Annotated in this window: 51 protein-coding genes and 2 pseudogenes (2 of these 53 only partly in view); 36 read left to right on the top strand and 17 right to left on the bottom strand. The window is 72.1% G+C overall.

The window, feature by feature from the left end:
* Positions 1–1,423, bottom strand: the 5' portion of a protein-coding gene (locus FIV43_RS14985) for a class I adenylate-forming enzyme family protein (RefSeq protein WP_196780825.1). 236 nt of this gene lie to the left of the window's left edge; only the first 1,423 of its 1,659 coding nucleotides appear in the window; its start codon is at positions 1,421–1,423; its stop codon lies off the left edge, out of view.
* A 192-nt stretch (positions 1,424–1,615) separates the two neighbouring features.
* On the opposite strand from FIV43_RS14985, the gene FIV43_RS14980 reads away from it, so the two are divergent.
* Complete coding sequence (locus FIV43_RS14980; RefSeq protein ID WP_141014782.1) at positions 1,616–2,392, top strand: SDR family NAD(P)-dependent oxidoreductase; 777 nt, start codon at positions 1,616–1,618, stop codon at positions 2,390–2,392.
* A 21-nt stretch (positions 2,393–2,413) separates the two neighbouring features.
* On the opposite strand, the gene FIV43_RS14975 is transcribed toward FIV43_RS14980, so the two are convergent.
* Entirely contained in the window at positions 2,414–3,058 is a 645-nt protein-coding gene (locus FIV43_RS14975) for a TetR/AcrR family transcriptional regulator (protein ID WP_141014781.1), read from the bottom strand.
* A gap of 76 nt (positions 3,059–3,134) precedes the next feature.
* Here FIV43_RS14975 and FIV43_RS14970 point away from each other — a divergent pair, with 76 nt between their 5' ends.
* From FIV43_RS14970 to FIV43_RS14935, 7 genes and pseudogenes are all read left to right on the top strand, one after another.
* A complete protein-coding gene (locus FIV43_RS14970) occupies positions 3,135–4,442 on the top strand; it encodes an MBL fold metallo-hydrolase (RefSeq protein WP_141014780.1) in 1,308 nt (435 codons plus the stop codon).
* A pseudogene (locus FIV43_RS14960) lies at positions 4,439–6,687 on the top strand (arylsulfatase). Before FIV43_RS14970 ends, FIV43_RS14960 begins: the two are co-directional and overlap by 4 nt.
* A 101-nt stretch (positions 6,688–6,788) precedes the next feature.
* Entirely contained in the window at positions 6,789–7,739 is a 951-nt protein-coding gene (locus FIV43_RS14955; protein WP_141014777.1) for an ABC transporter permease, read from the top strand.
* Positions 7,732–8,772 (top strand): ABC transporter permease, encoded by a 1,041-nt coding sequence (locus FIV43_RS14950; RefSeq protein ID WP_141014776.1) that lies wholly within the window; start codon positions 7,732–7,734, stop codon positions 8,770–8,772. The genes FIV43_RS14955 and FIV43_RS14950 overlap by 8 nt, the downstream gene beginning before the upstream one ends.
* A complete protein-coding gene (locus tag FIV43_RS14945; protein ID WP_141014775.1) occupies positions 8,769–9,797 on the top strand; it encodes an ABC transporter ATP-binding protein in 1,029 nt (342 codons plus the stop codon). Before FIV43_RS14950 ends, FIV43_RS14945 begins: the two co-directional genes overlap by 4 nt.
* 49 nt (positions 9,798–9,846) lie before the next feature.
* On the top strand, positions 9,847–10,887 hold the full coding sequence (locus tag FIV43_RS14940; RefSeq protein WP_141014774.1) for an ABC transporter ATP-binding protein: 1,041 nt from the start codon (positions 9,847–9,849) through the stop codon (positions 10,885–10,887).
* Positions 10,884–12,314, top strand: a complete 1,431-nt coding sequence (locus FIV43_RS14935; protein ID WP_196780824.1) for an amidase — start codon at positions 10,884–10,886, stop codon at positions 12,312–12,314. Before FIV43_RS14940 ends, FIV43_RS14935 begins: the two co-directional genes overlap by 4 nt.
* A 259-nt stretch (positions 12,315–12,573) precedes the next feature.
* Here the strand turns inward: FIV43_RS14935 and FIV43_RS14930 are convergent, their stop codons facing one another.
* Both FIV43_RS14930 and FIV43_RS14925 read right to left on the bottom strand, forming a co-directional pair.
* The gene (locus FIV43_RS14930; RefSeq protein ID WP_141014773.1) at positions 12,574–14,178 is read right to left on the bottom strand and encodes an ABC transporter substrate-binding protein; all 1,605 of its coding nucleotides are present in this window, start codon (positions 14,176–14,178) and stop codon (positions 12,574–12,576) included.
* A 205-nt stretch (positions 14,179–14,383) separates the two neighbouring features.
* Positions 14,384–14,695, bottom strand: coding sequence for a SelT/SelW/SelH family protein (locus FIV43_RS14925; RefSeq protein ID WP_141014772.1), 312 nt, complete (start codon positions 14,693–14,695; stop codon positions 14,384–14,386).
* A 188-nt stretch (positions 14,696–14,883) separates the two neighbouring features.
* On the opposite strand from FIV43_RS14925, the gene FIV43_RS21085 reads away from it, so the two are divergent.
* Positions 14,884–15,027 (top strand): hypothetical protein, encoded by a 144-nt coding sequence (locus FIV43_RS21085; RefSeq protein ID WP_181407511.1) that lies wholly within the window; start codon positions 14,884–14,886, stop codon positions 15,025–15,027.
* Positions 15,028–15,055: 28 nt separating this feature from the next.
* Here the strand turns inward: FIV43_RS21085 and FIV43_RS22625 are convergent, their stop codons facing one another.
* On the bottom strand, positions 15,056–16,051 hold the full coding sequence (locus FIV43_RS22625) for a patatin-like phospholipase family protein (RefSeq protein ID WP_141014771.1): 996 nt from the start codon (positions 16,049–16,051) through the stop codon (positions 15,056–15,058).
* 44 nt (positions 16,052–16,095) lie between these two features.
* Here FIV43_RS22625 and FIV43_RS14915 point away from each other — a divergent pair, with 44 nt between their 5' ends.
* A complete protein-coding gene (locus FIV43_RS14915; protein WP_141015975.1) occupies positions 16,096–16,761 on the top strand; it encodes an SDR family oxidoreductase in 666 nt (221 codons plus the stop codon).
* Positions 16,762–16,932: 171 nt separating this feature from the next.
* Here FIV43_RS14915 and FIV43_RS14910 read toward each other — a convergent pair whose 3' ends face one another.
* Positions 16,933–17,403 (bottom strand): Lrp/AsnC family transcriptional regulator, encoded by a 471-nt coding sequence (locus tag FIV43_RS14910; RefSeq protein ID WP_141014770.1) that lies wholly within the window; start codon positions 17,401–17,403, stop codon positions 16,933–16,935.
* A gap of 211 nt (positions 17,404–17,614) precedes the next feature.
* On the opposite strand from FIV43_RS14910, the gene FIV43_RS14905 reads away from it, so the two are divergent.
* From FIV43_RS14905 to FIV43_RS14890, 4 genes are read left to right on the top strand one after another with little or no spacing between them, the layout of a single operon-like run.
* Positions 17,615–18,760: an ABC transporter substrate-binding protein gene (locus FIV43_RS14905; protein WP_181407510.1), complete on the top strand. Its 1,146-nt coding sequence runs from the start codon at positions 17,615–17,617 to the stop codon at positions 18,758–18,760.
* Complete coding sequence (locus FIV43_RS14900) at positions 18,744–19,946, top strand: ABC transporter ATP-binding protein (RefSeq protein WP_141014768.1); 1,203 nt, start codon at positions 18,744–18,746, stop codon at positions 19,944–19,946. The genes FIV43_RS14905 and FIV43_RS14900 overlap by 17 nt, the downstream gene beginning before the upstream one ends.
* A complete protein-coding gene (locus FIV43_RS14895; protein ID WP_141014767.1) occupies positions 19,946–20,845 on the top strand; it encodes an ABC transporter permease in 900 nt (299 codons plus the stop codon). Before FIV43_RS14900 ends, FIV43_RS14895 begins: the two co-directional genes overlap by 1 nt.
* The gene (locus tag FIV43_RS14890; protein ID WP_141014766.1) at positions 20,845–21,645 is read left to right on the top strand and encodes an ABC transporter permease; all 801 of its coding nucleotides are present in this window, start codon (positions 20,845–20,847) and stop codon (positions 21,643–21,645) included. The genes FIV43_RS14895 and FIV43_RS14890 overlap by 1 nt, the downstream gene beginning before the upstream one ends.
* 88 nt (positions 21,646–21,733) lie before the next feature.
* Here the strand turns inward: FIV43_RS14890 and FIV43_RS14885 are convergent, their stop codons facing one another.
* Together FIV43_RS14885 and FIV43_RS14880 are read right to left on the bottom strand one after the other, a co-directional pair.
* The gene (locus tag FIV43_RS14885) at positions 21,734–22,195 is read right to left on the bottom strand and encodes a PPOX class F420-dependent oxidoreductase (protein ID WP_141014765.1); all 462 of its coding nucleotides are present in this window, start codon (positions 22,193–22,195) and stop codon (positions 21,734–21,736) included.
* A gap of 22 nt (positions 22,196–22,217) precedes the next feature.
* Positions 22,218–23,500: pseudogene (locus FIV43_RS14880) on the bottom strand (aspartate aminotransferase family protein).
* Positions 23,501–23,745: 245 nt separating this feature from the next.
* Between FIV43_RS14880 and FIV43_RS14875 the strand changes: the two are divergent.
* The 5 genes from FIV43_RS14875 (at position 23,746) to FIV43_RS14855 (ending at position 30,185) form a co-directional block, all read left to right on the top strand.
* Positions 23,746–25,191, top strand: a complete 1,446-nt coding sequence (locus tag FIV43_RS14875; RefSeq protein ID WP_141014764.1) for a gamma-aminobutyraldehyde dehydrogenase — start codon at positions 23,746–23,748, stop codon at positions 25,189–25,191.
* A 365-nt stretch (positions 25,192–25,556) separates the two neighbouring features.
* The gene (locus FIV43_RS14870; RefSeq protein WP_141014763.1) at positions 25,557–27,380 is read left to right on the top strand and encodes a phosphoenolpyruvate carboxykinase (GTP); all 1,824 of its coding nucleotides are present in this window, start codon (positions 25,557–25,559) and stop codon (positions 27,378–27,380) included.
* Between the two features lie 112 nt (positions 27,381–27,492).
* Positions 27,493–28,638 (top strand): zinc-binding dehydrogenase, encoded by a 1,146-nt coding sequence (locus FIV43_RS14865; RefSeq protein ID WP_141014762.1) that lies wholly within the window; start codon positions 27,493–27,495, stop codon positions 28,636–28,638.
* A gap of 99 nt (positions 28,639–28,737) precedes the next feature.
* A complete protein-coding gene (locus FIV43_RS14860) occupies positions 28,738–29,331 on the top strand; it encodes a hypothetical protein (protein WP_141014761.1) in 594 nt (197 codons plus the stop codon).
* Positions 29,328–30,185 (top strand): hypothetical protein, encoded by an 858-nt coding sequence (locus FIV43_RS14855; RefSeq protein ID WP_141014760.1) that lies wholly within the window; start codon positions 29,328–29,330, stop codon positions 30,183–30,185. The genes FIV43_RS14860 and FIV43_RS14855 overlap by 4 nt, the downstream gene beginning before the upstream one ends.
* Positions 30,186–30,198: 13 nt before the next feature.
* Here the strand turns inward: FIV43_RS14855 and FIV43_RS14850 are convergent, their stop codons facing one another.
* Genes FIV43_RS14850 through FIV43_RS14830 form a run of 5 tightly spaced genes read right to left on the bottom strand, consistent with a single transcriptional unit; the run spans position 30,199 to position 35,072 of the window.
* The gene (locus FIV43_RS14850; protein WP_231123419.1) at positions 30,199–31,716 is read right to left on the bottom strand and encodes a sodium/solute symporter; all 1,518 of its coding nucleotides are present in this window, start codon (positions 31,714–31,716) and stop codon (positions 30,199–30,201) included.
* Positions 31,717–32,139 carry a hypothetical protein gene (locus FIV43_RS14845; protein ID WP_141014759.1) on the bottom strand — a complete coding sequence of 141 codons (423 nt, stop codon included), beginning with the start codon at positions 32,137–32,139 and terminating at the stop codon, positions 31,717–31,719.
* Positions 32,136–32,864, bottom strand: coding sequence for a LytR/AlgR family response regulator transcription factor (locus FIV43_RS14840; RefSeq protein WP_141014758.1), 729 nt, complete (start codon positions 32,862–32,864; stop codon positions 32,136–32,138). The genes FIV43_RS14845 and FIV43_RS14840 overlap by 4 nt, the downstream gene beginning before the upstream one ends.
* Positions 32,861–34,051, bottom strand: coding sequence for a sensor histidine kinase (locus FIV43_RS14835; RefSeq protein ID WP_141014757.1), 1,191 nt, complete (start codon positions 34,049–34,051; stop codon positions 32,861–32,863). Before FIV43_RS14835 ends, FIV43_RS14840 begins: the two co-directional genes overlap by 4 nt.
* Positions 34,052–34,079: 28 nt before the next feature.
* Complete coding sequence (locus FIV43_RS14830) at positions 34,080–35,072, bottom strand: class I SAM-dependent methyltransferase (RefSeq protein ID WP_231123418.1); 993 nt, start codon at positions 35,070–35,072, stop codon at positions 34,080–34,082.
* A gap of 63 nt (positions 35,073–35,135) precedes the next feature.
* Here FIV43_RS14830 and FIV43_RS14825 point away from each other — a divergent pair, with 63 nt between their 5' ends.
* Positions 35,136–35,873 (top strand): Fic family protein, encoded by a 738-nt coding sequence (locus FIV43_RS14825; RefSeq protein ID WP_231123417.1) that lies wholly within the window; start codon positions 35,136–35,138, stop codon positions 35,871–35,873.
* A 315-nt stretch (positions 35,874–36,188) separates the two neighbouring features.
* On the opposite strand, the gene FIV43_RS14820 is transcribed toward FIV43_RS14825, so the two are convergent.
* Entirely contained in the window at positions 36,189–36,995 is an 807-nt protein-coding gene (locus tag FIV43_RS14820; RefSeq protein ID WP_141014756.1) for an HAD family hydrolase, read from the bottom strand.
* 122 nt (positions 36,996–37,117) lie between these two features.
* Between FIV43_RS14820 and ssd the strand changes: the two genes are divergently transcribed.
* From ssd to FIV43_RS14785, 7 genes are all read left to right on the top strand, one after another.
* Positions 37,118–38,206, top strand: a complete 1,089-nt coding sequence (gene ssd / locus FIV43_RS14815) for a septum site-determining protein Ssd (protein ID WP_141014755.1) — start codon at positions 37,118–37,120, stop codon at positions 38,204–38,206.
* Positions 38,203–39,411: a TadA family conjugal transfer-associated ATPase gene (locus FIV43_RS14810; RefSeq protein WP_231123416.1), complete on the top strand. Its 1,209-nt coding sequence runs from the start codon at positions 38,203–38,205 to the stop codon at positions 39,409–39,411. The genes ssd and FIV43_RS14810 overlap by 4 nt, the downstream gene beginning before the upstream one ends.
* A complete protein-coding gene (locus tag FIV43_RS14805; RefSeq protein WP_181407509.1) occupies positions 39,408–40,187 on the top strand; it encodes a type II secretion system F family protein in 780 nt (259 codons plus the stop codon). Before FIV43_RS14810 ends, FIV43_RS14805 begins: the two co-directional genes overlap by 4 nt.
* Positions 40,184–40,927 (top strand): type II secretion system F family protein, encoded by a 744-nt coding sequence (locus tag FIV43_RS14800; protein ID WP_231123415.1) that lies wholly within the window; start codon positions 40,184–40,186, stop codon positions 40,925–40,927. Before FIV43_RS14805 ends, FIV43_RS14800 begins: the two co-directional genes overlap by 4 nt.
* A 160-nt stretch (positions 40,928–41,087) precedes the next feature.
* A complete protein-coding gene (locus FIV43_RS14795; protein ID WP_141014753.1) occupies positions 41,088–41,297 on the top strand; it encodes a DUF4244 domain-containing protein in 210 nt (69 codons plus the stop codon).
* Positions 41,294–41,701: a TadE family type IV pilus minor pilin gene (locus FIV43_RS14790; RefSeq protein ID WP_141014752.1), complete on the top strand. Its 408-nt coding sequence runs from the start codon at positions 41,294–41,296 to the stop codon at positions 41,699–41,701. Before FIV43_RS14795 ends, FIV43_RS14790 begins: the two co-directional genes overlap by 4 nt.
* The gene (locus tag FIV43_RS14785; protein WP_141014751.1) at positions 41,698–42,063 is read left to right on the top strand and encodes an Rv3654c family TadE-like protein; all 366 of its coding nucleotides are present in this window, start codon (positions 41,698–41,700) and stop codon (positions 42,061–42,063) included. Before FIV43_RS14790 ends, FIV43_RS14785 begins: the two co-directional genes overlap by 4 nt.
* Positions 42,064–42,092: 29 nt before the next feature.
* Here FIV43_RS14785 and FIV43_RS14780 read toward each other — a convergent pair whose 3' ends face one another.
* Both FIV43_RS14780 and FIV43_RS14775 read right to left on the bottom strand, forming a co-directional pair.
* Positions 42,093–42,419 carry a hypothetical protein gene (locus FIV43_RS14780; protein ID WP_141014750.1) on the bottom strand — a complete coding sequence of 109 codons (327 nt, stop codon included), beginning with the start codon at positions 42,417–42,419 and terminating at the stop codon, positions 42,093–42,095.
* Between the two features lie 9 nt (positions 42,420–42,428).
* Positions 42,429–44,714, bottom strand: coding sequence for a DEAD/DEAH box helicase (locus tag FIV43_RS14775; protein ID WP_231123968.1), 2,286 nt, complete (start codon positions 44,712–44,714; stop codon positions 42,429–42,431).
* A gap of 258 nt (positions 44,715–44,972) precedes the next feature.
* Between FIV43_RS14775 and FIV43_RS14770 the strand changes: the two genes are divergently transcribed.
* The 9 genes from FIV43_RS14770 to FIV43_RS14730 all read left to right on the top strand — a co-directional run bounded on the left by FIV43_RS14770 (position 44,973) and on the right by FIV43_RS14730 (position 57,362).
* Positions 44,973–45,305: an STAS domain-containing protein gene (locus FIV43_RS14770; protein WP_141014749.1), complete on the top strand. Its 333-nt coding sequence runs from the start codon at positions 44,973–44,975 to the stop codon at positions 45,303–45,305.
* Between the two features lie 239 nt (positions 45,306–45,544).
* On the top strand, positions 45,545–47,875 hold the full coding sequence (locus FIV43_RS14765; RefSeq protein ID WP_141014748.1) for a sodium-translocating pyrophosphatase: 2,331 nt from the start codon (positions 45,545–45,547) through the stop codon (positions 47,873–47,875).
* Between the two features lie 37 nt (positions 47,876–47,912).
* Entirely contained in the window at positions 47,913–49,403 is a 1,491-nt protein-coding gene (locus tag FIV43_RS14760; RefSeq protein ID WP_141014747.1) for a DUF7059 domain-containing protein, read from the top strand.
* A 66-nt stretch (positions 49,404–49,469) separates the two neighbouring features.
* Complete coding sequence (locus FIV43_RS21080) at positions 49,470–50,603, top strand: DUF2510 domain-containing protein (RefSeq protein ID WP_181407508.1); 1,134 nt, start codon at positions 49,470–49,472, stop codon at positions 50,601–50,603.
* Between the two features lie 195 nt (positions 50,604–50,798).
* On the top strand, positions 50,799–53,513 hold the full coding sequence (gene topA / locus FIV43_RS14750) for a type I DNA topoisomerase (protein WP_141014746.1): 2,715 nt from the start codon (positions 50,799–50,801) through the stop codon (positions 53,511–53,513).
* Positions 53,514–53,550: 37 nt separating this feature from the next.
* Complete coding sequence (locus tag FIV43_RS14745) at positions 53,551–53,853, top strand: putative quinol monooxygenase (RefSeq protein WP_141014745.1); 303 nt, start codon at positions 53,551–53,553, stop codon at positions 53,851–53,853.
* A gap of 71 nt (positions 53,854–53,924) precedes the next feature.
* Positions 53,925–54,599, top strand: coding sequence for a dTMP kinase (gene tmk, locus FIV43_RS14740; RefSeq protein ID WP_141014744.1), 675 nt, complete (start codon positions 53,925–53,927; stop codon positions 54,597–54,599).
* Positions 54,596–55,744: a DNA polymerase III subunit delta' gene (locus tag FIV43_RS14735; RefSeq protein ID WP_141014743.1), complete on the top strand. Its 1,149-nt coding sequence runs from the start codon at positions 54,596–54,598 to the stop codon at positions 55,742–55,744. Before tmk ends, FIV43_RS14735 begins: the two co-directional genes overlap by 4 nt.
* Before the next feature lie 37 nt (positions 55,745–55,781).
* The gene (locus FIV43_RS14730) at positions 55,782–57,362 is read left to right on the top strand and encodes an alpha/beta hydrolase (protein WP_141014742.1); all 1,581 of its coding nucleotides are present in this window, start codon (positions 55,782–55,784) and stop codon (positions 57,360–57,362) included.
* Positions 57,363–57,375: 13 nt separating this feature from the next.
* On the opposite strand, the gene FIV43_RS14725 is transcribed toward FIV43_RS14730, so the two are convergent.
* Positions 57,376–57,671, bottom strand: partial view of a LysR family transcriptional regulator gene (locus FIV43_RS14725; RefSeq protein WP_141014741.1) — the end only. The gene runs 622 nt beyond the window's last position; the window shows 296 of its 918 coding nt (coding positions 623–918); its start codon lies beyond the right edge, outside the window — the gene reads right to left on this strand; it ends in the stop codon at positions 57,376–57,378.

Below are 57,671 nucleotides of genomic sequence, written 5' to 3'. Positions count from 1 at the left end.
CGATCAGCGCGCCCTCGATCTCGGCGGGGTAGACGTTCTCGCCCCCGCGGATGATCAGGTCCGAACGGCGCGACGCCAGCGACACCCGGCCCTGCTCGTCGAGCATGCCGATGTCGCCGGTGTGCAGCCAGCGATCGTCGCGGACAGTCTGCGCGGTCGCGTCCGGGTCGTTCCAGTAGCCGATCATCGTGTAGGGGCTGCGCACGCAGATCTCGCCCTCGACCCCGGCGGCGACCGGGTTGCCGACGGCGTCGCGGACCTCGATCTGCACGCCGATGATGGGGCGTCCCAGGGTGTCCGGCTTCTCGGCCAGGTCCATCGGCGTCGCCACCGCGACCGCGGTGCAGGTCTCGGTCAGGCCATAGCTGTTGGCCAGGCCGGCGGCGAACGGCAGACCGTTGCGGAGCTTCTCGTGGAACTCCGGGGTGGACGGCGCCGAGGCCAGGGCGAACGCCTTCAGCGAGCTGCTGTCGTAGCGGCCCAGGTCGGGGTGCTCGAGCAGCCGCCGCGCCATGGTCGGCACCGCGCCCCAGTTGGTCACCCGCTCCTTCTCGACCAGGCTCATCACCCGGTCGACGTCGAAGCCGCCGAGGTGCAGCGCGATCTTGGAGCCGGTCGCCAGGCGCGGCACCACCAGGTTGTGCAGGCTGCCGATGTGGAACAGCGGCATCACCAGCAGGTAGGTGCGGTCGCGCGGGTCCGTGGGATCGCCGAACGCCGCGATGAGCGCGTCGTTCATCCGGTGGTACTCGGTGACCGCGAGCAGGTTGCCGTGGCTGTGCACCGCGCCCTTCGGCCGGCCCGAGGTGCCGGAGGTGTAGATGATCACCGCCGGGTCGTCCTCGGCGACCGCCGCGCTCGGCAGCGGGGCCTCGGGGTTCGCGGCGGCCAGCGCCGGGATGTCGGTGTCGAAGGTGAGCACCGGGACATCGGTCTCCGGCAGGGCCGCGGCGCGCTTCGCGTCGACCACCAGCAGCTTCGGCGTGGAGTGCTCCAGCCCGTAGGCGGTCTCGCTCGGCGACCACCAGGCGTTGAACGCCACCGCGATCGCCCCGATCGAGACGGTCGCCCAGAAGGTGGTGATCCATGCCGCGGTGTTGGCGCCGTTGATCGCGACCCGGTCGCCCGGCCGGATGTCATAGCGGGTGCGCAGCTGCTCGGCCAGGGAGGAGACCTGGCGCGCGTGCTCGGCGAAGGTGATCCGCTCGTCGGCAGAGGCGATGTACACGCGGTCGGCGTTGTCCAGCGACTCGGCCAGCAGCTCGTGCAGGGCCCTGCGCCGGTTGACGAAGACCGGGATCTTCGCGCCGAGCACATCGGCCGGCTCCATCGCGAAGGGGCCGCCGGGACCCACCAGGCCGTTCATCACGGCCGCCGCGGCGGCCCGCGGGTCGGTCGCCTGGTCGTCACTGGTCATGGTCATGGAACTCCTTCGGTGCGGGTGTGGTCCCAGTCTCACCGGGGCGCCCTCGACCGCATCGCGCCGGATACCGCTCAGCGGGACCGTCGGGGCCCACCCCGGGGGTGTCCGGCCAAGGTGGGGCACCCGGCGGTCGTCGTACCGCTCACGCCGGCTCGTCCCGACCGGCGTCCCCACCCTGTCGAGGAGCAACCGATGAACGCTGTCCCGTCCCGTCCTCTCGCCGGCCGCGTCGCGCTGGTGACCGGTGCCGGTCAGGGTGTGGGACAGGGCATCGCGCTGGCGTTGGCCGGCGAGGGCGTCGCGATCGCGGTGCTCGGGCGGACCGAGTCCAAGCTCGAGGAGACCTGCCGGCTCATCGGCGAGCGCGGCGCCGAGGCCGCGGCCTTCGCCTGCGACGTCTCCGACACCGAGGCGATCCCCGGCGTCGTGGAGGCCGTCGTCGAGCGGTTCGGTCGCCTCGACATCCTGGTCAACAACGCCTGGGCGGGCGCGCACGGGCCGCTGCTGGAGCTGAGCGACCGTGCCTTCCAGAAGGGCTATCGCACCGGCCCGTTCGCGGCGTTCTCGTTCATGAAGGCGGCACACCCGCACCTCAAGGCGACCGGCGACGCCTCCATCGTCAACCTGGTCACCTCGGCGATGGTGCGCTGGGACGCGCGCACCTACGGCGCCTACGCCTCGGCGAAGATGGCGCTGAAGTCGCTCTCCCGCACCGCCGCGGTGGAGTGGGCGCCCGACGGCATCCGGGTCAACGCGATCGCCCCGCACGCCCTCTCGCCGGGGCTGAAGTGGTGGACCGAGACCAACCCGGAGGAGGCCGAGGAGTTCGTCGCCTCCATCCCGATGAAGCGGATCGGCGACTGCGAGGACGACATCGGTCGCGCCGTGGTGGCCCTGGTCGGACCGGACATGCGATACCTGACCGGCGCGACCATCCCGCTGGACGGCGGGCAGGCCTTCTTCGGCTGATTCGCGTCCCGCCCCGCGGCGTCAGCCGGCCAGCAGCGCGGTCAGCATCCGCACCAGGTCGTCGCCGGCCGTCCGGAGCGCCGCAGCATCGGTGGTGCCGCGCCGCTCCTCGTGCGCGAGCAGCCGCAGTGCCACCGCCGACGCCCAGGCGATCCGTCGCGCCTGCTCCCGGGCGGGCAGGTGTGCGAGCAGTCTCGCCAGCTCCTCGTTGACCTCGCGGACCGCGTCCGGCCCCTCGTGCTGCCCGCCCAGCGCCACCCGCAGGTCCGGGTCGTCGAGCACCTGCGCCAGGAACCGCAGGTAGCACGAGTCCCCGTCGGAGTCCGCGAGTACGTCGACCCACGGCTGCACCAGCACCGCGACGAGCGCCGTCACCCGGGCCGGCCCGCTGCCCGGCGCCACCTGTTCGAGCAGCTCGCGTCGGCGGGTGTCGATCGGCGCCGACCGGTGCCGGATCACCGCCGTCACGAGCCCCTCCCGGGACCCGAAGTGGTACTGCGCGGCCGAGTGGTTGCGCTGTCCGGCGGCACTGCTGATCTCGCGCAGGGAGACCGCGGTGCCGCGCTCGGCGATCATCCGCTCGGCGGTGTCGACGAGGGCGGCACGGGTGCGCTCGGTGCGGCCGCGTGCACGATCGCGCGCCGCGGTGCTCGGTTCGGGACTCACGGTTGACACTTTAAGTCATGCGGCTTAGAACAGTCCTGTTACGCCATCTGACTTAAACCGTCGAACAGGAGTCCCCGTGACCGCCACCTTCCCCGAGCAGCAGCGCGCCAGCGCCACCGCGGCCTTCGGGCGCTTCAGCGCGCACCAGGCGCTGCACATCTTCGACCGGACCGCCGACTCCGGCCACGAGCCCGGCGTCGTCGAGGTCGCCCCGCGCACCTGGTGGATCCAGCCGGGCATGGTCAACGTCGCGTTGTTCGAGACCGACGAGGGGTTGCTCCTGGTCGACTGCGGATGCGCCGGGGACGGTCCGGCACTGCTCGAGACGGTCCGCCGGCTCAGCGACAAGCCGCTCCGCGCGGTGGTCTACACCCACGCGCACAGCGACCATGCCTTCGGCCTCTGGTCCTTCCTCGAGGCCGGCGAGACGCCTGAGGTCTACGCCCACCGCAACCTCCCCGAGCACCTGCGCCGCTACCAGCGCACCTCCGGCCTCAACGGCCTGATCAACGGGCAGCGCCGCGACGCCGAGGGACGCACCTGGTTCCGTGACGACGACCAGGTCGTCTGGCCCACGGTGCTCTTCGACGACAGTCTCGAGATCACCCTCGGCGGCGAGACCTTCGAGCTGGTCCACGGCAAGGGCGAGACCGACGACGCCACCTGGGTGTGGGCGCCGCAGAGACGCACGATCGCGGCCGGTGACCTGATCACCGGCTACCTGCCCAATGCCGGCAACCCGAAGAAGGTGCAGCGCTACGCCGAGGAGTGGGCCGACGCCGCCGACCGGATGGCCGCGCTCCGACCGGCCGCGATCATCCCCGGCCACGGCGACCCGGTCACCGACGAGGCGGCGATCGCCGACGAGCTCGACGCGATGGCGCGCTATCTGCGGATCATCGTCGACCATGCGATCGCCGGCCTCAACGCCGGCGTGCTGCCCGACACCATCGTGGCCACCCTGGAGATCCCGGCCGAGCTGCGCGACCACCCGCGTCTCGCCCCGCTCTACGACCAGCCCGAGTTCATCTGCCGCAACGTGATCCGCCGCTACAGCGGCTGGTGGGACGGCTACCCCTCGCACCTGCTGCCCGCCTCCCAGGACGAGCAGGCGGCCGAGGTGGCTCGGCTGGCCGGCGGTGTCGGCGCGCTCCGCGCCCGGGTGGACGCCCTGGTCGCCACCGGCCGGCCCGAGGACCTCCGCCTGGCCTGCCACCTGGCCGAGTGGGCGTTCCTCGCCGACCGCACCGACCCCGCAGCGCGCGAGTGCTACCGCAGCACCTTCGAGCTCCGCGCCCAGCAGCACTCCGGGCTGATGGCCCAGGTCAACCTCCGCACCAGCGCCGCCTGGGTCGCCCGGGCCGAGAAGGAGAGCCTCCGATGAACGCAGCCGACACCACCTCCCGCCCCACCACCTCCCGCCCCAGCACCTCCCGCCCCACCGTCTTCGACCAGACCGACCTCGGCCGGCAGCCCGCCGGCCGTCCCAACGTCGTCGTGGTGCTCCTCGACGACGTGGGCTTCGGCGCGCCCGGCACCTTCGGCGGGCCGGTCGCCACGCCGACGCTGGACCACCTGGCCGCCCGCGGCCTGCGCTACAACCGCTTCCACACCACGGCGATCTGCTCGCCGACCCGGGCCTCGCTGCTCAGCGGCCGCGACTGCCACGTCACCGGCGTGGGCACCGTGCTGAACTCGGCGTGGGACCACCCGTCGTACAACGGGGTGTGGAAGGCGGAGTCCGCCTCGGTGGCCCGGGTGCTCCAGGGCGAGGGCTACGCCACCGCCTGCATCGGCAAGTGGCACCTGGCCCCGCCGTGGGAGTGCTCCCAGGCCGGGCCGTTCACCCGGTGGCCCACCGGTCAGGGCTTCGACCACTTCTACGGGTTCCTCGGCGGGGAGACCCAGCAGTTCGAGCCGACGCTCTACGAGGGCACCGCTCCGGCCGAGCCGAAGGGCGGCGAGGGCTACCACCTCACCGAGGACCTGGTGGACCGGTCGATCGGCTGGATCCGGCAGCAGCGCAACCTCGACCCCGAGCGCCCGTTCTTCCTCTACCTCGCGCCCGGCGCCACCCACGCGCCGCTGCAGGTCCCGAGGCGTGGGCGGAGAAGTACCAGGGCTCCTTCGCCGAGGGCTGGGACGCGATCCGGGAGCGGATCCTCGCCGACCAGATCGCCTGCGGCGCGGTGCCCGAGGGCACCGAGCTCACCAACCGGCCCGACGAGATCCCCGCCTGGGAGAGCCTGGGCGAGGACGAGCGACGGGTCGCCGAGCGGCTGATGGAGGTGTACGCCGGCTTCCTCGAGCACACCGACACCCACATCGGCCGGCTGGTCAGCGAGCTCGAGGCCAGCGGTCAGATGGAGAACACCCTCTTCTGCTACGTGGTCGGTGACAACGGCTCCAGCGCCGAGGGCGGTCTGCCCGGCAGCATCAACTACATGGGCGCCCTGCAGGGTCTCCAGGAGAACCTGGCGACCCAGGTCGCCGGCCTCGACCGGATCGGCACGCGCGACTCCTACGCGCAGTATCCGGCCGGCTGGGCGTGGGCGATGACCACGCCGTTCCAGTGGATGAAGCAGGTCGCCTCCCACCTCGGCGGCACCCGCAACCCGATGGTGGTCTCCTGGCCCGAGCGGGTCAGCGACCCGGGGGCGCTGCGCAGCCAGTTCTCCCACGTCACCGACCTGGTGCCGACGATCCTCGACGCCGCCGGCGCCACCTTCCCCGCCCAGGTCGACGGCGTGGAGCAGACCCCGCTGGACGGGCACAGCCTGGTGCCGAGCATCAGCAGCCCCGAGCTGCCCGAGCAGCCGCGCACCCAGTACTTCGAGGTCAACGGCCACCGCTCGATCTATCACGACGGCTGGATGGCCTCGGCCCACCACGGTGGCGTCCCCTGGGGCGTCGGGCGCCCCAGCAAGGGGCGATCCTTCGAGGAGGACAGCTGGGAGCTCTACGACCTCGACCGGGACTTCAGCCAGGCCCGGGACCTCGCCGCGAGCGAGCCGGAGCGGCTGACCGCGATGGTCGCGCGCTTCGAGGAGGAGGCGGCCCGGGTCGGCATCCTGCCGCTGCACGACACCCGCACCTCGCGCAGCGCGATGCCCAACCTCTCCGAGGGGCGCACCAGCTTCACCTACTACGGCGGCGAGCTCGGCATCCCGGAGGACAACGCCCCGCGCGTGATCGGCCGCTCGTGGCACCTGGCCGCGCGGTTCGCCGTACCGGAGGCGGGGGCGCGGGGCGTGATCGCGACCATGGGTGGACGTCCCGCCGGCTGGGCGCTCTGGCTGACCGAGGACGGCCGGCCGTCGGTCACCTGGCGGACCTTCGAGATGGGCCGCGCCGACCTCGAGGGCACCCCGCTCGCCCCCGGAGGCCACCTGGTCGAGCTCGTCGTCAAGTACGACGGACCCGGCTGGTGCAAGCCCGTCGAGCTCTCCCTCGTGGTGGACGGCGAGGTCGTCGCCGAGGGGCGGGTGCCGGTGACGCCGGCCTTCATCTTCTCCATCGACGAGACCTTCGACATCGGCGCCACCAGCGGGTCACCGGTGGGCGCCTTCCCGCCGGCCTTCCCGTTCACCGGGGACGGGCTGCGGGTCGATCTCGAGCTGGACGGCTGAGGTCTCCCGGTCACTGGGACGAGGGCCGGTGTGGCAGCGATCACGCCACCTAGCGTGATCGCTGCTCCGGCACGGACCCCCGGAGCAGGAAGGAAGCCGTCGTGCGTGCACTGCTACGCCGGCTCGGGCAGCTGGTGGCCGTCCTGGCGCTGGTGAGCTTCGGGGTGTTCCTGCTGGTCGCGGCGCTGCCCGGCGACCCGGCAGCGGCCATCCTGGGACCCGGGCGACCACCGGAGGACTACGCCGCGCTGCGCTCGGAGATGGGCCTGGACCAGCCACTGTTCCAGCGCTACTTCGACTGGCTCGGCGACGCCCTCACCGGTGACCTGGGCACCTCGACGGTGCCGCCGTACATCGACGTCAGCGACCGGATCACCGCGGCGCTGCCGGTCAGCATCGAGCTGGCCTGCCTGGGCCTGCTGATCGCCCTGCTGATCGCGATCCCGCTGGCACTGGTCTCGGCCTACCGCGAGGGCGGCCTGGTCGACCGGGTGGTCAGCGGTGGCACCTTCGCGATCCTCTCGATCCCCTCGTTCCTGCTGGGACTGCTGCTGATCATGCTGGTCGTCGAGCAGTGGGACCTGCTGCCCCGGTCGCAGTGGGTTCGCCTCGGGGACAGCGTCAGCGGCAACCTCGAGCACGCCATCCTCCCGGCGATCGTGATCGCGCTCCCCGAGGCGGCGCTCTTCACCCGGATCCTGCGCAACGACCTGGTCCGCACCCTGCGCGAGGACTTCGTGCTCGCCGCGCGCGCCAAGGGCATGCCGCCGTCCCGGGTGATGCTGAACGAGGCGCTGCGGCCCTCGTCGTTCTCGCTGGTCACGGTGCTCGGCATCGCGCTCGGAACGCTGATCGGCAGCACCGTGATCGTGGAGTACCTGTTCACCCTGCCCGGGATGGGCACGCTCGTGGTCACCGCCGCGAGCCAGGGCGACTTCCCGATCGTGCAGGGCGCGACGCTGGTGATCGCGACGCTCTACGTGCTGATCAACTCCGGCATCGACCTGGTGTACGGCTACCTGGACCCGAGGACCCGTCGTGTACATGCCTGACCCCGGATTCGTCCGCGGCACCCTGCTGCGCCGCGGCCAGCTGGCCCGGCGCGGTGCCGCGCTGCTGCTCGCCGGCCTGGTGGCCGTCGGCCTGGGCTTCTCCGGGCTGCTCATCGGCCCGGTCAACCTGGTGCTGATCGTCGGCGGGCTGGTCGCGACCTACGCCGGCACCGACCGGCTGGTCTGGGCCGCTCGCCGACGCCGCCTCGACCTGCTCTTCGGGCTCGCCTCGGCGTGGCTGGTGGTGCTGGTCGGCGCCGCGCTGCTCGCGCCGGTGCTGCCGCTGGGGGAGCACGAGGACGTCGCCGCGACGATCGCCGACCCGATCTTCCTCGAGCCCTTCACCTACGCCGATCACCCGCTCGGCACCAACGGTGCGGGCCTCGACATGCTGGCCCGGGTCATCTACGGCGCCCGCGCCTCGCTCACCATCTCGCTGATGGCGGTGGCGATCGGCCTGGTGGTCGGCAGTGCGATCGGCATCGTGGCCGGCTTCTACCGGCGGCGGGTCGACACGGTGATCGGCATCTTCACCAACGCGCTGCTCGCCGTCCCGCCGCTGATCCTGCTGATCGTCCTGGCCACCGTGCTCGACCCGAAGGTCCGCAACATGGCGATCGCACTGTCCCTGCTGACCATCCCGACGATGGTGCGGCTGGCCCGCGCGAACACGATCTCCTACAGCCAGCGCGAGTTCGTCCTCGCGGCGCGTGCGCTGGGCGCCACCAAGGGCCGGATCATGGCGCGCGAGCTGCTGCCCAACGTGGTGCCGCCGATGCTCTCGATGGCGGTCGTGGTGATGTCGGCGCTGATCGTCGCCGAGGCCTCGCTGAGCTTCCTCGGTCTGGGCATCCAGCCGCCCACGCCGACCTGGGGCAACATGATCCTGGAGGCGGAGGCCAACGACACGATGACCGAGCACCCCTTCATCCTGCTGGTGCCGGGCACGGTCCTGTTCCTCACCGTCTACTCCGTCAACCTGCTGGGTGAGCGCGCCCAGCAGCGCTGGGACCCGAGGGGGGCCAAGCTGTGAGCACGCCATCCACCTCCGCGAGCACCGCGGGCCCGGTGCTGGAGGTCGCCGACCTGCACACCCGGTTCCACACCGCCCGCGGCACCGTGCGCGCCGTCGACGGCGTCGACCTCACCCTGCGGGCCGGCGAGACGCTCGGCATCGTCGGCGAGTCCGGCTCCGGCAAGTCCGTGCTCGGACGCACCCTGATGGGCCTGATCTCCAGCGGCGGCACCACCGAGGTGACCGGCACCGTGAAGATCGCCGGGCAGGACGTGCACGCGCTCACCGGACGCCAGCGCCGCAAACTGTGGGGCCCGAGGATCGCGATGGTCTTCCAGGACCCGATGACCTCGCTCAACCCGGTCCGCCCGATCGGCGTGCACCTGACCGACCCGCTGCGGCTGCACCTCGGCCTGAGCCGGTCGGCCGCCAAGGAGCGTGCCGTCGAGCTGCTCGACCGGGTCGGCATCCCCGACCCGCGCCGCCGGCTCAGCCAGTATCCCCACGAGCTCTCCGGCGGCATGCGACAGCGGGTGATGATCGCGGTCGCGCTGAGCTGCGACCCCGAGGTGCTGGTCGCCGACGAGCCGACCACCGCCCTGGACGTGACCGTCCAGAAGCAGATCCTGGACCTGCTCGCGACGCTGGCCTCCGAGCGGCAGATGGCGACGATCCTGGTCAGCCACGACCTCGGCGCGGTCGAGGGCCGCACCGACCGCGTCGCGGTGATGTACGCCGGCCGCGTGGTCGAGCGTGCCCCCACCGCCGAGCTCTTCGCCGCGCCGCACCACCCCTACGCCGAGGCGCTGATCGGCTCCGTGCCCGCGCTCGGCGCCGCGCCGCACACCGTGCTCCGGGCGATCGAGGGCACCCCGCCGGACATGGCGAACCCGCCGTCGGGCTGCCGGTACGCACCCCGGTGCACGCGCGCCCAGGACACCTGCCGCGAGGAGAGCCCCTGCTGGTCGACACCTCGGCCGGGCGCGCGGTGGCCTGCCACTTCCCGGTGTCGGTCACCCTGCCCGGCGCCGAGGACCGGGTGACGTCGGTGGGTCCGGCGAACGACGGCACCAACGAGAAGGAGACCGTCTGATGGCCGGCAGCGGCACCGCGCACCTGCGCAACGACGACGACGCGGTCCTCGACGTCCGCGACCTGGTCGTGGAGTTCCCGGTCGGCCGCAAGCAGGTCGTGCACGCCGTCTCCGGGCTCTCCGTCGACCTGCGCGAGGGCGAGACCCTCGGCATCCTCGGCGAGTCCGGCTGCGGCAAGTCCAGCGCGGGTCGGGCGATGATGCAGCTCCCGCCGCCGACGTCGGGGTCGGTCCGGTTCGCCGACACCGAGCTGGTCGGGCTCAAGCCGCGCGAGCTGCGCCGCGCGCGGGCGCGGATGCAGATGATCCTGCAGGACCCGATCTCGTCGCTGAACCCACGTCGCAAGGTCAAGGACCTGGTGGCCGAGGGCCTCTCCGTGTGGGGGTACGACGGCGACGACCGCGACGGGCTCCTCCGCGAGACCCTGCTGGCGGTCGGCCTCGACCCCGAGGTCGTCTGGGACCGGCGCCCGCACGAGCTCTCCGGCGGACAGTGCCAGCGGGTGTGCATCGCCCGGGCGCTGCTGATGGACCCGAAGGTGCTGATCTGCGACGAGCCGGTCTCCAGCCTCGACGTCTCCGTCCAGGCCCAGATCCTCAACCTCCTGGAGCAGACCAAGGACCGCTACGGACTGTCCATGGTCTTCATCGCCCATGACGTCGCCGTGGTGAAGAACATCAGCGACCGGGTGATGGTGCTCTACCTCGGCAAGACCTGCGAGGTGCTGCCCTCGGACGGCCTGGAGGACGAGGCGGTGCACCCCTACACCCGGCTGCTGCTCGCGTCGGTCCCCGGCGCCGGGGAGGCGGCCGCCGCGCGTGGGGAGGCGGTCGCGTCGACCGCGAAGGTCCAGACCGAGCTGCCCTCGCCGCTGGCACCGCCGTCGGGCTGCCGGTTCCGCACCCGGTGCCCGCTGGCGACCGAGCGGTGTGCCCAGGAGGAGCCGCAGCTGCGGGAGGTCCGCCCGGGACACCACGTCGCCTGCCACCACGTCGCCCTGCACCACGTGCAACCAACCGCTGAGGAGAGCCTGTCGTGAGCACCGCCCCGCTGGACCGTGATGCCGTCGGAGTGGCCCAGGCCATCCGGGACGGAGAGCTCTCCGCTCGCGAGGCGGTCGAGCAGTCGATCGCCCGGATCGAGGACCGCGACGGCCCGCTGAACGCGGTCGTGGGCCGCCGCTTCGAGGCTGCCCTCGCCGAGGTGGAGGCCGGCCTCCCCGATGCGGGCGCCGACGCACCGCTGGCGGGCGTGCCGTTCCTGGTCAAGGACCTCGGCACCGAGGTGGCGGGCATCCCGGCCACCGGCGGCAGCCGGCTCTTCGCCGACCACGTGCCGAGCGCGGACAGCGAGCTGATCCGCCGCTACAAGCGGGCCGGCCTGGTGGTGCTCGGCACCACCAACAGCCCGGAGTTCGGTCTGAACGCCTCCACCGAGCCGCTGCTGCACGGTCCGGCGCACAACCCGTTCGACCACGGGCGCTCGACCGGTGGCTCCAGCGGTGGCTCGGCGGCCGCGGTCGCCGCGGGCATGGTCCCGGCCGCGCACGCCACCGACGGCGGCGGCTCGATCCGGATCCCGGCCGCGATGTGCGGTCTGGTCGGACTCAAGCCCAGCCGCGGCCGCACCACCGGCCACCCGGACCCCGGCACGCTGGCCGGCCCGGTCTCCGTCGCCCACGCGGTGACCACCTCGGTGCGCGACAGCGCCGCGCTGCTCGACGCCGTCGCGGGGCCGCTGCCCGGTGAGGCGTTCGCCGCGCCCGGCCCGCGGGCCACCTTCCTCGACGCCGTCTCCCGCGAGCCGGGAGTGCTGCGGATCGGCCTCGCCACCGAGGCCCGCAACGCCACCGACCTGGACCCCGAGGCCAAGCAGGCGGTCCTGGACGCGGGGAAGCTGCTGGAGAGTCTCGGCCACCACGTCGAGGAGATGGTCCCCGCGTTCGACCCCGCCGAGGTGGGTGGCGCGTCCGGCGTGCTGATGGGCGCGGACCTGGTGGTCACCATCGAGGACCGGCTGGCCGAGCTCGGCCGGGAGAAGCTCGAGCCCGGCGACGTCGAGCCCTTCACCGAGATGCTCTTCGGGTACTACGCCGGGCTCACCGGCAACCAGGTGCACCGTGCGCTGCGCCAGGCGCAGCAGATCGGCTGGGAGCTCGGCCAGGACTTCACCACCTACGACGTGCTGCTCACCCCGACCATCAAGGCACCCACGCCGCCGCTCGGTCTGCTCGACACGGCACGCCCGGAGTCGATGTGGGAGCACGGCTCGACCTTCTCCGGCTGGACCAGCGTCTTCAACGTGACCGGCATGCCCGCGATCTCGCTGCCGCTGGCGCTGGCCGGCGACGGCATGCCGATCGGGGTCCAGCTCGCCGCCGACCTCGGTGGCGAGGAGCTGCTCCTCTCCCTGGCCGCCCAGGTCGAGCGGGCCACCTCGTTCACGCCCCGCCCCACCCTGCGTTGAGTTGGCCTTTCGGGCCCATTGAGTTGGTGGTTCGGGTCGCCGGCTCCCGTGCGAGCTGAGATCCGTCCGGCCCCGATCGTCGTGATTCCGTACGACGGTCGGGGCCGGCGTCGTACCCAGGGCTTGGCCCAACGGGGCAACTCAACGGGCCCGAAAGGCCAACTCAACGGGGTGCACGACGAAGCGCCCCGGACCACGAGGGTCCGGGGCGCTTCGCTCGTCCTCAGATCCGACCGATCATGCCGGTCGGGTCTCCGGGTCAGTCCTTCCAGACGTCGTCGTAGAGGAACATCGTCTCGGTGGTGGGGGTCATCCCGTGGACGTTGTCGTTCCAGGGCTGGAAGGTGCCACCGGCAGCCATCCCGATGCCCGGGGAGTCCTCGTTCCACAGCTCCTCGATCGCGGCCATGGTGTCCGCGCCCTCCTCGGGCGAGGCGGCGGCCTGGAGCTCGACCAGGAGCTCGTCCATCTTCGGGTTGGCGTAGCCCGAGCTGTTGGTCGGGGACTGGCTGTTCATCGAGCCGAACAGGCGGGTGTAGGGGTCCTCGTCCGGGATCGTGGTGGCGCCGATCGCCAGGTCGTAGTCGTGCTCGACGTAGAGACGCTGGACCTGGTCGGCCACGCTGCGCAGCGGGTCGAGGGTGACCTCGAAGCCGACGGCGTCCAGCATCGCCTTGAGCGCGACCGCGCCGGCCTGCGAGCTGGCGTCGGCGGCGTGCACGTAGGTGATCTTGCCGTCGAAGCCGTCGGCCTTGGCCTCTTCGAGGAGCTCCTTGGCCTTCTCGGTGTCCGCCGGGGTCGGCTCGACGTCGGTCGCCCACGGGGAGGAGTCGGCGAAGAGGCTCTTGGTCGGCAGGCCGGAGCCGTCGTTGACGCGGGTGTTGTAGGCCTCGGCGTCGATCGCGTAGTTGATCGCCTGACGCACCCGGACGTCCTCGCCCGGACGTCCCTCACGGTTGTTGATCCACAGGTTGGTGCCGAGACCGGTGGCGAACATCATCCCGCTGACGTCCTCGTCGCGGGCGTCCTCGATGACCTCGGAGTCACGGATGAACGCGGTGTCGGCGGCACCGGACTCCAGCGCCTCGAGCTTCGGCTCGTCGTCGACCGCGCCGAGCCAGACGAACTTCAGGCCGTCGAGGTGCGGTGCGCCGTCGAAGTAGTCCTGGTTGGCGTCGAGGGTGAGCTCCTCGCCGGGGGAGTACTTGCCGTAGGTGAACGGACCGGCGCCGATCGGCTTGAAGTTCTCCGGGTCCTTGTAGGCCGCGGGGGCGAGGATCATCCCCGCGCCGCCGGCGAGCATGTTCGGGAAGGTCGCCCACGGGTTGCGCATCGTGAACTCGATGGTGAGGTCGTCGACCTTCTTGGTGTCGGCCACGTTGCTCATCATGGTGAGCGAGTTGTAGGCGTACTTGCCCTGGTAGTAGCCGATGCTGGCCAGCACCGCGTCGGCGTCCAGCGGGGTGCCGTCGGTGAACTCCACACCGTCGCGCAGCTTCAGCGTCCAGGTGACGTTGTCGTCGGACTCCAGCGACTCGGCCAGCTGCGGCACGAACTCCTGCGACTCGAAGTCGTAGCGGATCAGCGTGTCGTAGATGGCGGCCATCGCGCTGCCGCCGGTGGCGCCGTTGGCGTAGGTGACGGTGGGGTCGAGGCTGCGCGGCTCGCCGAAGTCGGCGATGGTCAGCACGCCGCCGTCGACCGGGTCGCCGCCGCCGTCCTCACCGACGATGCCGGTCGTGTAGATCTCGGACTTGCTCAGGCCACCGTCGGAGGTGTCCTTGGTGCCACCTTCGCCGTCCTCGGACGACGAGTTGGCGCAGCCGGCGAACGCCAGGGCGCTCACCATGAGTGCAGCGGTCAACCGTGACCGGCGCGAGATGGATGACTTCACTTTGCTCCTCCAGCATGTGCGAGAGGCGATCGGCCTGCCGAGTCGGACCGTTGCTCGCCGTAGTGTTCGCCGTCACACTGATCCGTACGGCGAAAGCCCGGTCTCGCGGATCCCACTCACCGGAAGAGTGGGCGGGACGCCTGCCGGAAGGGCCGGCGGGACGCCCGTCGGAAGCTCACTCCGCGGCGCGGTCGGTGTGCCCCAGCGGCTTCTCCGGGGCGACCAGGTCGCGGACCCGCCGCTTGAGCTCGCCGATCTCGGGGAACCCGCCGTCGGTCTTGCGGTTCCACACCGTCCGAGGACCGTCCGGGCCGTCGACGTCGATCCGGAACATGGCGCCGGAGGCCGGGGCCACCAGCACGCCGCCGACCTCGTCGGCGAAGGTCTGCAGCAGCTCGCCGGCGTACCACTGCGCGCGCAAGAGCCACCTGCAGTCCACGCAGTACCGGATGGTGATCACCGGGCCGGCGCCGCGAGTCGCACTCACCGGGCGAGCATCCCACGCCGAACCGGGACCATGGCCCGGGTGCGGTCGATGCGGTACGACCGACCGGCGCGACTTCCTAGCCCAATCGGGCCAGATCGCGGCGATTCTGCGCATTTCGATGATCCGCGAGGCGCATCGTGGTCTCTACCTGCGCAACGAAGCGCCACTGCTGCACCCGAGGGAACGCCATGTACGACACCGTTGAAGAGCACACCGGGCTCCATCTCTCCCACGACCGTCCGTGCCCGCTCTGCGGTCACGCGATGCACACGTTCCTCGCCTGCTCCGAGACCTGCGACTGCCGACCGGGCCGCGACCTCCTCGCCGGCTGAGAGCTGCCGAGCCGGCAGGTCAGGCACGTCAGCGGCCGGCTTCGTCGAGCGCCGAGGCGGCCAGCTCGCGGCCGAGGTCGATCAGCTCCGCCGCACGGTGGAAGTCGAGGGTCCGGGCCGCGCTGAGCGGCACGGTGACCAGCACGTCCGGGGGGAAGGCGGCCAATCGGTAGCGGGTGATCAGGCTCTGCATCGCGTCGAAGGAGAGCGAGACCACCTCGGCGGTGCGCACGTCGGCCCGCCCGTCGTCCCCGCCGTGCGCCAGCACCTGCTCGACCGGGTCGCTGCCCTGCCCGCCGGTGGCCAGCGCCTCGGTCGGCTCGGCGTCCTCGGGGAGCTCACCGGGCAGTTCTCCGGGCATCTCCCCGGGCAGCTCACCCGCCGAGTCGCCGCGCCGGAACCGCCGCCGCATCCCGGCGGCCCACTCGGCCCGTCGTGCCGAGAAGCCGCGCGCCGGTGCCTCGGGCTCCCCGGGCACGCGGGGTCCCTGGAGCGAGACGGCCAGGGTGAAGTCGGCGGCGACCGCCGCCGCCGGGGCCAGCGGCAACGGGTTCATCAGCCCGCCGTCGACGAGCAGCCGGCCGTCCACCATCGCCGGCGTGAAGAGCCCGGGGATCGCGATCGACGCCCGGATCGCCGGCACCAGCGGACCACGCTGGAACCACACCTCGCGGCGTGCCATCAGGTCGGTGGCCACCGCGGTGAACGGGATCGGCAGGTCCTCGATGGCGATGTCGCCGACCAGGTCGTCCAGCTCGCGCATCACCCGCTCGGCACCCACCGCGCCTCCGGGGGACCAGGTCGGGTCGACCAGCCGCAGCACCCGCGGCCCGGTGAGGGCGCGCGCCCACTCCTCGAACTCCTGGTCACGCCCCGCGGCGTGCAGGGCGCCCACCAGTGCGCCCATCGACGTACCGGAGACGGCGACGACCTCGTGCCCGCGCTCGCGCAGGGTGCCGATCACGCCGAGATGGGCGTAGCCGCGGGCACCGCCGGAGCCGAGGACGAGCGCGACGCGAGCCATGGCCCCATTATCGCCGACCTGCCTAGGGTGGACCGGTGACCTCGATGAGTGCAACGTCTCGTCCCGTGATCGCCGTGGTGGGCGCCGGCCCCGGTGTGAGCCGGTCGGTCGCGCTCCGCTTCGCCCGCGAGGGGTACGACGCCGGCCTGGTCGGCCTCGACCCCGACCCGCTCCAGGCGCTGGCCACCGAGGTGGCGGCGACCGGCGCCCAGGTCGGCCACGTGGTCGCCGACATCACCGACGAGGCGGCGCTGCGAGCAGCGATCGCCCGGATCGGGGACTCCGCCGGGCGGATCGACGTGCTGCACTTCAACCCGAGCGCGTTCCGGGAGAAGGATCCGCTGGAGCTGAGCGTCGCCGAGCTGTTGCAGGACGTCGCCCTCGGGGTGGGTGGCCTGCTGACCGCGGTGCAGGCGGCGCGCCCCTACCTGGCCGCGGGGTCCCGGGTCACCGTGACCGGGTCGATGGCCGCGGACAAGCCGTGGAACCGGGCGGCATCGCTGGGGGTGCAGAAGGCCGGGGTGCGCAACCTGGTGCACAGCCTCGACACGACGCTGGAGCCGGACGGGATCCGGGCCGTCTCGGTCACCGTCTGCGGGACGCTCTCCGACGAGGGGGCGTTCACCCCGGACCGGGTCGCCGACGCGCTGTGGGCGGCTGCCCGGCAGGAGCCGGAGACCTGGCGCAGCGAGGTCCAGTACCGCGGCTGAGCCGCCGCCCGCCTGCTGCTGGCTGCGAGAATTGGAAAGCCGCCGCAGGCGTCTCGGGTCACCTGCGGCGGCTGACGCAGATCCTGCCACGCGATCAGATGATCTGTCACCCATCCGGGTGAATTCCGTGGAGTAACGTCCGTCACTCCGGCAGCTGACGCGACGGGAGCCTCAGCGGACGCCCCAGGAGTAGGTCTGCTTGCGCAGGCCCAGGTACATGAAGGTCTCGGTGCTGGTCACCCCGTCGATGACCCGGATGCCGCTGGAGACGATCTCGAGCAGGTGGTCGTCGGACTCCGCGACCAGCTCGACCAGGATGTCGAACGACCCGGCGGTCACCACCACGTAGTCGACCTCGGGGAGCTCGGCGATCCGGTCCGCGACCGGCGGGACCGGTCCGCTGACCCGGACCCCGACCATCGCCTGGCGGGCGAAGCCGAGCTCCATCGGATCGGTGACCGCGACGATCTGCATCACCCCGGTGTCGACGAGGCGCTGCACCCGCTGCCGGACCGCGGCCTCGGAGAGCCCGACCTCCTTGCCGACCGAGGCGTAGGAGCGGCGGCCGTCCTGCTGCAGCTGCTCGATGATGGCCTTGGAGACGTCGTCGAGGGCGGGGCGGACGCGGGAGTTGTCGGGCACGGACGCATGGTTCCACGTGGCAGCGGCGTACTCAATCGTTTCTCAGCGCGTCGTCGAACAGCGGATTTCGTTGCAACTGCGTTTCGTAACAACCGAATCCCTTGTCAGCGGGAATCTGCGGTGTCAGGATCTCCGCACCGACGAGAACCGCGGAAGGAGCTCGATGCGACCGCAGCAGCCTGCACGCCGATCCACACTGTCGCGCCGGGGGATGCTCCGCGGCGGAGGGGCACTGGCGTTCGCGGGGGCGAGCGCCGCGGCGCTCAAGCTGCCGTTCTTCAGCACCGAGGGCGTGGTGCAGACCGCGGCCCAGTGCCGGGCCCCGGACGTGTCGGCCAGCGAGCCGGAGATGGTCATCTCCAACTGGACCGGCTACATCGACCCGCGCCGCGCCAAGGACAGCACGATCAACCGGTTCACCGACGCCACCGGCGTCGAGGTCACCTACCAGGTCGACGTCAACGACAACGCCGAGTTCTACGCGAAGGTGAAGAACCAGCTCGGTGAGTGCGAGCCGATCGACCGGGACCTGATCGTGATGACCGACTGGATGGCGGCTCGGATGATCAACCTCGGGTGGATCCAGCCGCTCCACGCGGACAAGGTGCCCAACCTGCACCAGAACCTGATCCCCGCCCTGCAGGGGGTCGCCTGGGATCCCGAGCTGGACTACCACGCGCCGTGGCAGTCCGGCCTGACCGGCATCGCCTACAACGCCGACCTGGTGCCGGAGGTGGGCAGCTTCGAGGAGCTGATCACCCGCGAGGACCTCAAGGGCAAGATCACCCTGCTCACCGAGATGGCCGACACGATGGGCTTCTTCCTCAAGGTCACCGGCGCCGACCCCCTCGACTTCACCGACGACGAGTTCGCCGACGCCATCGACCTGTGCCGGCAGACCAAGGCCGACGGCCAGCTGCTCCAGTTCGCCGGCAACAACTACCTGCAGCAGCTCGCCCAGGGCACGATCGTCGCCTGCGAGGCGTGGTCCGGCGACGTGATCCAGGCGCAGTTCGACAACCCGAACCTGAAGTTCGTCGCTCCCGAGGAGGGCCTGGCCCTGTGGAGCGACAACATGCTGGTCCCCAACCAGGCCGTCCACCAGGCCAACGCCGAGGCCTGGATCGACTTCTACTACCAGCCGGAGATCGCCGCGAAGCTCGCCTCGTGGGTCAACTACATCTGTCCCGTCGCCGGGGCCCAGGAGGAGATGGAGAAGATCGATCCCTCGCTGGTCGACAACCCGCTGATCTTCCCCGACGGGGAGACGCTCGCGAACACCTGGGACTTCATGACACTCAGTGACGAGAAGCAACAGCAGTACGAAGGGGAGTGGGCCGATGTCATCGCCGGTTGAGAACGAGACGGCCGAGCCATCCATCGCGCCCGGCGGGTCCGCCGAGTCCGCCGGCGGCTCCCCGGAGACCTTCGACGGACTGCGGCTGCGCGGCCTGACCAAGTCCTACGCCCGGTTCACCGCGGTGCGGGACCTCGACCTCGACGTCCCGCCGGGCGCCTTCTTCGCCCTGCTCGGCCCCTCGGGCTGCGGCAAGACCACCACGCTGCGGATGGTCGCGGGTCTGGAGACCCCGACGGCCGGCTCGATCAGCCTGGGCAGCACCGACATCACCCACACCAAGCCCTACCGCCGTCCGGTCAACACGGTCTTCCAGAACTACGCCCTCTTCCCGCACCTGGACATCTACGAGAACGTCGCCTTCGGGCTGCGCCGCCGCAAGCAGTCGGAGGTACGACGCAAGGTCGACGAGATGCTCGAGCTGGTCGAGCTCGGGGCGCAGGCCAAGAAGAAGCCCGCCCAGCTCTCCGGCGGGCAGCAGCAGCGGGTGGCGCTGGCACGTGCCCTGATCAACGAGCCCCAGGTGCTGCTGCTCGACGAGCCCCTCGGCGCGCTCGACCTCAAGTTGCGCCGCTCCATGCAGATCGAGATCAAGCGGATCCAGACCGAGGTCGGACTCACCTTCGTGCACGTCACCCACGACCAGGAGGAGGCCATGACGATGGCCGACACCGTGGCGGTGATGAACGGCGGCCTGATCGAGCAGATGGGATCGCCGGCGGAGCTCTACGAGAACCCGCGCAGCACGTTCGTCGCGAACTTCCTCGGGCAGTCGAACCTGATCGCCGGCCGGATCGTGGAGCGGGCCGCGGACGTCGTACGGGTGGACATGGAGGGGATCTCGGTCACCGTTCCCACCGGCCGGTCGCACGCGGACAGCGACCGGGTGTGGGTCGGCATCCGCCCGGAGAAGGTGTTGATCGGCGAGGCGGGCACGGCGTTGGACGCGCCGGGCAACACGGTGCCGGGCGGCGTGGTCACCGACGTCAGCTTCATCGGCGTGAGTACCCAGTACCTGGTCCGGATGCCGTGGGGGCAGGAGCTGCAGGTGTTCGCGCAGAACACCGGGCGCGACCCGATCTACCGCCGGGGACAGCAGGTCGAGCTCTCCTGGCGCCCGGAGTACGCGTTCCTGCTCGACCACGACCAGGACGCCCGCGCCGGAGCCGAGGGCGAGGACGCCTGATGGCGACCGTGGAGCCAACGGCGGACCCCCTGCCGGCGTCCGCGGAGAGCGGGCGTCGCCGCGGACCGGGTGCCTACCTGTTGATGGCGCCGGCGGTGATCTGGCTCGCGCTCTTCTTCCTGATCCCGTTCTACTCGCTCCTCGCCACCAGCCTCTACGACCCCAGCGGGTCGGACGAGGCGGGCTGGGAGATGACCTACCACATCGGCAACTACGCCACCGCCCTCTCGCGGTACTGGGACTCGCTCGCCTGGTCGCTCTTCTACGGCGCGGCGGCCACGGCGATCTGCCTGGTCCTCGGCTACGTGGTGGCCTACGCCATCGCGTTCAAGGCGGGCCGGTGGAAGAACCTGCTGCTGGTGCTGGTGATCGCCCCGTTCTTCACCAGCTTCCTGGTGCGCACCCTCTCCTGGCAGCTGATCCTGGCCGACAACGGCTGGGTGGTGAACACGCTGCAGTTCATCGGCATCCTCGGCGAGGACGGGCACCTGCTCGCCACGCCGTTCGCGGTGGTGGCCGGTCTGGCCTACAACTTCCTGCCGTTCATGGTGCTGCCGCTCTTCGCCAGCATCGACAAGATCGACCACCGGCTGATCGAGGCCTCCTCCGACCTCTACGCCAACCCGGTGGTGGGCTTCTTCAAGGTGACCTGGCCGCTGTCGCTGCCCGGTGTGGTCTCGGGGACCCTGCTCACCTTCATCCCGGCGGCCGGTGACTACATCAACGCCCAGCTGCTCGGCAACACGAACACCACCGTGATCGGCACGGTGATCCAGCTGCAGGCGACGGCTGCCAACCAGCCGCACCTGGCCGCGGCGCTGTCGATGACGCTGATGCTGATCATCCTGGCGATGGTCGTGGTCTACATCCGCCGGGCCGGGACGGAGGACCTGCTCTGATGCGCTGGCTTCGCGAGCACCTGGTGCTCCTCCTCGGCCTGGCCGTGCTGGCCTACACGTTCATCCCGATCGCGGTCGTGGTCCTGATGAGCTTCAACGACCCGGCCACCCGCAACGTCTACCGGTTCGACGGGTTCACCCTCGACAACTGGCTCAACCCGTGCGAGGACCCGGCGATGTGCGAGGCGCTGGGGCTGAGCCTGCGGGTCGGTCTCTCCTCGACCCTGGCCGCCACCGTGATCGGCACCCTGGCCGCGTTCGCGCTGGTGCGCTGGGACTTCTTCGGGCGCTCCACGTCGAACCTGGTGATCTTCCTGCCGATGGCGGCGCCGGAGATCGTGCTCGGCTCCTCGCTGCTCGCGCTCTTCGTGCAGGCCGGGTTCGCCGGGCAGCTGGGCTTCTGGACGATCTTCATCGCCCACGTGATGTTCTGCCTCTCCTTCGTGGTGGTCACCGTCCGGTCCCGTCTCGCCGGGATGGACGACAACCTCGAGCAGGCGGCGCAGGACCTCTACGCGACGCCGTCGCAGACCTTCTGGCGGGTCACCTTCCCACTGGTGCTGCCCGGCATCCTGGGCGCCGCGCTGCTCAGCTTCAGCCTCTCCTTCGACGACTTCATCATCACCAACCTCAACTCCGGCAACGACACCACGTTCCCGATGTACGTCTGGTCGGTGGCCCGCGTCGGGGTGCCGATGCAGGTCAACGTGGTGGGCACGCTGATGCTGGTGATCTCGCTGGCGATCGTGCTCGGCGGGGAGGCCAATGCGCGCCGGCGGATGCGGGCCGTCCGCGGCTGACACCCCCGCGCCCCGCCGAGAGGTCGGTGGGGGACGGCCGAGAGGTCGGTGGGGGACGGCCGAGAGGTCGCCTCCGGACCCCGAGGGGTCAGGCCAGGCGCGCGGGGAAGCCACCGGTCGCGATCGGACCCCACCGGGACGGCGTGATCCGCAGCAGCGACTTGCCCTGGTCGAGCATCGCCTGCCGATACTCCGCCCAGTCCGGGTGCTCGCCGGCGATGCAGCGGTAGTAGTCCTCGAACGCGTCCAACGCCTCGGGTACGTCGAGCACCTCGCAGGCGCCGTCCACCTGGACCCACGGGTCGTTCCACTCATCGGAGACCACGAGCACGCTGACCCGCTCGTCACCGCGGGCGTTGTGGACCTTGGCCCGCTCGGGATAGCTCGCGATCACCAGCCGCCCCGCCGGGTCGACCCCGCCGGTGACCGGCGAGAGCTGCGGTGACCCGTCGTGGCGACGGGTCACCAGGACGAAGCGATGACGCGGGCGGATGAAGGTGAGCAGTCCGTCGAGGTCGGTGCGGGTGTTCGTCGCGATGGTGCGGGCCATGGGCCCCAACCTACGTCGGCGTTCAGAGCTGCGCGGAGGCCTTCTCCAGCACCGACCGCAGGATCTGCTCCATCTCCTCGAAGTGCTCCGGGCCGCAGACCAGCGGCGGGGAGAGCTGGATGACCGGGTCGCCGCGGTCGTCCGCGCGGCAGTAGAGGCCCTCGGCGAAGAGCTGCTTGGACACGAAGCCGTAGAGGATCCGCTCGCACTCCTCGGCGGTGAAGGACTCCCGGGTCTCGCGGTCCTTGACCAGCTCGATGCCGTAGAAGTAGCCCTCGCCGCGCACGTCGCCGACGATCGGGATGTCCTTCAGCCGCTCCAGGGTGGCCCGGAAGGCCGGCGCGTTGGTCTGCACGTTCTCCAGCACGCCCTCGGACTCGAAGGCCCGCAGGTTGGCCAGGCCGACCGCGGTGGAGACCGGGTGCCCGCCGAAGGTGTAGCCGTGGGCGAACATCTCGCCCGGCTGCAGGAACGGCTCCATCAGCCGGTCCGAGGCGATCATCGCGCCCAGCGGCGCGTAGCCGGAGGTGATGCCCTTGGCGCAGGTGATGATGTCCGGCTGGTAGCCGAACTTCTCGGCGCCGAACATGGTGCCCAGCCGGCCGAAGGCGCAGATCACCTCGTCGGAGACGAGCAGGACGTCGTGCCGGTCGCAGATCTCGCGGACCCGCTCGAAGTAGCCCGGCGGGGCGGGAAGCAGCCGCCGGCGTTCTGCACCGGCTCGAGGAAGACGGCGGCCACGGTGTCCGGGCCCTCGTTCTCGATCGCGACCTCGATCTGGTCCGCGGCCCAGCGGCCGAACTCCTCCGGGGTCTGGCCGTGCGGTGCGCCGTGCTCGGTGGCCCGGTAGATGTTGGTGTTCGGGGCGCGGAACGTCGAGGGGACCAGCGGCTCGAACTGCTGCTTCAGGCCGGGCAGGCCGGTGATCGAGAGGGCGCCCTGGGTGGTGCCGTGATAGGCGATCGCTCGGGAGACCACCTTGTGCTTCATCGGCTTGCCGACGAGCTTGAAGTAGTTCTTCGCCAGCTTCCAGGCGGTCTCCACGGCCTCTCCGCCGCCGGAGGTGAAGAAGACCCGGTTCAGGTCGCCGGGCGCGTGCGAGGCGACCTTCTCGGCGAGCTCGATCGCGGGCGGGTGGGCGTAGGACCACAGCGGCATGAAGGCCAGTTGCTCGGCCTGTGCCGCCGCCGCGGCGGCGAGGTCCTTGCGCCCGTGGCCGAGCTGGGAGACGAACAGGCCGGCCAGCCCGTCGAGGTAGCGCTTCCCCTTGTTGTCGTAGAGGTGGACGCCCTCGCCGCGCACCATGATCGGTACGCCGTGGTCGGCCTTCTCGAAGTCGCCGTGGCGGGTGAAGTGCATCCAGAGGTTGTCCCGGGCGGCCTGCTGGAGCCGAGCGTCGTCGTCCATGCCCCCATGGTCCGGGATCGCTGACGCCGAGGCAAGTCGGAAACGAGTGATTCGGTTGTCATTCTGCGTTTCAGCAACGGAATCAGTAGGTAAACGGCGGATCAACCCTCCCGATTTCGTCGATTCGCGGCTAGGGTCGGTCCGTGGCTGACCTCACCTTCCGCAATGTCATCAACGGCGAGCTCGTCGACGCCGCCGACGGGGCGACGTACGACGTCCTCGACCCCGCGACCGGAGCCGTCTACGCGACCGCGCCGATGTCGGCGGCCGAGGACGTCGACCGCGCCTACGCGGCGGCCTCCGCGGCGTTCGAGACCTGGGGCGAGACGACGCCCGCCGAGCGCCAGACGGCGCTGCTCAAGATCGCCGACAAGCTCGAGCAACGCGCCGACGACTTCGTGCGCGCGGAGTCCCAGGACACCGGAAAGCCGCTGGGCTTCACCACCACCGACGAGCTGCCGCCCGCGATCGACCAGATCCGCTTCTTCGCCGGAGCGGCCCGGGTCCTGGAGGGTCGCTCCGCCGGGGAGTACCTGAAGGACCACACCTCGATGATCCGGCGTGAGCCGGTCGGTGTCGTCGGTCAGGTGACGCCGTGGAACTACCCGCTGATGATGATGGTCTGGAAGATCGCCCCGGCGCTGGCGGCCGGCAACACCATCGTGCTCAAGCCCAGCGACACCACGCCCGCCACCTCCACGATGCTCGCCGAGCTCGCGGCGGAGTTCCTGCCGCCCGGCGTGCTGAACGTGGTGACCGGCGATCGGGACACGGGCCGGCGGGTGGTCGAGCACCCGACGCCGCAGATGGTCGCGATCACCGGGTCGGTGCGCGCCGGCAGCCAGGTCGCGGCCTCGGCCGCCGGGGACCTCAAGCGGGTCCACCTCGAGCTCGGCGGCAAGGCGCCGGTGATCGTCTTCGACGACGCCGACATCGCCGCCGCGGCCGAGGGCATCGCCGGCGCCGGCTACTTCAACGCCGGACAGGACTGCACCGCCGCCACCCGGGTGCTGGCCGGCCCCGGTGTGTACGACGACTTCGTGGCCGCGCTGGCCGACGAGGCGCGCGGCGCGCGGACCGGGATGCCCGACGACGAGGACGTCCTGTTCGGGCCGCTCAACAACCCCGACCAGCTGGCCCGGGTCGCCGGCTTCGTGGACCGGCTGCCCGACCACGCCGAGATCTCGGCGGGCGGCGCCCGGGCGCAGGTCGCCGGCGGCGAGAGCGGCTACTTCTACCAGCCCACCGTGCTCTCCGGGCTGCGCCAGGAGGACGAGCAGGTGCAGGACGAGATCTTCGGGCCGGTGATCACCGTGCAGCGGTTCGACGACGAGGGGGAGGCGCTGCGCTGGGCCAACGGCGTGCAGTACGGCCTGGCCTCCAGCGTCTGGACCAAGGACCACGGCCGGGCCATGCGGATGGCCAAGCGGCTCGACTTCGGCGCCGTCTGGATCAACACCCACATCCCGATCGTCGCGGAGATGCCGCACGGCGGCTTCAAGCACTCCGGCTACGGCAAGGACCTCTCCATGTACGGCATGGAGGACTACACGCGGATCAAGCACGTGATGAGCTACATCGGGGAGTAAGGGCGTGCCCGCCGAGGACGGCGGGACGAACCGGGGGATGAGGACCGGGGACAAGATGAGGGCCGGCGTCGGTGATTCCGACGCCGGCCCTCGCGTCGTACGCCCGAGGGAATGTCGTCGGCAGGACGACGACCGGGGTGCGGCGAACGCACTATCACGGAAGGTTCGAACGATCAAACTGTGGCATACCTCACATTGGGCGTCCAGGGCTCGGCCGGGAGGTGCGCGGGCGCTCGGCGCGGTGTCATGGTGGGCCCCCTGGACGACGGCGTCCGCTGGCCATACAGAGCGCTGACTCGGGCGGCCGTGACCCCTTGCTGGGGTAGCGTGCCCCCACCTCCGAACGGATCGAAAGGCTGACAGGCATGGTGGATGTGGAGCGGATTCTGGACGAGGCGGGGCTCACGAACCCGAGCGTCCGGGAGTACGTCGCACACTGGGCGGGGGTGACCGGCGCCGAGCGGATCGAGGTCGTCTCGGCGGCTGACGACGCGCGCCTGGTCGCCGAAGCCCTCGAGGCCGGCGAGCTGCTGCCCGCGGGCGAGGGCCGGTACTACTCGCGGTCCTACTTCAAGGACACTGCGCGCGCCGAGGAGCGCACGATCGTCGCGACCAGCGACGAGGCCGACAAGGGCGTCTACAACAACTGGAAGCCCGCCGCGGAGATGAAGCCGAAGCTCATCGAGCTGATGACCGGCGCGTCCGCGGGCAAGACCATGTACGTGATCCCCTACCTGATGGCGCCGAAGGGCTCGCCGCTGGAGAAGTTCGCGGCAGGGGTGGAGCTCACCGACAACCGCAACGTGGTGCTCCAGATGATCCGGATGGCGCGGGTCGGCGTGGAGTTCATCAACGACCTCGGCGACTCCTTCGTCCGCGCGGTGCACGTCACCGGCGACCTGGAGAACCTCGGCCAGGGCACTCCGGACGACAAGCGCTACTTCGTCACCGTCGCCGACGAGCGGACGATCCTGCACTTCGGGTCGTCGTACGGCGGCAACGCGCTGCTCGGCAAGATCGCCCACGGCCTGCGCCAAGGCTCCTTCGACGGCTGGAAGAACGGCTTCCTGGTCGAGCAGTTCATGCTGCTCGGCATCACCGACAAGGAGACCGGCAAGAAGTACAACATCTGCGGCGGCTTCCCGAGCGCCTCGGGCAAGACCAACCTCGCGATGACGCTGGCCCCCGATGCCCTCGGCGACCGGTACTACGTCGAGTTCTACGGCGACGACATCGCGTGGCTGTGGGTCGGCGAGGACGGCAAGCTCTACGGGATGAACCCGGAGAACGGCGTTTTCGGTGTCGCCAAGGACACCAACGAGAAGACCAACCCGACCGCGATCGAGTCGATCGTCCCGGGCACCGGCGCGATCTACACCAACGTCGCCTACAACGAGAAGACCGAAGAGGTCTGGTGGGAAGGACGCGGCGACAAGCCGACCGACCTCGACGGCTGGCTGGACTGGAAGGGCGACAAGATCGCCGACCGGACCGGTGACGAGGTGAACGCCCCGTGGGCCCACCCGAACAGCCGCTTCACCACGACCCTGGCCAACGTCCCGAACGTGGCCGAGGACTTCGAGGACCCGGCGGGCGTCGAGATCCACGGCATCATCTTCGGTGGCCGCACCCGCGACCGCGAGCCGCTGGTCCGCGCCATCGAGGACATCGCCGAGGGCGTGTACGACGGCCTGACCCTGGGCGCGGAGGCAACCGCCGCGGCCGACGGGCTCGAGGGCGTGCTGCGCTACGACCCGATGTCGATGCGTCCGTTCATGTCCTACTCCGAGGCCGACTACGCCGCGCACTGGCTCGAGGTGATCGGTCGGGCGACGACCAAGCCGATCTTCGCGCACGTGAACTGGTTCCAGCGCGGCGACGACGGCCGCTTCCTCTGGCCGGGCTACCGGGAGAACCTGCGGCCGCTGGTGTGGCTGATGCAGTACAAGAACGGCGAGGTCTCCGGTGTGCAGACGCCGGTGGGCGTCATCCCCGCCCGCGAGGAGCTGCTGCTCGACGGGCTCGACGAGCAGGGGCTCGCCGACCTGGACACCGTGCTGACCATCGACATCGAGCGCTGGCAGCAGGAGATGGGTCACCGCGAGAAGCACCTGGCCCAGTTCGACGGCCTCCCCGAGGAGATCTGGGCCGCGCACCGTCGCGTCGCCGAGGCCCTCGACCAGGCCTGAGCCGAACCCGCGGACCTATCGGCCGAAACCCGCACGACACGCCGGCGCCGCTCGGCGTGTCGTGCGGGTTTCACCGGCTGACCGGTGAAACCCGCACCGCTAGCCTCCCCCCATGCGCGCCGTCGTCTGCCACCAGTCCGACCTCACCGTCGAGACCGTCCCCGACCTGACGCCGGCCAAGGGCCAGATCCTGCTCGACGTGGAGCGGAACGGGATCTGCGGCTCTGACCTGCACGCCCGCACCCACTGCGACGAGACCGCGGCGGACGTCGCCGCCCTCGGGTACGACGGATTCATGCGCTCGGACCAGCGGGTCGTGCTGGGGCACGAGTTCGTGGGCACGGTCGCCGACTACGGACCCCGCACCCGTCACCACTTCGCGCCCGGGACCCGGGTGGTCGCCCTGCCGGTGCTGCGCAGCGCCGGCTCCACCCACCTGACCGGGTTGAGCGAGCACGCGCCGGGCGGCCTCGCCGAGCAGGTGCTGGTCGAGGCGTCGATGACGATGAAGGTGCCCGACGAGCTGGACGCGGAGCACGCGGCGCTGACCGAGCCGCTGTCGGTCGCCTGGCACGCCGTACGGAAGGGACAGGTGGGCGCCAAGGACACCGCCGTGGTGATCGGCTGTGGGCCGATCGGGCTCGCGGTGATCCTGATGCTCAAGGCCAGCGGGGTGCGTCACGTGGTCGCCAGCGACTTCTCCGCCGGGCGTCGGGTCCTGGCGCAGCGCTGCGGCGCGGACGTGGTGGTCGATCCGGCCGAGTCCTCGCCGTGGGCGTCGTTCGAGGACAGCAAGTACCTGACCGAGCCGATCGCGCTCGCCGAGCTGGGCCTGAGCACGATGGACAAGCTGCGGGCGGTCCCGCTGCTGCCCTGGGCGCGGGTGATGCGTGCGGCCGAGCGAGCGGGCGCGAGCCCGCGGGGCCCGGTGGTCTTCGAGTGCGTCGGGGTGCCGGGTGTGATCGAGCAGATCGTCTCGTCGGCGCCGTTGCTGACCCGGGTGGTGGTGGTCGGCGTCTGCATGGGCACCGACAGCTTCCGCCCGTCGATGGCGATCAACAAGGAGATCGAGCTGCGGTTCGCCTTCGCCTACGACCCGAGCGAGTTCCACGAGACGCTGCAGATGATGGCGAGCGGCCGGGTCGACGTGAGCCCGCTGATCACCGGCACCGTCGGACTCGACGGCGTGGCCGAGGCGTTCACCGAGCTCGGCGACCCCGAGCGGCACGCCAAGGTGCTGGTCGACCCGCGCAGGTGACACCACGCCGTCACCCGGGCGGATGACGCCACGCCGGAGGAGACGTTTCCGGATGGTCGTCGCGGGGGAGGTTCGCTGCAACCTACCTCGGGAGTCCCCATGCCTGTGTTCGACGAGTTGAAAGCACTGGTCCCGGCCCTCAAGCGGGCCGCCATCGACGCCTACGTCTGCGCGCCGAACGCCGGGTTCGTCGACGAGCTCGGGGACCTGATGAACACCAACTTCCGGATCGACGGTGACCACTACACCTGCACGATCACCCCGCCGAGCCAGGGCGGGTTCAGCCTGCCGACGACGTACCGGATCGACCGGCCGGGCCCCGACGGCCAGGGCGGCGGCTACCAGAAGATCATCCGCACCCTGGCGTTCGACGGCGAGGGCAAGCACCTCGGTGCCGAGTTCGACTCCATCCGCTCCGACATCGACACCATCCTCGACCCGTTCTCGGTCGCGCCCGACCCGGCGGCGATCAACGAGAGCCTCACCGAGCAGGTCCGGCAGGTCACCCGGCGGCTGGCGCTCGAGGCCGGTTCGCAGGGCGGCAGCGCGACCGGAGCCGGCAACATCGGCGGCAACCTCGACCTCGCGCTGGAGAACTCCGACGCGATGTCCGGCGGCATGATCACCGCCTTCAAGGCCAACTTCCTCTCCCAGATCGGCAAGGCCGTCGGGGGCAGCACGCCATCGCGGTGATCCTCGGCGGTGTGCACGCGGCCGAGGAGGAGATCTGGCGTCACGCGCGGGAGGCCGTCCTCGACATCGTGCGCGACACCACCCGGTCCTTCGACAATGCCGCCAACGACGCCGGACCCGACTGGGACGTCGTGCTCAAGATCGCCGGCTGGGCCAACTCCGCCGTCAAGCTCTTCGCGAAGGGCCCGGGGGAGGCGGCCACCGGCGCCGTCGAGCTGGGCCTCGACGTCCTCGACGCCGCGCTGCCCAACGGCTGGGGGCCGTTCGAGAACCGACCGGAGGAGGGCAGCTACTCCTCGATCAGGTCCGCGTTCGAGGCGGCCATCTCCCGGGCCGCCGCCGACATCGGCACCGAGGAGCAAATCCTCGTCGACAACCTCCGGGTCAACCTCGGGCACGTCACCGACGACAAGGGCTCCTACGACCTGAGCCGACCGGAGATCCTGGACGTCGACGAGGGCTCCGACCTCGGCGCGCGCTCGGAGATCTCGATCGACCGGGTGCTGGCCAAGGAGATCACCGGCACCTACCTGCCCAACGTCGCCCAGGAGCTGTACGACGCCAAGAACCTGCTCCACCCGAACCTGGACCTGATGCCGCTCTACCGGGACGGATCGGTCGGCGCCGGGCAGTACGGCCCGAGCAGCGACTACCACCCGTTGCACTACCTGCTCTGGGACCTGCTGGGGAACCTGGGCACCGAGACGCAGTACAGCGCGAAGTCGCTGGACCTCGCGATCGCCGACCTGTTCGGCCAGGACACCGATGCCGCGAGCGAGCTGCGCGAGCACGCCGACCGGGTCGAGCAGTACGGCATCGGCACCCCCGGTTCCACCTACGACCCCTGGGACTGACCGCCGCCGGCGGCTACCGGGTGGGCAGGTCCAGCCACTCCGGGGTGTGCAGCCGCACCAGGAACTGCTGGGCGTGCGCGGGTGCCCGGTGGGCGGTCAGCCGCGAGACGCTCACCATCACCACCACCGCCAGGGGGACGCTCCATGCCGCCGGCTGGCTGAGCAGCGCACCACCCCAACCGGTCGGCGAGACGCCGGCGATGCTGAGCACCGCGGCCCCGCCGGCACCGAGCCCACCCGCGGCCAGGCCCGCCAGCGCACCGGCCGCGGTCAGGCCGCGCCACCAGATGCCCAGCACCAGCAGCGGGCCGAACGTCGACGCGGCGACCGCGAACGCCAGCCCCACCGACTCCGCGACGCCGATGTTCTGGGCGACCAGTGCCACCGCCAGCGGCACCCCGACCGAGACCACGGCCGCCAGCCGGAACGCCGCCACCCCGCGGCTCTCCCCGAAGCCACCGAGCCAGCGGCCGGTCACGTCCTGGCTGATCACGCCGGAGACGGCGATGGCCAGCCCGGAGGAGGTGGAGAGGAATGCGGCGAAGGCTCCGGCGGTGACCAGTCCGGTCAGCAGCTCGGCCCCCAGGCCGTCCAGCATCGCGCGTGGCAGCTCCAGCACGAGCACGTTGTGGCGGCCCTCGGCGAGGATCCGGCCGCCGTACACGCGGCCGAGGGCGGCGTAGACCGGCGGCCAGAGGTAGAAGAGGCCGAGCAGCGCGAGCACCGCCACCGTCGTACGACGCGCCCCCCGCCCGTCCGGGTTGGTGTAGAACCGGACCACCACGTGCGGCAGGCCCATGGTGCCGAGGAAGAGCGCCAGGATCAGCGAGTACGTCGCGTACAGGCCCGCGCCGCCCGAGGCCACCGGCACCGACCACCCGTCGCCGGTGGTCGGGGAGGTCGGGCGGCCGTCGCCGAGCCAGACGATCACGAGCACCGCGGCCGGGAACAGGATGGCGGTGAGCTTGAGCCAGTACTGGAACGCCTGGACGAAGGTCACCGAGCGCATCCCGCCGGAGGAGACGTTGGCCAGCACCACGGCCGCCACCACCACCGGCCCCGCCCACTCCGGCGCCCCGATCGCGGCCCGCAGGGTGAACCCGGCGCCCTCGAACTGGGGGATCAGGTAGAGCCAGCCGATCGCGACCACCAGCACCGAGCAGGCGGTGCGGACGGCCTTCGAGCTCAGCCGGGCCTGGGCGAAGTCGGGCAGGGTGTAGGCCCCGGAGCGGCGCAGTGGCGCGGCGACCAGGACCAGCAGCACCAGGTAGCCGGCGGTCCAGCCGACCGGGTACCAGAGCATGTCCGCGCCGCCCACCAGGAGCAGCCCGGCGATGCCGAGGAACGACGCGGCGGAGAGGTACTCACCGCCGATCGCGGAGGCGTTCAGCCGAGGCCCGACGGTGCGGGAGGCGACGAAGAAGTCGCTGGTGGTGCGCGAGATCCGCAGACCCCAGATGCCGATCGCCAGCGTCACCAGGGACACGGTCACCACCGCGACCAGGCCGGGCACGTGCGTGGCGTGCACCACTCAGGCCTCCTGCCGCGGCCCGGCCGGGCCGTCGGGGCTGACCAGGTCGGCGAAGAAGAGCTCGTTGCGCTCCACCCGGCGCACGTAGCGCCACCCCAGCCAGGTCACGAACGGGTGGACCAGGACGCCCAGCACGATCCAGGTGACCCCGATGCCGAAGACGTGGTGGTCGGCCAGCCCCGGCGCCAGGTAGAAGACCAGGGGCACTGCGCCGAGCAGGCCGAAGGCCAGCAGCAGCACCCGGGCGGCCAGCGCCCCCTGCTCGCGCAGCAGCGAGCGGAGGTAGAGGTCGCCCATCGGCGTCTGGTCGTGGACGTCGCCGACCCGCGTGGTGGCCAGTGGCGCCGCGGATCGCGGCGGCCCGGTGACCCGCACCCGCTGCGGCCGCCCACCGGCCCCGGAGCGCGGCCGGTCCTCGCTCATGTGCCGCCCCGGGCGCGGCGTACCAGCACGTCGCGCAGCACCCGGGTGTGCCGCCGGCTGACCGGCAGTTCGGTGCCGTCGACCAGCACCGTGCACCGGCCCGCGTCCTGACGCACCTCGTCGACGTGGGCGAGCGCGACCAGCAGCGACCGGTGGATCCGCAGGAAGCCGGCCGGCCCCCACTCCTCCTCCAGCGAGGTGAGCGGCACCCGGAGCAGGTAGGAGTCGCCGCCGCGCGTGTGCAGCCGGGCGTAGTCGCCCTGCGCCTCGACGTGGGTGATCTCCCCGCGCTCCACGAACCGGGTCACCCCGCCGCGCTCGACCGGGATCTGGGTGTCCTCCGGCTCGGTACGACGATGCGCGTCGGCCAGCACCCGTCGTACCGCCTCGGCGAGGCGCTCGGGACGGACTGGCTTGAGCACGTAGTCGACGGCGTGCAGGTCGAACGCCTCCACCGCGTGCTGCTCGTGCGCGGTCACGAAGACCACCCGCGGCGGCTGCTTGAACCGGCTCAGCACCTCGGCCAGCTCGAGCCCGGAGAGCCCCGGCATCTGGATGTCGAGGAAGACGCAGTCGACCTCGGTCTCGCGCAGGGTGAGCAGCGCCTCCGTGGCCGAGCCGCAGCCGACCACGCCGGCCACCCGGTCGTCGTCCTCGAGCAGGAAGGTCAGCTCGTCCAGGGCGGGCCGCTCGTCGTCGACCACCAGCACCCGCAACCCACTCACCGCTCCGCGCTCCTCGTCCCGTCGTCCCGTGTCCCCGGGACCCGTGCGTCGATCCCGTGCAGCGGGTCCACGGTCACGCCGGGCGCGAACTTCGGCACCCGGACGATCACCTTGGTGCCCGCCCCGGGAGCAGTCTCCACGACCAGGCCGTGATCGTCACCGAAAGTGGCGCGCAGCCGCGCGTCGACGTTGCCCAGCCCGACCGAGTCGAGGCCGGCGTCGCCGGCCAGCGCGCGCCGTACCCGCTCCGGGTCCTCGCCGACCCCGTCGTCCTCCACCTCCAGGACGGCGTCGGGGCCGCGGTCGTGGGCGACGATGCGGAGGTGGCCGGTGCCCTCGGCGCGCTCCAGGCCGTGCCGCACCGCGTTCTCCACCAGCGGCTGGATGCACAGGAACGGCACCACCACGGTGAGCACCTCCGGCGCGATGTTGAGGGTGACCTGGAGCCGGTCGCCGAACCGGGCCTGCTCCAGCAGCAGGTAGCGCTCGATCGAGCGCAGCTCCTCGGCCAGCGTCGTGTACTCCCCGTGCCGGCGGAAGGAGTAGCGGGTGAAGTCGGCGAACTCCAGCAGCAACTGGCGGGCCCGGTCGGGGTCGGTGCGGACGAAGCTGGCGATCGCGCCGAGCGAGTTGTAGATGAAGTGGGGGCTGATCTGGGCCCGCAGTGCCCGCACCTCGGCCTCGATCATCCGGTTCCGGTGGGCGTCCAGCTCGGCCAGCTCCAGCTGTCCCGAGACCCACTGGGCCACCTCCTCGGTGGCCCGGACCAGGCCGGCGGAGGTGGTCGGGGCGAACGCCTGCACGGTGCCGAGCACCCGCCCCTCCACCACCAGCGGGCTGATCACCGCGGTGCGCACCGGGCAGCCGGGACGGTCGCAGTGCAGGTGGCTACGGTCCGCGGTGCGGGTGCTGCTGCGCTCGGCCGCGACGCGCGCCAGGGTCGCCGCCTGGTCGGCGTGGTGGCCGCCACCGACCCCGTCCCAGGCGAGCACGGTCGCGGTGTCGGTCAACGCCAGCGCCGGTGTGCCGAGCAGCGCCCGCAGGTGCCGGATCGCGCGCTCCGCGCTGTCGGTGGTCAGGCCGGCGCGCAGCGCCGGTGAGGCGAGCGAGGCCTGGTGCAGGGCCCGGAAGGCGGCGCGGTCCGCCTCGGTGCCGAGATGGCCGCGCCTACGCCACGGGGTCCGCATCGCCGCTCCCGGGAGCCGTCATCACCGGTCAGCGGAAGTCGATCAGGAGCATGCCGGAGTCGTCGTCGGTCGGCGGATCGGTGATCCCCGGGACGTCGGTGGCGGCCGGGGAGCCGGTCGGTCCGGCCGCGTCCTCGGTGTCGTCCGCGGTGCCGTGGCCGACACCGTCCACGGTGACCGGCACGGTGTCCTCGCCGACCGTGCCGCTCTCGGCCGGCGGCGCGGTCGGGTCGACCTTCGGCTTGGGGCGTACGCCGACCACGGCCCGGAAGCACCGGGTCAGGTACGGCAGCTGCATGCCGTCCATGCCGCGGCCGAAGTCGTCGTAGAACTCCAGCACCTCGGCGAGCTTGGCCTCCTGCTGCTCCGGCGAGAGGGTCGCCACGTTGGACCGGGAGCGGACCAGGTCGCGGATGCTCACCCGGTCCACGGTCTGCCAGTGCTTGAACGTGGCGTCCTCGACCGGGCCGAAGTAGATCGACTCCTCGAGCGCCTGGTCCGGGCCGCTGGCGGTGACGTCCTGGTTGCCGATCAGCCGGCCGAGTCGCTTCACCCACGGGATCCGCTCGTCGCGCACGTTCCAGACCAGAGCGAGCGAGCCGCCGCGCTTGAGCACGCGGGCGATCTCCGGCAGCGCCTTCTCCTTGTCGAACCACTGGTAGGCCTGGCCAACGACCACCAGGTCGTAGGTGGCATCGGCGGCCGGGATGTCCTCGGCCGAGGTCTGCGAGAGCCGGGCGACCGAGACCGAATTCGCCAACCGGTCCAGCATCCGCGGGTCCGGCTCGGTCGCGTGCACGTCGTGTCCCAGCGCGACCAGCTGCTCGGTGAGCTTGCCGGTTCCGGCACCGAGCTCCAGCACGGTGAGCGGCTCCTCGCCGGTGAGCCAGCGGACCGCGTCGATCGGGTAGCCCGGCCGACCGCGGTGGTACGCGTCGACCACCCCGCCGAACGAACGGGCGGGGTCGGTGGGCGAGGGTGCTGCGGCGTCGCGCGGTACGTCGGACATCGTGGCGCCCACGTTAGACCCTCGACCCACCGATCCCCGGTAGCCCGCGGGCGTGCCGTCGGTAGGGTCGGCGGCGTGAACGCAGCACCCGCCGACCCGCTCGCCTGGCTGATGACGCTGGAGGGCGTGCCCTCGGCGTTCGCGTCCGCCCGGGACGGCATCGACGTGGTGCTGCGCGACCGGGGCCTTCGTCGTACCTCGCCGGAGACGACGGCCGAGTCGCTGCTGCGCGGGGCGCACGCCAGCGCCGTCCTGGAGGGCTCCGCCTCGAGCCTTCCGCAGGTACGCGCCGGGGAGGGGGACGAGATCGCCGCGGACGCGGTCCGGCTCTCCGCCGAGCTGCTGGCACTGATGCCGGTGGTGCGGGCACAGCCGCTGCAGGCGCTGGCGCGGCTGCACGCGCTGGCCGGTCAGGGCTCGGTGCCCGCGGACCGGCTGGGCCGCCCGCGCGACGCCGAGGCCGCGACCACGCTGCGTGCGCTGGCGGAGCTGATCACCGCGCGCACCGAGGCACCGGCGCTGGCCGTCGCGGCGATCGTGCACGCCGACCTGGCCACCGCCGCGCCGTTCGCCTCGCACAACGGCATGGTCGCCCGCGCCGCGGAGCGGCTGCTGCTCGCCGCGCGCGGCGTGGACGAGAAGTCGCTGGTGGTGCCCGAGGCCGCCCACCTGGCGCTGCGGGCCCAGTACGAGTCGAACCTGCGCGGCTGGGGCTCGGGGAGCCAGGCCGGCCGGCACTCCTGGCTGCTCTACTCCGCGGAAGCGTTCGCGGCGGCGGCCGAGGCGAGCCCGCTGCGCCGCGAGGCGCAGTAGCCGCACCAGGCCGAACATGGCCGGCCCGACGGTGGCTGGCCCAGACATGCAGGTGGCACCCGAGGCCTGACTTCGCACTCGGATGCCACCGCTGACACGCGATCACCCCGGCTACCAGGCGTGCTCGAATATTGCTGCCTCGGGAGGTTCCCGTCGGGTCAGCGCCCTGTTCAGAAGGGTAGGTCGCCGCGTGGGTACCGGTGTCGCGTGTTGTCTTGAGTTCTCCCCTCCTTTGTACGCCGGTCGGGGAGCAACCTCAAGGCTTGTGTTTTCGTCCGGAGGAGCGGACTCTGAGTGGTTGGGGCCGGTGTCGGATCAAGCGCCGATGCGGCCACGCCGGACCCCGGCCCAGACCGCGGCGCCCACGGCCACCGCCCCGCCCACCGCCAGCGCTGCCAGCGTCTGCTTCGGCGGGGGCAGCGGCAGTTTCGACTGCAGCGCGACCGGCTTGGTGAAGACCAGCACCGGCCACTCCCGCTGCTCCGCGGTGCGGCGCAGGTCCTTGTCCGGGTTCACCGCGTAGGGGTGGCCGACCGCCTCGAGCATCGGCACGTCGGTGATCGAGTCGCTGTAGCCGTAGCTGTTCTCCAGGTCGTAGCCGCGCTCGGCGGCGAGCGCCTTGACCGCCTTCGCCTTCTCCTCGGCGTAGGCGTAGTACTCGATGTCGCCGGTGTAGTGGCCGTCCTCGACCGCGAGCCGGGTGGCGACGACGTGGTCCGCTCCGAGCAGGTCGCCGATCGGCTCGACCACCTCACTGCCGGAGGTGGAGACGATCACCACGTCCCGCCCGGCGTGCTGGTGCTCCGCGATCAGCTGGACTGCTTCGTCGTAGACGATCGGGTCCACGATGTTGTGCAGGGTCTCGGCGACGATCTCGCGGACGGTCGCCACGTCCCAGCCGGCGCACAGGCGTGACATGAACTGACGCATCCGTTCGACCTGGTCGTGGTCGGCGCCGCCGACGGTGAAGACGAACTGCGCGTAGACCGATCGCAGCACCGAGCGCCGCGAGATCAGGCCGCCGGCCTGGAACGGCTTGCTGAAGGCGAGCACGCTCGACTTGGCGATGATCGTCTTGTCGAGGTCGAAGAACGCGGCCGCGGTGACCGGCGCGTCAGACATGTCGCCATCGTAGCCACCGGGTGGGCCAGTCCGGCGTCCACAGGGGCCGACCGGGTCATCGTCCTCCACAGGGGCTGCGCGCTCCGTGGCCGTCGGGCGTGGCCGCGGGCGAGGTTTCCGGTATGGACACCCGCGCCCTCACTCCCGTTTCCACCAGGACCGCACCCCCGGACGAGCCGGGGGCCGCACTGGTCGTCACCGGCGACGAGCTGCTGCTGCACGAGCTCCTGCCGCTGACCGCCGCGGCCGACGTGACGCCGCAGGTGGTCGACCGGGCCGAGCAGGCACTCGTCGGGTGGTCGCGGGCCCGGGTGGTGCTGGTCGGTCTCGACCGGGCCGGGGAGCTCGCCGCGCTCGGGCCCGACTACCGCGAGCACGTCTACCTGGTCGCCACCGCCCACGTCCCCGACGACGCCTTCCGGACCGCGCTGGCGCTGGGGGCCCGGCAGGTGGTCGAGCTGCCGGTCTCCGCCGGCTGGCTGGTCGACCTGCTCACCGACCTGACCGAGCAGGGTGCCGACCGCGGCCAGGTGGTCGGGGTGATCGGCGGGAGCGGCGGCGCCGGCGCCACCACCCTGGCCTGCGCGATGGGCCAGTGGGCCGCGCGCCGGACCACGGCCGCGCTCGTCGACTGCGACCCGCAGGGGCCCGGGCTGGACCGGATGCTCGGCATGGAGCGGTGCGAGGGGTTCCGCTGGGACGCGCTGTGCCGGACCACCGGACGGCTCTCGGCGCGGGCACTGCGCGACGCCCTTCCCCGGCGCGACGGCCTGGGCGTGCTCTCCTGGTACGTCGGCGCCGAGCAGCAGACGCTGCAGGCCTTCGCCGTGCGCGAGGCGCTCTCGGCGGCCCGTCGTGGGCACGGCGCGGTGGTGGTCGACCTGCCGCGCAGCGGCGACCGCCTGGTCGCCGAGATCGCGGCCCGGTGCGACCGGCTGGTGGTGGTCACCCAGGCCTCACTGGTCGGGGTGGCCGGGGCGGCCCGGATGCGCGGCCGCTTCGCCGACCACCCTGCGGTCGGCCTGGCGCTGCGGGGGAACGACCTCGAGGGTGGCGACGTCGCCCGGGCGGTCGGTGCTCCGGTGTGGACGCAGATGCGGGACCAGCGCGGCCTCGACGAGGCCGTCGACCTCGGTCTCGGCCCTCTCCGCTCGCTGCGTGGTCCGTTGGCGCGCGCCGCGCAGGACCTCTGGGACGGCGGCCCGGCGTGACCCGTCGTGCCGCGGGCGGGGACGTGCTGGACGGCCTGGACGGGCTGGGCGACCTGGTCGAGGCGGTCCGGCACCGTCTGGCCGCCACCCCCGGCGCCCTCACCCCGCATCGGGTCAGCGACGCGCTGCGCGCGACCGGGCGTCCGGTCGGGGACGCCACGGTGCTCGCGGTCTACGAGGCACTCCGCCGCGACGTGGTGGGGGCCGGGCCGCTGGAGCCGCTGCTGCGGCTGCCGGAGGTGACCGACGTGCTGGTCAACGGCGCCGGCCCGGTCCATCTCGACCGCGGCCGCGGTCTGGAGACGACCGAGGTGCGGCTGCCCGACGAGGACGCGGTCCGCCGGCTGGCCCAGCGACTGGTCGCCAGCGGTGGCCGCCGGCTGGACGACTCCTCGCCCTGCGCGGACGTCCGGCTCCCGGACGGCACCCGGTGCCACGCGGTGCTGGCCCCGCTCGCGCAGCCGGGCACCGCGATCTCGCTCCGGGTGCCGCGGCGCGGCGGCTTCACCCTCGAGGAGCTGCGTGCCGACGGGACGCTGAGCGACGTGGGGCACCGCTTCGTGCGGGCCGTGGTGGAGCGACGCTGTGCGTTCCTGGTCAGTGGCGGCACCGGCACCGGCAAGACCACCCTGCTCGCTGCCCTGCTCGCCGCGGCGCCGCCGCAGGAGCGGATCGTGGTGGTCGAGGACGCCGCCGAGCTTCGCCCCGAGCACCCGCACGTGGTGGGGCTGGAGGCACGCCCGGCCAACCTGGAGGGCATCGGCGCGGTGGTGGTGCGCGATCTGGTCCGCCAGGCGCTGCGGATGCGACCGGACCGGCTGGTCGTCGGCGAGGTCCGTGACGCCTCGGTGGTGGACCTGCTGGCCGCGCTCAACACCGGTCACGAGGGCGGTTGCGGCACGCTGCACGCCAACTCGGCCCGCGACGTCCCGGCCCGGATCGAGGCGCTCGCCCTGGCCGGCGGCCTGGACCGGGCGGCCGTGCACAGCCAGCTCGCCTCCGCGGTGGAGGTGGTGCTGCACATGGTGCGCGGGCAGGACGGACGTCGCAGGCTGGGCGAGGTGGCCGTGCTCGAGCGGGACGCGGCCGGCTGGGCCCGCACCAGTGCGGCGGTCAGCTTCGCCGCCGACGGCTCGCCCACCTGGGGGCCGGCGGCCGAGGGACTGGTCGACCGGCTCGAGGGACACCAGGACGACGCTCGGTGACCGCCGTCGCCTGGGCCGGGCTGGCGGCCGCCGCATCGGTGCTGCTGGTGCTGCCGGGCAGGCCTCCCGCCCCGGTCCCGGCACCCCGGGCCCGACGGCCCGGCCGGCTCCTGGCATCCGCGGTCTGCTCGGTCTCGCTGCTGGTGTGGCTGCGACCGGGCTGGTTGGTGCTGGGCCTGATCCTCGGTGGTGCGGTCGCGGCCTGCGGGGTGCTGTGGCGTCGGCACGCCCGGTCCGCCGTGGTGCACCGCACCCGGGCGCAGGTGGTCGCGTTCTGCGACGGCATCCGGGCCGAGCTGGCGGCCGGGCTGGCTCCGCCCGAGGCGCTGCAGCACGCCGCGGAGGAGTGGCCGCTCCTGGCACCGGCGGCGCGGGCGGCGGTCGTCGGGGGCGGCGTACCGGACGCGCTGCGGGGGTTGGCGGACCAACCGGGTGCCGGCGACCTGCGCGTGGTCGCGGCCGCGTGGCAGGTCTCGCACCGCACCGGCCAGGGACTGGCCGACACCCTGGACCGGGTCGGGGCGGAGCTGCGCGCGGCGGAGCGGACCCGGCGGGTGGTCGCCGGTGAGCTGGCCTCGGCCCGGGCGACGGCCCGGCTCGTCGCCGTGCTCCCGGTCGCCGCGCTGCTGATGGGCAGCGGCACCGGCGCCGACCCGTGGTCGTTCCTGGTCGGAACACCACTGGGTCTGGCCTGCCTGGCCGGCGGGCTCGCTGCCGGACTGCTGGGGCTGGCCTGGATCGAAGCGATCGCCGCGGGCGTGGAGCACGGACGGTGAGCGCCGACGCGACCGTCGTGCTCGCCGGGCTGGCAGCCGGGACCGCCGCACTCCTCCTGGCCGCCCCTCGCCGACGATCGTGGGCGGCGGCAGCAGCACCACCAGCGCCGGCCGGCCGGTCACCCGCGGCGACCGACGGCCTGCTGCGACGTGGCCGCCTGCTCTGGGCGGTCTGCGCCGGGGCCGGGGCCGGGGTCGTCATGGGCGGCGCGCTCGCGCTGCCGACCGGTGTCGCGGCCGCGGTCGCGACCTGGTGGGCGGCCACCCGGATCGAGCCGGTCGCCGTGCGCCGGCGTCGCGAGGAGGAGCGTCGCGACCTCCCGCACATCGTCGCGCTGCTCGCGGCGGCACTGCGGGCCGGTGCCGCCCCGGCGCCGGCGATCAGCGTGGTCGGTCGTGCGCTCCCCGGCGCCGCGGCGGACCGGTTGGCCGCCCTGGCGGCACGGCTGGAGCTGGGAGCGGATCCCGGCGAGCTGTGGAGCGAGCTCGGCGGCGACCCCACCCTCGGCGAGCTGGGTCGCACCATGGCGCGGGCGCACCGTGCCGGAGCGCCGGTCGTGGAGGCGGTCGAGCGGCTCGGGGAGGAGCTGGCCGAGCAGGCCCGGGGTGAGGTCGAGGACCGGGCACGGACGGTCGGCGTACGGGCGGCGGTGCCGCTCGGCGTCTGCCTGCTGCCGGCCTTCCTGCTGCTCGGCATCGTCCCGTTGGTGGCGGCGCTGGCCGCCGAGATCACCTGGTGAGTCGGCCCACCGGTCACCGCCGGCGCCGCTCGGGAGGTCCGTCGCTGTGCATCCGGCGGGCCGTCCACACCCTCGTCGGCGACGGACGCAGCGCACCGCCGCGCCGGCGCAGTCTGATCCGGCACGACCGCACCGGGCGGTCGCCGAAACAGGAGGCACCATGACCACTCCCGTCCTCACGAGTCCGCGGAGGGCTCTGTCCCGCCGCCGACGCGGCCAGCGCGGTATCACCACCGCCGAGTACGCCGTCGGCACCGCGGCCGGTGCCGGTCTGGCAGGGCTGCTCTACAAGCTGCTCACCGGTGGCTTCGGCAATCAGATGCTGACCACGCTCTTCGACCACGTCCTCGGACTCCTGGGCATCGGATGAGCCCCGGGCGGTGCCGGCGGCGGCAGTCCCGGTCGACAGCGGAGCGGGGCGCGGTCACCGCCGAGCTGGTGGTCGGACTGCCCGTCCTGCTGGCGGTGACGCTGGGCCTGGTCTGGCTGCTCGCGGTCGGCGCCGCCCAGATCCGTACCGTGGACGCCGCTCGGGAGGCGGCACGCGCCGTCGCTCGCGGCGACGACCCCGGCGCCGCGACGGCGGCGGGCGAGCGGGTCGCGCCGGACGGAGTGTCGATCAGCGTGACCAGCGACGGCGAGCACGTGGTCGCCGTCGCGGCGGGCCGGATGGACGGCCCGGGTGGCGTCCTCGGCTTCCTGGCCGGTGCGCCACTGAGGGCCGAGGCGGTGGCCCTCGTGGAGGAGGGCGGTGCGGTCGGGGGTGCGCCGTGACGACGACGCGCCGCGGCGGTGAGCGGGGCGCGGCCACCGTGCTGGTGGTCAGCCTGAGCGCGGTGCTCCTGCTGGTCGGCAGCGGACTGGGCGTGGTGGCCGCGATGGTCGTCGACCACCGTCGCGCTCAGGCCGCGGCGGACCTGGCCGCCCTGGCCGGGGCGAGTGAGCTCGGCCGTGGCGGGGACGCCTGCCGGGCCGCGGGCGCAGTGGCGGAGCGCAACGGGGGCGCGCTCACCGGGTGCACCCTCGAGGGACGGGACGTGCTGGTCGCGGTGACCGTCAGCGGTCCGCGCTGGCTCGGTCAGACCGGTGACCTGAGCGCCCGTGCTCGGGCCGGCCCGGCGTCGCCGCCGGAGTGAGGCTCCCGACGGGTGGGGGCGTGGAGCCGTCAGCGCTCGCCGGGGTCGTTCTCCGCGAGCCGCTCGGCCTCCACGCGGTCGAGCTTCTCCGAGAGGTCGGTGAGGCGCTTCTGCTCGCGGCGTCGCCGCCACCCCTGGCGGGCGCCGACCTTGGTCATCCACAGGCCGACCAGCACCAGCACGGCGGCCACCACGCCGATGATGAAGAGGGTGGTCGCGCTCATCTCGATGCCGATGAAGGTGGTGTAGACGTCGGTGCCGCCGTCGCTGGTGCGCGACTCGGTGCCGGTGCCCAGGACGCCGCCGAGGACGAGAAGGGCGCCGACGACGAGGAGCACGAGCCCGAGGATCACCATGGCAGAAGGCTACTCCTCGGTGCGTACACCGCCGCCGAGCAGCGCGTCCAGCAGGCGGACCGCCCCGGCCTTGTCCAGCGGCTCGTTGCCGTTGCCGCACTTGGGCGACTGGATGCAGGACGGGCACCCCTGGGCGCACTCGCAGGCGGCGATGGTGTCCCGGGTGGCGCCCAGCCAGTCGCGGGCGGTGCGGAAGCCCCGCTCGGCGAACCCGGCCCCACCGGGATGACCGTCGTGCACGAAGACCGTGAGCTGCCCGGTGTCGGGGTGCAGCGCGGTGGAGACGCCGCCGATGTCCCAGCGGTCGCAGGTCGCGAAGAGCGGCAGCAGACCGATCGAGCAGTGCTCGGCCGCGTGCGCCGCGCCGGGCAGGTCGGCGGCGGCCAGCCCGGTCCGGGCGAGCACCTCGGCCGGGACGGTCCACCACACCGCGGTGGTGCGCAGGGTCCGCTCCGGGAGGTCCAACGGGGTCTCGTCGAGGACCTCTCCGGTGGCCGCGCTCCTCCGCAGGTAGGAGACGACCTGCTGGGAGACCTCGGTGGTGCCGAAGGCGAGGCGGCACTCGCCCCACGCCACGGACTCGACCTCCTCGACGATCCGGATGTCGGTGAGCTCGCGGGCGCTGGTGGTGAAGGTCGCCTCACTGGGGTCCATCACCGCGACGTGCTCGTCCAGGTCGAGGGTGTCGACCAGCCAGGTCTCGCCGCGATGCAGGTAGATCGCGCCGGCGTGGGCGGTCGAGTGGGCACGGGCGGCGTCCACGGTGCCGACCACCCGCCCGGTGCTGCCCTCGATCAGCTGCACCGGTCGGCCACCGGCCGAGCGGATGTCGGCCAGGTCGGCCGCGCGGCGACGGTCGGTCCAGAACCAGGCGGCCGCCCGCCGGCGCAGCAGGCCGGCGTCGACCAGGTCGCGCAGCACCTCTCGTGCCCGTGGGCCGAACAGGTCGAGCTCGTCGGGCTGCAGCGGCTTCTCCTGAGCGGCCGCACAGAGGTGGGGGCCGAGCACGTACGGGTTGTCCGGGTCGAACACGGTGCCCTCCACCGGCCGACCGAGCAGCGCCTCCGGGTGGTGCACCAGGTAGGTGTCCAACGGGTCGTCCCGCGCCACCAGGACGCCGATCGCAGAGCCCCCGGCCCGACCCGCCCGTCCCACCTGCTGCCAGAAGGCGGCCCGGGTCCCCGGATAGCCGCTGATCACCACCGCGTCCAGGCCGGCGATGTCGATCCCGAGCTCGAGTGCGTTGGTCGCCGCCATGCCGAGCAGTCGCCCGGAACGCAGGTCTGCTTCCAGGGCGCGGCGCTCCTCGGGCAGATAACCGCCGCGATAGGAGTCGACCCTGCGGGCCAGCGCGGGGTCGACCTCGCCGAGCAGCTCGTTCGACCGGCGTGCCACGGTCTCCACACCGCGGCGCGACCGCACGAAGGCGAGCGTGCGGACGTCCTCGACGACCAGGTCGGTGATCAGGTCGGCCGTCTCGGCGGTCGCGGCACGACGTACCGGCGCGCCGTGCTCGCCGCCGCCCTCGATCAGCGGCGGCTCCCACAGCACCAGCTCCAGCTCGCCGCGGGGCGAGGCGTCCTCGGCGACCGCGGTGACCTCCAGCCCGGTCAGCCGCCCGGCCGCCACCTCCGGGTCGGCCATCGTGGCGGAGGCCAGCACGAAGGTCGGGTCGGCGCCGTGGAGGGCGCAGACCCGCCGCAGCCGGCGCAGCACCTGGGCGACGTGCGCGCCGAAGACGCCGCGGTAGTGGTGTGCCTCGTCGACGACCACGAAGCGCAGGGATCCGAGATAGCGCGACCAGCGCTCGTGGCCGGGGAGCAGGGACCGGTGCAGCATGTCGGGGTTGGTCAACACGTACTCGGCGTGGTCGCGGGTCCACTCCCGCTGCTCCGGTGAGGAGTCGCCATCGTGGGTGGCGACCCGGACATCGAGACCCAGGGCGTCGATCGCCGTCCACTGGTCGTGGGCCAGTGCCTTGGTCGGCGCCAGGTAGAGCACTCCGGCACCGCGGCGGCCACGGGGCCCTCGACCCTCGCGGACCGCGGTCAGCGCGGGCAGCAGGTAGGCCAGCGACTTGCCCGACGCGGTGCCGGTGGAGAGCACCACGTGGCGACCCGCGCGAGCGGCGTCGGCGGCACGGCGCTGGTGCTCCCAGAGGGAGTCCACGCCGCGGGAGCGGTACGCCGCGACCACGGTCGGGTCCGCCCACTTGGGCCAGTCGGCGAGCGTCGCCGGCCGTGCGGGGAGCCGCCGGTGGTGACGCACCCGCTCGGGCCGTCCCGGCGCCGCCATCAGGCGTGCGACCACCGCGGCAGCGTCCAGCGGGGCCCGGAACGGGCCCGTCGGTCGCGGCGACGCGGGCGGTGACGGCATGGTCTCGGTCGAGGTGTTCATCTCTTCCCTGATCCTCACACGCGGGGCGGACACAAAGCCGGTCCGGCCGGCGGGTCCGGCGCCGCGGTCGGAGGCACCGGCGTGGCCGCGCTTTCGCACGGCATGGTTTGATGTGCTCGCCTGACAACTGTCATCTCTGGGAACAAGGGTGGGGACGTGGACCTGACGCTGTCGACGCGCGAGGCCGCCGGGCGCACCGTGATCGCGGTGGGCGGCGAGATCGACGTCTACACCGCGCCCAAGCTGCGCGACACCATCACCGAGTTGGTCGCTGCCGGCAACTACCGGCTCGTGGTGGACATGGAGGGCGTCTCCTTCCTCGACTCCACCGGACTCGGGGTCCTGGTGGGCGGCCTGAAGAAGGTTCGTGCCCACGACGGCGGCCTGGAGCTGATCTGCAGCCAGGACCGCCTGCTCAAGATCTTCAAGATCACCGGACTGGCGAAGGTCTTCACGATCCACTCCACGGTCGACGCCGCCCTGGCCTGACGCCGGCCGGGGCTCGTCCGCCGAGTCGTCCTCCCCGCACCGCTCGCTCGGGCACGGGGCCGGAGTCGCACGGTCGCGCGCGTCGCCGGCGCTGACGGCACCCGCCCGACACGCCGTGTTTGTGAGGTGTGTCACGTCACGTCGCGCGCCGCCCCTGTTCCGTGGCTAAGATCGCCCGCAACGTCCTTGTGACCTGGGTCACAACACTTTCGCTGCACCCCTCTTGAGGAGGCAGAAGAATGGTTGGAATCAGTCCGCTCGCGGCGGTCGCGGAGGTCGACGGGGGCAACCTCGTCCTCGTCGTCGTGGTCGCCCTCATCGCCCTCGGATCGCTGGCGATGGCCGCGATCTTCCGGTCCGAGGTGCTCGCCGCCGGTGAAGGCACCCCGAAGATGCAGGAGATCGCCACCGCGGTGCAGGAGGGCGCCAACGCCTACCTCACCCGGCAGTTCCGAACCCTCGCGATCTTCGCGGCGGTGGCGTTCCTGCTGCTGCTCGCACTCCCGGCGGACGACACGGCGGTCCGGGTCTTCCGGTCCGTCTTCTTCCTCGTCGGTGCAGGCTTCTCGGCGGCGATCGGCTACCTGGGCATGTGGCTCGCGGTGCGCGCCAACCTGCGGGTGGCCGCGGCCGCGGACACGCAGGGCCGCGATCCCGCGATGAACATCGGCTTCCGGACCGGCGCGGTGGTCGGCATGGCCACCGTCGGGCTCGGCCTGCTCGGCGCGAGCGTGGTGGTTCTCGCCTTCCAGGACGAGGCACCGCACGTGCTGGAGGGCTTCGGCTTCGGTGCGGCGCTGCTCGCCATGTTCATGCGCGTCGGCGGCGGCATCTTCACCAAGGCCGCTGATGTCGGCGCCGACCTGGTCGGCAAGGTCGAGCAGAACATCCCCGAGGACGATCCCCGCAACGCAGCGACCATCGCCGACAACGTCGGTGACAACGTCGGCGACTGCGCCGGCATGGCCGCCGACCTCTTCGAGTCCTACGCGGTGACCCTGGTCGCGGCGCTGATCCTGGGCTCCCAGGCCTTCGGCGACAAGGGCCTGGTCTTCCCGCTGCTGGTGCCGGCGATCGGCGCACTGTCCGCGATCGGTGGCGTCTACCTGACCAAGCCGCGCCCCGGCGAGAGCGGACTGACCACGATCAACCGCTCGTTCTACATCTCCGCCGGCGTCGGCGCGATCGCCAGCGTCGCCCTCTCCTTCGCCTACCTGCCCACCGAGTGGGACGAACTGACCGGCACCGGCGACGGGTTCGGCGGCCTGCTGATGGGTGGCAGCGAGGACCCGGGTGTCAGCCCGGCGGTCTTCGCGGCCGGGTCGGTGGTCATCGGCATCGCCCTGGCCGCGGCCATCCTGGCGCTCACCGGCTACTTCACCGGCACCGAGCACCGACCGGTCAAGGACGTCGGCAAGACCTCGGTCACCGGAGCGGCCACCGTGATCCTCTCCGGACTCTCGGTCGGCTTCGAGTCCGCCGTCTACACCGCGCTGGTGATCGGCGCCGCCGTCTTCGGGGCCGCACTGCTCGGTGGGTCCGCCGCGCTCTTCGCGGTGGCACTGGCCGGTTGCGGGCTGCTCACCACCGTCGGGGTGATCGTCGCGATGGACACCTTCGGCCCGGTCTCCGACAACGCCCAGGGCATCGCCGAGATGTCCGGCGACGTCAGCGAGGAGGGGGCGCAGATCCTCACCGAGCTCGACGCCGTCGGCAACACCACCAAGGCGATCACCAAGGGCATCGCGATCGCCACCGCCGTGCTGGCGGCGAGTGCGCTGTTCGCTTCCTACGCCCAGTCCGCCACGGAGGCACTGCTCGACGCCAAGGGCGTGGGACCCGAGGACGGCGAGGCGTTCGCCACCGCGTTCCTCATCGTCGACGCCAAGCTGATCGTCGGCGCCCTGCTCGGCGCCAGCGTCGTCTTCCTCTTCTCCGGGCTGGCGATCAGCGCCGTCGGCCGGGCCGCCGGCGCCGTGGTGATGGAGGTACGACGCCAGTTCCGCGACATCCCCGGGATCATGGACGGCTCGGGGCGGCCGGAGTACGGCCGGGTGGTCGACATCGTGACCCGCGACTCGCTGCGCGAGCTGGCCACCCCCGGCATCCTGGCGATCCTCTCCCCGATCGCGGTCGGGTTCGGCCTCGGTGTCGGACCGCTGGCCGGGTTCCTGGTCGGCGCGATCGCCACCGGCACCCTGATGGCGGTCTTCCTCGCCAACTCCGGCGGTGCCTGGGACAACGCGAAGAAGCTCGTCGAGGACGGTCACCACGGCGGCAAGGGCTCGCCGTCCCACGAGGCGACCATCATCGGCGACACCGTCGGCGACCCGTTCAAGGACACCGCCGGACCGGCGATCAACCCGTTGCTGAAGGTGATGAACCTGGTCTCCCTGCTGATCGTCGGGGCGATCGTCAGCCTCTCCTACGGCGACAGCGAGAACGACGTGGTGCGGATCCTGATCGCGGTGGTGGCCGCCGCCGGCATCGTCGTCGCGGTCTACGTCTCCAAGCAGCGCGAGAGCGTGATCGGGGAGGAGGCTCCGGCGGAGGTGAGCGACGGCATCTGACCGGCGGCCCCGGAGCCCCGCCCCGTAGCGTGGACCCGTGACGTCCACTGACCTCGCCGCCCCGCTCCGCGACGCCCTCGACGCCGCCGACTTCCGCTACGACGCGGTCGCCGCGCTGCTCGGCGACGCCGCCCACCAGGCACTCTCGCGCAACGAGACGGCGCCGGCGCGGCGTCGTACGGGTGAGGACGGGTCGCCGCTGTCCACCCTGATCCGGCTCTTCCTGCTGCAGGAGGCGGTCGAACGGGAGGCGGCGGAGGCGGCGTTGCCCGGCCTGGTCGATCGGCTCGGCGCGGCGGGCATCCTGCTCACCGGTGTCGGCGAGGTCGCCGCCCGGCTGGACTGCAGGCCGTATGCCACCGCGGAGGGCGACGACCTCTGGGTGGTCAGCGACCTGACCCCCGGGCTGGACGGGTCGCCGACCAACGTGAGTGGCGACTACGTCCTCGGGATCAGCCAGGCGTCCTCCTCGTTGGCACAGCTCACCCTGCGTGAGGACGTCGGCACCGCGCTGGACCTCGGCACCGGCTGCGGGGTCCAGGCCCTGCACCTCGCCGCGCACAGCGACCACGTGGTCGGCACCGACGTGAACGCGCGCGCACTGGCGATCGCCCGCTTCAACGCCGCGCTCAACGAGCTCGACGACAAGATCGAGATCCGGGACGGCTCCTTCTTCGAGCCCGTCGCCGACCAGCGGTTCGACCTGATCGCCACCAACCCCCCGTTCGTGATCTCCCCGGCCACCGGCGAGCGGCTCGTCTACCGCGACTCCGGTCTGCCCGGCGACCGCGTGGTCGAGCACATCGTGCGGACCGCGCCGCGCCACCTCAACGACGGCGGCTGGTGCCAGATCCTGGCGAACTGGGTGATCGAGGAGGGACGGGGCTGGGACGAGCGGCTGTCCGGCTGGCTGCCCGAGGACTGCGACGCCTTCGTGGTGCAGCGCGAGATCCTGGACCCGGCCGCGTACGTCGAGCTCTGGCTGAAGGACTCCGGCCACCACCCCTCGACCGGGGCCGGCAGCACCGCCGACTACCTGCGCCGCTACGACACCTGGCTCTCCTGGCTCACCGACCAGGGGGTGGCCGGGATCGGCTTCGGCTGGATCAACCTGCACCGCTCCGGTCGCTCCGGGGCGCCGCGCACCGAGCTCGTGGAGTGGCCCTACGACGTGGAGCAGCCGATCGCTCCGGCGATCGGCGCGTGGGCGCGGCAGCGCGCGGCGGCGGCACAGGTGAGCGAGCAGGACCACCTCCGGGTGCGGGTCGACGTGATCCAGGAGACGCAGGGCCCGGTCGGCGCCGAGGATCCCTCCACCATCGTGCTGCGCCAGCAGCACGGCTTCCGACGTGCCCGCCGGGCCGACACGGTCACCGCGGCCGTGGTGGGTGCCTGCGACGGCGACCTGAGCGTCGGCCAGATCCTGGACGCGGTCGCCGACCTGCTCGCCCGCGATCCCGCCTCCTTGCGGGAGGTCTACCTCCCCGAGATCGCCGAGCTGGTGGCCGAGGGGTTCCTCGAGCGCTGAGTCCTGCCGGGGAACGGCCGCCGGACGACTGGACGCGGCCCCGGACCGGTTTGGCACACTGGCCGCGTGACGAACGCAGGCTGGTACCCCGATCCGGCGGGCGCTCCCGACACCTACCGGTACTGGGACGGCCAGTCGTGGAGCGAGCACACCTCGAGCAACCCCTACGGCGGCCAGCAGCCCCAGCAGCCGGCCCAGCAGCCGCCGCCCCCGCCCGCTCCTCCGGCCGGCTCCGGAGGGTCGTACGGCGCGCTCGGCCCCACCCCCGGCGCCCCCGGGGGTGGCTACGGCTCGGGCGGCTACGGCTCGGGCGGCTATGGCTCGGGCGGACCGGGCGGACCGGGCGGACCGGGTGGCTACGGTCCCGGCGGCCCGTGGCAGCCGGAGCAGCCCGGCGGGTCCGGCGGGTCGACCGGCAAGACGATCGGGATCGTGCTCGGCGGGGTCGCGGCGCTGGTGGTGCTGGCGATGATCGCGTTCTTCGCGGTCCGCGCCGTCGCCGGTGGCGATGACGACGACACCGCCGCCGGTGGCAGCGACTCCTCGACGAGCTCGGAGGGCTCCACCGACGACGGGAGCGAGGGCAGCGAGGACCCCTCGCCCAGCGACGGGTCGTCGAACCCCTCGGCACCGAACGTGCAGACCTGCACCAGCGGTCAGCCGATCAGCAGCCGGCCCAACACCGGCGCGACGATCAGCGGTGGCCGGCTCACCATGCCCGCGCTCAAGGACGAGGGCTACACGATCGACCACGACTACGCGACCGCGTTCACCTTCGCGGAGCGGATGAGCACGATCTACCGCATCATCGAGGAGGGGAACGCCGCCGGCCTCGGATGGGTCTCCACCGGGGGCGTGGGCGGACTGCGCAAGGGCATCGTCGAGTCGAAGGACCAGGCTGCCGACCTGGTCATGGCCTGCATGGCCAACAACCCCGCGCTCTACTCCGGCTTCACCGGGATGACCGAGCTGGAGTCGGGCCCGATGAAGGTCGACGGCCACGACGCCTACTCCCTGGTCTCCGAGCTGCGGGTCGACGTGGACGGGCTGGAGGCCGAGGGCGACCAGGTGCAGGTGGTGGTCGTGGACACCGGCGACGACCGCCTCTACGGCCTCTACATCTTCGCGGTGCCGATCGGCGACGACGAGCTGATCGCGCTGCAGGAGGAGACCATCGGCGAGGTCACCGTCCGCGACTGAGACCCGGCGCACGGCGGTGCGCTCGGACACACCCGGCGTCCCGTTCCGCGCCCACGGTGGCGGCACAGTGGGCGGCACGCGCTACCGTGAGCGGCCGTGGAGGCTTCTCGCCGCCACGAGATCTTGAGGGAGCGGGCTGTTCGCACGGGACCGGATGTCCCGGCAGCGAGGTCCACGGAGACGGAGAAGTCGGCAGTGGCACACAAGCTGGTGATCGTGGAGTCGCCCGCCAAGGCGCGCACCATCGGTGGGTACCTCGGCGACGGCTTCGTCGTGGAGTCCTCGATCGGTCACATCCGCGACCTGCCCAACAACGCCTCCGACACCCCGGCCAAGATCAAGGACAAGCCGTGGGGCCGGCTGGCGATCGACGTGGACCACGAGTTCACGCCGTACTACGTCGTGCCGCGCGACAAGAAGTCGCACATCTCCAAGCTCAAGTCGCTGATGAAGGACGCCGACGAGCTCTACCTCGCCACCGATGGTGACCGCGAGGGGGAGGCGATCGCCTGGCACCTGCTCGACGAGCTGAAGCCGAAGAACATCCCGGTCCGCCGGATGGTCTTCCACGAGATCACCAAGCCCGCGATCCAGGAGGCCGCCGCCAACCCGCGCGACCTCGACATGGACCTGGTCGAGGCGCAGGAGACCCGACGGATCCTGGACCGCCTCTACGGCTACGAGGTCTCCCCGGTGCTGTGGCGCAAGGTCATGTCCGGTCTCTCCGCCGGTCGGGTGCAGTCCGTGGCGACCCGGCTGGTCGTCGACCGCGAGAAGGAGCGGATGGCCTTCAAGGTCGCCTCCTACTGGGACCTCGAGGGCACCTTCGACGCCGGCTCCGGTCACGACCAGCGGATGTTCCCGGCCAAGCTGCACTCCCTGGACGGCACCCGGGTCGCCTCCGGCTCGAACTTCGGCGCCGACGGCCAGCTCAAGGGGCTGGCCGACGTGGTGCACCTCGACAGGCAGCGCGCCGAGGGCCTGGTCACCGCCCTGGAGAACACCTCGTTCGAGGTGCGCTCGGTGGAGTCCAAGCCCTACAAGCGCTCGCCGTACCCGCCGTTCCGCACGACCACCTTGCAGCAGGAGGCCAGCCGCAAGCTGGGGATGAGCTCGAGCGTGACCATGTCGGTCGCACAGCGGCTCTACGAGAACGGCTTCATCACCTACATGCGCACCGACTCCACCACGCTCTCGGGCGCGGCGGTCGGCGCCGCGCGGGCGCAGGTGAGCGAGCTGTACGGCGGGGAGTACCTGCCGGACAAGCCTCGCACCTACACCTCGAAGGTGAAGAACGCGCAGGAGGCGCACGAGGCGATCCGGCCCGCCGGTGACTCGTTCCGCACCCCGGCCCAGACCGGCCTGAAGGGCGACCAGTTCCGCCTCTACGAGCTGATCTGGATGCGCACGGTCGCCTCGCAGATGAAGGACGCCGTCGGCCAGACGGTCTCGATCCGCCTCGGCGGCGCCGCGGCGACGGGCGAGGACGTGGTGTTCGGCGCCTCCGGCCGGGTGATCACCTTCCACGGCTTCCTCAAGGCGTACGTCGAGGGCACCGACGATGCGGCCAGCCGCAAGGACGACGCCGAGACCCGGCTGCCCGCGCTGCAGCAGGGCGACGCGGTCTCCGCGGCCTCGCTGGAGGCGAACGGGCACGAGACGAAGCCGCCGGCTCGCTACACCGAGGCCACCCTGATCAAGGAGCTCGAGGACCGCGAGATCGGCCGGCCCTCGACGTACGCCTCGATCATCGGGACCATCCTCAACCGCGGCTACGTCTACAAGAAGGGCACCGCGCTGGTGCCGGCCTGGATCGCCTTCTCGGTGACGCGGCTGCTGACCGAGCACTTCACCCGGCTCATCGACTACGACTTCACCGCCGGGATGGAGGGCGTCCTCGACGAGATCGCTCGTGGCGAGAAGGACCGGATCGGCGAGCTCACCGAGTTCTACTACGGCTCCGACAAGCTCGCCGGGCTGAAGGGCCTGGTCGACGGTCTCGGCGACATCGACGCGCGCGAGCTGGCGACCTTCCCGGTCGGCGAGGACGACGACGGCATCCACCTGCGGGTCGGCAAGTACGGGCCCTACCTGGAGGGCCCGGGGGACGACGGCACCGCGTTCGCGAAGCGGGCGAACGTCCCCGACGACCTGCCGCCCGACGAGCTCACCGTGGCCAAGGCCAGGGAGCTGTTGGCGAACCCGGCCGGGGAGGAGATCGACCTCGGCACCCACCCGGAGACGGGTCTGCGCGTGGTCGCCAAGAACGGTCGCTACGGCCCGTACGTCACCGAGGTGCTGCCCGAGGACGCTCCGAAGAAGGAGAAGCCGCGCACCGGGTCGCTCTTCAAGTCGATGTCGCTGGACACGGTGACCCTCGACGACGCGGTCAAGCTGCTCGCGCTGCCGCGGCTGGTCGGCACCGACGAGGCGGGGGAGGAGATCACCGCCCAGAACGGTCGCTACGGGCCGTATCTGAAGAAGGGCACCGACTCGCGGTCGCTGACCTCGGAGGACCAGATCTTCGCGATCACCCTGGACGAGGCGCTGAAGATCTACAGCCAGCCCAAGCAGCGCGGCCGCGCCGCGGCCGCCCCGCCGCTCAAGGAGCTCGGTCCCGACCCGGTCTCGGGCCAGCCGGTGGTGGTCAAGGCCGGCCGGTTCGGCGAGTACGTCACCGACGGTGAGTACAACGCCACCCTGCGCAAGGACGACAGCGTCGAGGCGATCACCATCGAGCGCGCGGCCGAGCTGCTCGCCGAGCGGCGTGCCAAGGGGCCGGCGAAGAAGGCGGCCAAGAAGGGCGCCAAGAAGTCGACGGCGAAGAAGACCACCGCGAAGAAGACGGCAGCCAAGAAGGCTCCGGCCAAGAAGGCCGCGACGAAGAAGGCCGCCACCAAGAAGTCCTGACGGCAGGCTGTCGGTGCGCCGGCCTAGCCTTCCGATCATGACCTTCGTGAACTGCGGTTGGATCGGCGTGCAGCCCGGCCGGGCAGCCGACTTCGTCGCCCACCTGACCGCTCCGTCGGCCGAGCTCGCGGAGGTCGGCTGCCTCCAGTACGACGTCGGCACCAACGCCGACGAGCCCGACCGCGTCTACGTGGTCGAGCGGTGGACCTCGGCGCAGGCGCACCAGGACTCGCTGCAGCTGGCGTCGGTGCAGGCGGCGATCGCGGCGGCCCGGCCACTGATGTCCGGCGAGGTCGGTGGGTTCGACTTCCACGTCGCGGGATCGCCGCTGAACGAGTAGGTCCAAGGGGTCGAGCAGCGTGAGCGCACCCGTCGCGAGGTTGGGTCGGGGCGGTCTCGTAGGTTGATCCCGTGAGTTCCGACTGGCCCGGCCGCTACACCGACACCGGTGTCTTCGTCTGCTTCGAGGGCGGCGAGGGGTCGGGCAAGTCCACCCAGTCGCGGCTGCTGGCGGACCGGCTCGGCGCCGAGGGCCACGAGACCGTGCTGACCTTCGAGCCCGGTGACACCACCGTCGGCAAGGAGCTGCGCCGGATCGTGCTCAGCCCGGAGACCGGCGACCTGGATCCGCGCACCGAGGCGCTGCTCTACGCCGCCGACAAGGCCGAGCACATCGCCACCCTCGTCGAGCCGGCACTGGCGCGTGGCGCGGTCGTGATCACCGACCGGTACGTCGACTCCACGCTCGCCTACCAGGGTGCCGGCCGCACCCTGGCGGTCGGCGAGGTCGAGGACGTGGCGCGCTGGGCCACCGGCGACCTGCGTCCGCACCTGACCGTCGTCCTCGACCTGGATCCCGCCGACGGGTTCGGCCGGTTCGCCGGCCGCGACCGGATCGAGCAGGAGTCGCTCGAGTTCCACCAGCGGGTGCGCGCCGCGTTCACGGCGATGGCCGCCGCGGACAACGACCACTACCTGGTGCTCGATGCCCGCGCGCCGGTCGAGGAGGTCGCGGCGAGGATCGCCGAGCGGGTCCGACCGCTGCTGATCCAGGCCAGCGCCGTGGCCGTCGAGGGGGAGGCATGACCCCCGCCGGCGACATCTGGTCCACCCTGGTCGGCCAGGCGCCCACCATCGAGGCGCTGCGCCGCGCCGTGGGCGGTCACGGGATGACCCACTCGTGGTTGTTCACCGGACCGCCGGGCTCGGGCAGGTCCAACGCGGCGATCGCGTTCGCCGCCGCGCTGCAGTGCCCCCAGGGCGGCTGCGGGCACTGCCACGAGTGCCACACCGTGCTCACCGGCAGCCACGCCGACGTCTCGGTGGTCCGGACGGAGAAGCTGACCATCGGCGTCAAGGACGTGCGCGAGCTCGTCCGCAAGGCGGCGCTGACGCCGATGGGCGACCGTTGGCAGATCCTGGTCCTGGAGGACGCCGACCGTCTCACCGAGCAGGCCTGCAACGCCCTGCTGAAGGCGATCGAGGAGCCGAACGGTCGCACCGTGTGGATGCTGTGCACCCCCACCGTCGACGACATGCTGCCCACGATCCGGTCCCGCTGCCGGCTGGTCACCCTGGCCACCCCGACCACCGAGGAGGTCGCGGAGTTCCTGGTCGGCAGGGGCGTGGAGCAGTCGCTGGCGACGTACGCGGCCCGGGCCAGCCAGGGACACATCGGCCGCGCCCAGGCGCTCGCGTTCGACGAGGAGGTCCGCAAGCGGCGCAGCGCCGTGGTGGGCCTGCCCGCCCGACTGACCAATCTCGGCGCCTGCCTGCGCGCGGCCTCGCTGCTGGCCGAGAACGCGAAGGTGGAGGCCGAGGTGATCACCGGCCGGCTGGACGCGCAGGAGAAGGCCGACCTGGACACGGCCTACGGCGTGGTGGACCGCGGGCGGCGGCCGCGCGAGTACGCGCCGGCACTGCGGGAGATGGAACGGGACCAGAAGACCCGGGCGAAGCGCCGGGTGCTCGACGTCGTGGACCGCGGGCTGACCGACCTGACCTCCGTCTACCGCGACGCGATCGCCCTGGCGGTCGGTGCTCCCGGCGCGTTGGTCAACGAGGATCTGCGACCGGAGATCACCGAGCTCGCCCGTCGTTCCACGCCGGAGGAGAACCTGCGCCGGATCGGCGCGGTCTTCGGCGCCCGGGAGCAGATGCTGGAGTTCAACGTGGCGCCGGCCTTGGCGCTGGAGTCGATGATGGTGGCGTTGCAGGTGGCGGAGGACTGACCCTCCGCCACCGATCAGACACGAGTCGAGGAGAAGTGTGCGCAGAGTCGAGGTCGTCGCCCTGCTGCTGGTCGGTGCGCTGATCGTCGTGGGATGCCTGGGCGCCGCCTGGGCACTGTCCGGCGGCGACAGCGGGGACGACGGCGCGGACGAGGCGGGGTCCGCCGCCGGCACGCCGTTGCCGGAGCGCACCGAGCCGACGCCGCGGGTCGCGCTCGGGGGCGTGCCGCGCGAGCTGCGTACCTTCTACCGCCAGTCGTTGGCGTGGGAGCAGTGTGGCGCGAACGAGTGCGCCACCCTCGAGGTGCCGATCGACTACACCGACGTCTCCGCCGGCACCACGGAGATCGCGCTCGAACGGACCCGGGCCACCGGGGAGCGCCAGGGATCCCTGGTGGTCAACCCGGGCGGCCCGGGAGCCCCCGGCACCGACGTCGCCACCCAGGCCGACCTCTACTTCGCGCCGGAGCTGCTCGCCGCCTACGACGTGGTCGGGTTCGACCCGCGGGGCACCGGCGACTCCGACCCGGTCGACTGCCTCAGCGACGCCGAGCTCGATGCCTACGTGGCGCAGGACCCGGCGCCGGACACCGCCGCCGAGGAGACCGAGTTCGTCGACGAGCTCGACACCTTCTGGAGCGGTTGCCAACGGCGGTCGGACTCGCTCGCCGGCCACGTGAGCACCGTGGAGGCCGCCCGCGACATGGACGTGCTGCGCTCGGTCCTCGGGGAGGAGCGGCTGCGCTACTTCGGCTACTCCTACGGCACCCGCCTCGGTGCGACCTACGCCGAGCTGTTCCCGGAGCGGGTCGGACGCTTCGTCCTCGACGGGGCGATCGACCCGTCGCTCGACTCGCGCCGCAACGCGCTCAGCCAGGCCGAGGGGTTCGAGACCGCGCTGCGCTCCTACGTGGGCGACTGCGTCGACCAGGGCGACTGCTTCCTGGGCGACTCGGTCGAGGACGGCCTGGACACCATCGTGGGTCTGCTGGACCGGATCGACGATGCGCCGCTGCCGGCCGACGACCCCGAGCGCGACCTGGAGATCGGCAACGCCTTCTACGGGCTGATCCTGCCGCTCTACGCGAAGGAGAACTGGCCGGTCCTGGACCAGGCCCTGCGGTCGGCGCTGGAGGGTGACGGCACCACGCTGCTCTTCCTCTCCGACCACTACGGATCGCGGGAGTCGGGTGCCTACACCGACAACAGCCTGGAGGCGATCTCGGTGATCAACTGCCTCGACGACCCGAGCGCCTTCACCCGGCGGCAGGTGGCGGCACAGATGCCGGACTTCCTGGCCGCCTCGCCCACCTTCGGCGAGGTCTTCGCCTGGGGGATGCTCGGCTGCGCCGGGATCCCGTACACCGCGACGGACGAGCCGGACCTCGAGATCGACGGCTCCGGAGCCGCCCCGATCGTCGTGATCGGTACGACGCGCGACCCGGCGACGCCGTACCAGGAGGCGGTGGCGATGGCGGACCAGCTGGAGTCCGGGGTGCTGGTCAGCCGGGACGGCGACGGGCACACCGCCTACAACCGCGGGAACGACTGCGTCGACACGGCGGTGCACGACTATCTGCTCGACGGCGTGGTGCCCGAGGACGGGCTGGAGTGCTGAGGTCCCAGCGGGATCAGAGGGGGTCGGAGATCGCCTGGATCCGTTCGGTGGCGAGCTCGATCATCAGCCGCGCCGCCGGCGACAGCTGAGCCCCGGCCCGGTGCACGATCGCGACGATGTCGTACTGGCGCGGGCGCAGTGAGACCCAGCCCGTGTTCGGGGCCATCCGGGGGAGGAGCTGTTGGGCCGCACCCTTGTTGATCACCGAGTCGGCGAGACCGCGGTCGACCAGCTCGACGGCGGTCTCCACGTCCTCGACCTCGATCCGGGTCGGAGGGTTGTGGCCGGTCTCGTGCAGCATCTGGCGCA

The organism is Nocardioides sambongensis (assembly GCF_006494815.1).
Lineage (GTDB): Bacteria > Actinomycetota > Actinomycetes > Propionibacteriales > Nocardioidaceae > Nocardioides > Nocardioides sambongensis.
The sequence above is the reverse complement of the archived record's forward strand: the minus strand, read 5'-3'. Positions and strand labels throughout refer to the sequence as shown.

Coding starts and splice junctions, on each gene's coding strand:
- FIV43_RS14980 (WP_141014782.1), top strand. CDS start 1,616: ATGAACGCTGTCCCGTCCCGTCCTCTCGCCGGCCGCGTCGCGCTGGTG.
- FIV43_RS14950 (WP_141014776.1), top strand. CDS start 7,732: ATGCCTGACCCCGGATTCGTCCGCGGCACCCTGCTGCGCCGCGGCCAG.
- FIV43_RS14940 (WP_141014774.1), top strand. CDS start 9,847: ATGGCCGGCAGCGGCACCGCGCACCTGCGCAACGACGACGACGCGGTC.
- FIV43_RS21085 (WP_181407511.1), top strand. CDS start 14,884: ATGTACGACACCGTTGAAGAGCACACCGGGCTCCATCTCTCCCACGAC.
- FIV43_RS22625 (WP_141014771.1), bottom strand. CDS start 16,051: ATGGCTCGCGTCGCGCTCGTCCTCGGCTCCGGCGGTGCCCGCGGCTAC.
- FIV43_RS14915 (WP_141015975.1), top strand. CDS start 16,096: ATGAGTGCAACGTCTCGTCCCGTGATCGCCGTGGTGGGCGCCGGCCCC.
- FIV43_RS14905 (WP_181407510.1), top strand. CDS start 17,615: ATGCTCCGCGGCGGAGGGGCACTGGCGTTCGCGGGGGCGAGCGCCGCG.
- FIV43_RS14900 (WP_141014768.1), top strand. CDS start 18,744: ATGTCATCGCCGGTTGAGAACGAGACGGCCGAGCCATCCATCGCGCCC.
- FIV43_RS14895 (WP_141014767.1), top strand. CDS start 19,946: ATGGCGACCGTGGAGCCAACGGCGGACCCCCTGCCGGCGTCCGCGGAG.
- FIV43_RS14890 (WP_141014766.1), top strand. CDS start 20,845: ATGCGCTGGCTTCGCGAGCACCTGGTGCTCCTCCTCGGCCTGGCCGTG.
- FIV43_RS14885 (WP_141014765.1), bottom strand. CDS start 22,195: ATGGCCCGCACCATCGCGACGAACACCCGCACCGACCTCGACGGACTG.
- FIV43_RS14870 (WP_141014763.1), top strand. CDS start 25,557: ATGGTGGATGTGGAGCGGATTCTGGACGAGGCGGGGCTCACGAACCCG.
- FIV43_RS14865 (WP_141014762.1), top strand. CDS start 27,493: ATGCGCGCCGTCGTCTGCCACCAGTCCGACCTCACCGTCGAGACCGTC.
- FIV43_RS14860 (WP_141014761.1), top strand. CDS start 28,738: ATGCCTGTGTTCGACGAGTTGAAAGCACTGGTCCCGGCCCTCAAGCGG.
- FIV43_RS14845 (WP_141014759.1), bottom strand. CDS start 32,139: ATGAGCGAGGACCGGCCGCGCTCCGGGGCCGGTGGGCGGCCGCAGCGG.
- FIV43_RS14835 (WP_141014757.1), bottom strand. CDS start 34,051: ATGCGGACCCCGTGGCGTAGGCGCGGCCATCTCGGCACCGAGGCGGAC.
- FIV43_RS14820 (WP_141014756.1), bottom strand. CDS start 36,995: ATGTCTGACGCGCCGGTCACCGCGGCCGCGTTCTTCGACCTCGACAAG.
- ssd (WP_141014755.1), top strand. CDS start 37,118: ATGGACACCCGCGCCCTCACTCCCGTTTCCACCAGGACCGCACCCCCG.
- FIV43_RS14795 (WP_141014753.1), top strand. CDS start 41,088: ATGACCACTCCCGTCCTCACGAGTCCGCGGAGGGCTCTGTCCCGCCGC.
- FIV43_RS14790 (WP_141014752.1), top strand. CDS start 41,294: ATGAGCCCCGGGCGGTGCCGGCGGCGGCAGTCCCGGTCGACAGCGGAG.
- FIV43_RS14780 (WP_141014750.1), bottom strand. CDS start 42,419: ATGGTGATCCTCGGGCTCGTGCTCCTCGTCGTCGGCGCCCTTCTCGTC.
- FIV43_RS14775 (WP_231123968.1), bottom strand. CDS start 44,714: ATGGCGGCGCCGGGACGGCCCGAGCGGGTGCGTCACCACCGGCGGCTC.
- FIV43_RS14765 (WP_141014748.1), top strand. CDS start 45,545: ATGGTTGGAATCAGTCCGCTCGCGGCGGTCGCGGAGGTCGACGGGGGC.
- FIV43_RS14745 (WP_141014745.1), top strand. CDS start 53,551: ATGACCTTCGTGAACTGCGGTTGGATCGGCGTGCAGCCCGGCCGGGCA.
- FIV43_RS14735 (WP_141014743.1), top strand. CDS start 54,596: ATGACCCCCGCCGGCGACATCTGGTCCACCCTGGTCGGCCAGGCGCCC.